The organism is Streptomyces sp. NPDC006733, assembly GCF_040636125.1.
In the GTDB taxonomy this organism is placed as follows: Bacteria; Actinomycetota; Actinomycetes; order Streptomycetales; family Streptomycetaceae; genus Actinacidiphila.
On the sequence record NZ_JBEYJD010000036.1, the window covers coordinates 55,892 to 104,788 of the forward strand.

The following is a 48,897-nucleotide window of genomic DNA, read 5'->3' on the forward strand; positions in this document are numbered from 1 at the left end:
ACCGTCGAGCACCCGCTGTGGAGCTCGTTCGTGTGGCGCAACGAGCTGGCCGACACCTTCGTCGAGGTGCTGGCCGTGCCGTGGCTGGTGGGATCGGTGCCCGGCACCCCGCTGATGAACCTGTGGCTGCGGTCGCTGGGCGCGCGGATCGGCCGCGGCGCCTGGTGCGAGACGTACTGGCTGCCGGAGGCCGACCTCGTACGGGTCGGCGCCGGGGCCACCGTCAACCGGGGCTGCGTGGTGCAGACCCACCTGTTCCACGACCGGATCATGCGCATGGACACCGTGGCGCTGGGGGATGGCTCAACCCTGGGGCCGCATGGCATCGTGCTTCCCGGTGCGACCGTCGGGCCGCGCACCACCATCGGTCCCGCGTCGCTCGTCATGCGCGGCGAGTCGGTGCCCGAGGGCACCCGCTGGCTCGGCAACCCGATCGCCGCCTGGCACACCGAACGGCACGCAGAGGGGACCCGCAGTTAGTGAACAAGGCACCGGGGGGCGGCCGTGCGGCCGCCCCCGGCAGGCCCGGGGCGTCCGTCTCGACCGATTCGTACCTGCCCCAGCACGGCAACGGCGGCTACCACACGGTGCGGTACGACCTCGAACTGGACTTCCGGCCGAGCGCCGACCGGCTCTCCGGGCGGGCCCGGATCTTCGCGGTCGCCGACCACGCGCTCTCGGAGTTCAGCCTCGACCTGGGGACGTTCCGGATCGACCGGGTCCTGGTGGACGGCAAGCGGCCCGCCCGCTACACCCACCGCGCCGGCAAGCTGCGGGTGCGCCCCGCCCGTGAACTGCCCGCGGGGGCGGCCTTCACCGTCGAGGTGCGCTACGTGGGCACCCCGCGGCCGATCCGCAGCCGGTACTGGGGCGACCTGGGCTGGGAGCCGCTGGAGTACGGCGCGCTGGTGGCGGGCCAGCCGATCGGGGCGCCCTCGTGGTTCCCCTGCAACGACCACCCGTCCGACAAGGCCGTCTACCGCATCGCGGTGACGGCGCCGACGGTGTGCACGGTGCTCGCCAACGGGACCCTGGAGTCGTGCACCATCGGCGGCTCGACCACGACGTGGGTCTACGAGCAGCGGGCGCCGATGGCCAGCTATCTCGCGAGCGTCCAGATCGGCCCCTACGAGCTGGTGGAGCACCTCGGCGGCCCGATCGCGCAGCCCGCGGCCGTCCCCGCCGGGCTGCTCGTCCCGTTCGCCCACGACTTCGGCCGGCAGCCGCAGATGATGGAGCTGTTCCAGGACCTCTTCGGCCCCTACCCCTTCGACGACTACGCCGTCGTCGTGGTCGACGAGGAGCTGGAGGTGCCGGTCGAGGCGCAGGCCCTGTCGGTCTTCGGCGCCAACCACGTGGACGGGCGGCGCGGCTTCGAGCGCCTGGTCGCCCACGAGCTGGCGCACCAGTGGTTCGGCAACAGCCTCACCGTCGCCGACTGGCGGCACATCTGGCTCAACGAGGGGTTCGCCTGCTACGCCGAATGGCTGTGGTCGGAGGCCTCGGGCGGCGCCCCCGCCGGCGTCCTGGCCGCCCGCGCGCGCACCCGGCTCGCCGGGCTGCCGCAGGACCTGCGGGTCGGCGACCCGGGCGTGCAGCGGATGTTCGACGACCGGATCTACAAGCGCGGCGCGCTCACCCTGCACGCGCTGCGCACCACGATGGGCGACCCGGCCTTCTTCGCGCTGCTCCGCACCTGGACGTCGCAGTACCGGCACGCAGGCGTCCGCACCGAGCAGTTCACCGCGCTGGCGCAGCAGTACACCCCGCAGCCGCTGGACGCCCTGTTCACGGCCTGGCTGCGGGAGCCCGCGCTGCCGGTCCTGCCGCGGGTCCGGTAGCCCGGGGCGTCCCGCGCCGCACACTCCGTGCCCCGACACGCCCCACAATGCGGTGATATGTCATACAAGCTGGCTAGGCTCGGCGTCGCCATTCTGGATGAATCGGTCCATTAGGAGACGCCCGTGCCAGGCACTCCCCACCCGCCCCGTCGCGGACGTCCGCGGCACCTCGCCGTCCTGCTCGCCGCCGCCCTGTCGGCGGGCCTGGTGCCCACGGCCGCCGGACCGGCGGCCCGGGCCGCCGCGGAGCCCGTCCCCTGCGGGATCACGACGGCGGCGCTGAACCGGCCCGCCGCTGCCTCGTCGACCGAGCGGGCCGACACCCCGGCCGCCGCGGCGTTCGACGGCAACGCGGGCACCCGCTGGTCCAGCGCCGCGTCCGACCCGCAGTGGCTCCAGGTCGACCTGGGCTCCCGCCAGGAGGTCTGCGGAGCGCAGCTGGCCTGGGAGACCGCGTACGCGACGGCGTACCGGATCCAGGTCTCCGACGACGGCGCCGCCTGGAGCACCGTGTACGACACCACCGCGGGCCGGGGCGGCGTGGGGACGGTGACGCTGCACGGCACCGGCCGCTACGTGCGCCTGACCGGCGTGGAGCGCGCCACCGGATGGGGCTACTCGCTCTGGGAGTTCAGCGTGCTGACCCCCGGCGGCACCGGAGCGGCGGCCGGCGGCGACGGCACGTGCCCCTGGGTGCGCTCCACCGCGCCGGTGGCCGACCGCGTCACGCAGCTCATGGCGCGGATGACGCAGGCGCAGAAGATCCAGATGGTGCACGGCACCGGCAACAGGACGCCGTACGTGGGGAACCTGGCCGCGATCCCGTCCCTGTGCATCCCCGCGCTGGGCCTGCACGACGGTCCCGGCGGGGTGGGCGGCGGTCTGACCGGCGTGACCCAGCTGCCCTCGGCCGTGTCGTCCGCGTCAACCTGGGACACCGCGCTGCAGCAGCAGTACGGCGCCGTCGCCGGGCGGGAGTTCGCCGGCAAGGGCGCCGACGTGGCCCTCGGCCCGACGCTCAACATCGTGCGCGACCCGCGCTGGGGCCGCGCGTTCGAGACGTACAGCGAGGACCCGTACCTGTCCGGCGAGATGGCCGTCGCCAACATCCGGGGCATCCAGAGCCAGGGCGTCATGGCGCAGGCCAAGCACGTGGCGGTCTACAACCAGGAGACCCACCGCAACGGGCCGAAGGACAACGCGGTCGTCGACACCCGCACCCTGCAGGAGATCTACCTGCCCGGGTTCCAGACCGCGGTCGGCAAGGGCGCGGCCGCCTCGGTGATGTGCGGCTACAGCACCGTCAACGGCGCCTACGACTGCCAGCACCCGTACCTGCTGAACACCGCCCTGTACGAGCAGGCGGACTTCGGCGGCTTCGTCACGAGCGACTGGGGTGCGACACACTCCACCGTGGAGTCCGCCAACAGCGGCATGACGATGGAGATGCCCGGCGGGTCCCACTACTCCAACCTCCTCGCCCAGGCCGTCGCCGACGGCAAGGTCGCCCAGGCCACGCTGGACACCATGGTGAGCCGGATCCTCACCCAGATGTTCGCCTTCGGCCTGTTCGACAAGGAGCGCACCGGCTCGACCACGGCGGTGGTGACCAGCGCCGCCCACCGGACGACCGCCCGCCGGACCGCCGAGCAGGGCAGCGTCCTGCTGAAGAACACCGGGCTGCTGCCGCTGTCGACGGCGACGACGCACTCGATCGCGCTGCTCGGCCCCGACGCGGGCGCGGGCGTGCGCAGCGTGGGCGGCGGCAGCGCCGTCGTCACCAGCTCCGGCACCGTCTCGCCGCTGGCCGGGATCCAGAACCGGATCGCGGGCACCGGCACCACGGTCCGGTACGACGACGGCACGGACGTCGCGGCGGCGGTCGCCCTGGCCCGCGCCGCCGACGTGGCGGTGGTCTGCGTCGGGTACATGGAGGAGGAGGGCGCCGACCTCCAGGGCATCGACCTGTCGGCCGCGCAGAACGACCTGGTGGCGCAGGTCGCCGCCGCCAACCCCCGGACCGTGGTGGTCCTCAACACCGGCTCCGCGGTCACCATGCCGTGGCTGGGCGGGGTGCAGGCCGTGCTGGAGGAGTGGTACGCGGGGCAGGAGGTCGGCAACGCGGTCGCCGGGCTGCTGTTCGGCGACGTCAACCCGTCGGGGAAGCTGCCGGTCACCTTCCCCGCGAGCCTGGCCGACGTGCCCGCGCACACCGCCGCCCAGTGGCCGGGCACCGACGGCACCGTGCGGTACTCCGAGGGCCTGAAGGTCGGCTACCGGTGGTACGACGCGGGCGGTGCCACCCCGCTGTTCCCGTTCGGGTTCGGGCTGTCGTACACGACGTTCGCCTTCTCCGACCTCCAGGTCGGCACCCCGGACGCGAGCGGCGGCGCCACCGTCTCCGCGACCGTCACCAACTCAGGCGACCGCGCGGGCGCGGAGATCGTCCAGCTCTACGTCGGCGCTCCGGCCGCGACGGGCGAACCGGTGCGGCAGCTCAAGGGGTTCGAGCGGGTCGAGCTGCAGCCGGGGGAGAGCCGGCGGGTGCGGTTCACCCTCACCGCGCACGACCTGGCGCACTGGTCGGACACCGCGGACGGCTGGACGACCGCCCCGGGCGCGTACCGGATCCTGGTCGGCGACTCGTCCCGCAACCTGCCGCTGACCGGGACCCTGACCGTCGGCTCCCCGCTGTCGGCCCGGACACTGACGGCCACGGCCACCGCCGCCGGCAGCCTCACGCTGGCCAATCCGCACGGCATGAGCAGCCCGGCCGGGGTCCCGGTCCGGCTGGCGATCGCGGCCCGGAGCACCGGAGCGGCCGGGCGCGGCCCGGTCTTCACCGCGACCGGGCTGCCCGCGGGACTGGCGATCAGCCGGACCGGGGTGATCTCCGGTACGGCGGCGGTCCCGGGCACCAGCACCGTCTCCGTCACCGCGACCGGTCCCACCGGAGCGACCGCCACGGCCGGCTTCGTCTGGACCGTCAGCGGCGCCTGACCCCGCCCGCGCGGCCGGTCCGCGGCGTGGCGCCGTCCCCGGACGGCGTCACGCGGGGCCGGTCACGTTGACGCCGGTCCAGGCGGCGGCGACCGCCGCGGCCTGGGTGCTGCCCACCCCGTACAGGTCGCGCGCCGCGTTGAGGGTCGCGGTGCGCGCCGAGCGGTAGTTGGCGTTGGACGTCAGGTACACGGTCAGCGCCCGGTACCAGATCGCCGCCGCGCTGTTCCGGCCGATGCCGGTGAGCACCGAGCCGTCCGCGGTGGGGCTGTTGTAGGAGATCCCGTTGATGACCCGGGGGCCGCTGCCCTCGGCGAGCAGGAAGAAGAAGTGGTTGGCGATCCCCGACGCCAGGTGCGGGTCGAGACCCGGGACCGACGTCGACCAGTAGTCGGGGGAGGCGCCGTCCCGGGAGGGGCGGTCCATGTAGCGCAGCGGGGTGCCGTTCCCGTTGAGGTTCGCCTTCTCGCCGATGAGGTAGTCCGGCACGTCGGCCGGGATGCCGGCGGAGAACTCCACCATGGTGGCGAAGATGTCGGAGGTGCCCTCGTTGAGCGCGCCCGCCTCGCCGCTGTAGCCGAGCCCGGCGGTGGCGGAGGTGAGGCCGTGGGTGATCTCGTGGGCGCCGATGTCGATGGTGGTCAGCGGGTGGGCGTTGTCCGACCCGTCGCCGTAGTTGACGCAGCCGCAGGCGTCGCTCCAGAAGACGTTGGCGTAGTTGTTGCCGTAGTGCACGACGCTGCGGACGCCCTTGCCGTCGTTCCTGACGCCCAGGCGGTTGAACGCGTACTTGAAGTAGTCCCACACCGAGACGGCGGCGAACTGGGCGTCGACGCCCGCGGACTGGAGGTTGCTGGGCGAGCCGTTGCCCCAGATGTTGTCGGCGTCGGTGAGCAGGGCGTTGGTCCGGCCGTTGACGGTGGCGGTGTTGCCGCGCGTCGGGTCCTGCAGCAGGTACGTGGCCGTCGTCTTCGTCGTGGTCAGCGGGACCTTGCCGTCGTGCACCCCGTAGCCCGTGCCGAGGGCGGGGGAGTCGGCGGCCGAGGTGCCCGCGCCCGTCACCGACGCCAGCAGCGCCGCGGCCGCGAGGACGGCCCCCGAGGTGATTCTCCGTCGCATCTGACTGCCTTCCTGTCGCCTGCGCGGGCGCGGTGGCGCCTCGCCGTTGGGGGCGCCGGGTGGGCGCCGGGACGAAGCATGGCGGCGCGGAACCGATTCTTGGCAGGGGCCCGTCAAGGATTGGCGCGCTGTCGCCGGTCAGGAGGCCGGATAAGGACGGCCGCACGGCCGGAATCGGATCCCAGGCGCCCTGGACGGGGCCCGAGGTGCCCTCTACGGTTGCGATCGTGGACCGGATGAGCGCCTTGGATGCGGGTTTCTACTTCATCGAGGACGAGAACGTGCCGATGCACGTGGGATCGGTCCTGGTGTTCGAGGGGCCGGTGCCGTCGTACGGCGACGTCATCCGGCTGCTGGTCTCCAAGCTCCCCGACGTGCCCCGCTACCGGCAGCGGGTCAAGAGCCTGCCGCTGCACCTGGGCCGGCCCGTCTGGGTCGACGACGAGCACTTCCAGATCCTCTACCACCTGCGCCACACCGCGGTGCCCTCACCGGGCGGCGACGACCAGCTGCGCAACCTCGCCGGCAGGCTCTTCGCGCAGCGCCTGGACCTGACGAAGCCGCTGTGGGAGATGTGGCTCGTCGAGGGGCTCGAGGGCGGCCGCTGGGCGCTCATCTCCAAGGTGCACCACTGCATGATCGACGGCATCGCCGGCACCGACATGATGCAGCTGGTGCTGGACTGGCGGAAGGACAGCGAGCTGTCCGAGCCGCAGCCCTGGACGCCGCAGCCGAGCCCGTCCACGCTCGACCTCGTCGCCGACGGGGTGCGCGACGCCGTGCTGACCCCGCTGGGACACCTGGCCGCCGTCCCCGCCCTGGCCCGGCGGCTGCGCAGCGGCTCCGAGCTGCTCGGCTTCGGCCGCGCCCTGGCGGGCTCCCTGCCGGACACCGCCCGCCGGCTGACCACCCGGGCGGCCGGCTCCCTCAACGGCCCCCTCGGCCCGCACCGCCGCTGGGTGTGGGCGCGCGCGGACCTGACGGAGACCAAGGAGATACGCAACGTCACCGGCGGGACGGTCAACGACGTCATCCTCGCCGCGATCACCCGCGGCTTCCGCGACCTGCTGGAGAGCCGCGGCGAGCTGGCCGAGGGCATGGTGGTCCGCACGATGGTCCCGGTCTCGGTCCGCTCGCGGGACCAGCGCAACAAGCTCGACAACCGGGTGAGCGCCGTCCTGCTGAACCTGCCGGTGAGCGACCCCGACCCGCGGGCGCGGCTGGCCGCGGTGCGCGAGCAGATGGACGACCTCAAGGGCAGCCGCCAGGCGGCCGGGGCGGAGGCGATCACCGGCATGGCGAACTTCGCGGCGCCGACCCTGCTCGCGCTGGGCTCCCGCACCGCCATGCGCTTCCCGCAGCAGTTCCTGCAGACGGTCACCACCAACGTTCCCGGCCCCCGCGTGCCGCTGTACCTGCTGGGCCGGCGGCTGGCCGAGATCTACCCGTACGTGCCGATCGCCAGCACCATGCGGATCAGCGTCGGGATCTTCTCCTACCTCGGCCAGATCACCTTCGGCATCAACGCCGACTTCGACGGCGTCCCCGACATCCAGGTGCTCGCGGACGGCATCCGCGCCGGCTTCGACGAGCTCCTGGCCCTGTCCTGAGCGCTGACCCGAGCACCGTCCAGGACCGGGCCGCGGCGCCCTGCGCGGGCCCGGCGACCGGACTCACCCACTCCGGCCACTCGCTTACCGCGGTCAACAGGGGTACACATAGGCCATGGCCCGGTTGACGGTCCGATCCTCGGGCGCCCTGCCGGCCGGCCGACGCAGGTGGATCAGGGGGATACGCAGCGTCGCCGGCCAGGTCTTCGTGCTGCAGGTGGCCGTGGTGCTGCTGCTGGTCATGGCGGCCGTGCTGGCACTGGTCCTGGAGTCGGGGCACGACAGCACGCAGGAGGCCCGCAACCGCTCGGTCGCCGTCGCCCAGACCTTCGCGAACTCGCCGGGCATCGTGGCGGCCCTGCGCTCCGAGGACCCGAGCGCGATCCTGCAGCCCCGGGCCGAGGCCTCGCGGATCGGCTCCGGCGTGGACTTCATCGTCGTGCTGAACACCGACGGGATCCGCTACACCCACCCCAAGCCGGACCGGATCGGCAAGAAGTTCGTCGGCAACTACGCGCCGGCGCTGCGCGGCGAGGTGATCACCGAGCGGATCGTCGGGACCATAGGACCGCTCGTCCAGGCCGTGGTCCCGGTCCGCGACACCGACGGCACGGTCGTCGGCATGGTCTCCGCCGGGATCACCATCACCAAGGTCAGCGGGGTCGTCAACGACCAGCTGCCGCTCATCCTGGGCGCCGCGACCCTCGCGCTCGGCCTGGCCACGTTCGGCGCCGCGCTCACCAGCAGACGGCTGCGCCGCCAGACGCACGGCCTGGGACCCAGCGAGATGACCCGGATGTACGAGCACCACGACGCGGTGCTGCACGCGGTGCGCGAGGGCGTGGTCATCGTCGGCGGGGACGGCAGGCTGCTGCTCGCCAACGACGAGGCGCGCCGGCTGCTCGGCCTGCCGGCGGACGCCGAGGGCCGGCCGGTGACCGCCCTCGGGCTGGGCGGCCGGGCGGCGGAGCTGCTGACGTCGGAGCGGGCCGTGAGCGACGAGGTGCTGCCCGCGGGCGACCGGCTGCTGGTGGTGAACACACGGCCCACCGACCGCGACGGCGGCCCGCCCGGCATGGTGGCGACCCTGCGGGACTCCACCGAGCTGCACTCGCTGTCGGACCGGGCCGAGGCGGGCCGCCGGCGGCTGCGGCTGCTCTACGACGCCAGCGTCGCCATCGGCACCAGCCTGGACGTGTCGCGGACCGCGCAGGAACTCACGCGGGTGGCCGTCCCCCGCTTCGCCGACTTCGTCAGCGTCGACCTCGCGGTGCCCGTGCTGCGCGGCGAGGAGCCCTCGGGAAGCGTCGGCGCCCCCATGCAGCGGGTCGCCGTCAGCGGCATCCGGGACGACGCCCCGTTCTACCCCGTCGGCCGCCCGATCACGGTGCTGCCCTCCACGCCGCAGGCCTGGAGCCTCGACACCGGCCGCGGCATGTACGACCCCGACCTCGCGTCGTCCACCGACTGGCAGGTGCAGGACCCCGAGCGCGCCGCCGAGCTCCTCGGCTACGGCATCCACTCCGTCGTCCGGGTCCCGCTGCTGGCCCGCGGCGTCCTGCTGGGGATCGCCAAGTTCTGGCGCTCGGAGCGGCCGGAGCGCTTCGACGAGGACGACCTGTCCTTCGCCGAGGAACTGGTCACCCGCGCGGCGGTGTGCATCGACAACGCGCGCCGCTACACCCGCGAGCACGCCATGGCCGTCACCCTGCAGCACAGCCTGCTGCCGCACGGCCTGCCCGAGCAGAACGCCGTCGAGGCCGCGTACCGCTACCTGCCCGCCCAGGCCGGTGTCGGCGGCGACTGGTTCGACGTCATCCCGCTGCCGGGCGCCCGGGTCGCGCTGGTGGTGGGCGACGTCGTCGGCCACGGCCTGCACGCCGCCGCGACCATGGGGCGGCTGCGCACCGCGGTCCACAACTTCTCCACGCTGGACCTGCCGCCGGACGAGGTGCTGAGCCACCTGGACGAGCTGGTCGGCCGGATCGACCAGGACCAGACCGCCGCGGGCTCCGGCGACGACGTCACGGGCGCGACCTGCCTGTACGCGATCTACGACCCGGTCTCGCGGCTGTGCACCATGGCCCGGGCGGGCCATCCGCCGCCCGCGCTGGTCCACCCGGACGGGACGGTGGAGTTCCCCGAGCTGCCCGCCGGGCCGCCGCTGGGCGTCGGCGGCCTGCCGTTCGCGACGGCCGAGGTGCGGCTGCCCGAGGGCAGCCGGCTGGTGCTCTACACCGACGGGCTCGTCGAGGACCGCGACCGGGACATCGACGACGGGCTCGAACGGCTGCGCGCCGCCCTCAAGGACGTCGACCGGACCCCGGAGGAGACCTGCGAGGCGCTGCTGGACGCCCTCCTGCCGGACCACCCGAAGGACGACATCGCCCTGCTCGTCGCCCGCACCCGCGTGCTGCCCGCCGAGCGGATGGCGGAGTGGGACGTCCCGTCGGATCCCGCGGCCGTGTCCGCGGTGCGGGCCGCGGTGAGCGCGAAGCTGGAGAGCTGGGGGCTGGACGAGACCGCCTTCGTGACGGAGCTGATCCTCAGCGAGCTGGTCACCAACGCCATCCGCTACGGGTCCGCGCCGATCAGGGTCCGGCTGCTGCTCGACCGCGCGCTGATCTGCGAGGTGTCCGACACCAGCGACACCTCGCCGCACCTGCGCTACGCCGCCACGATGGACGAGGGCGGGCGCGGGCTCTTCCTCGTCGCCCAGTTCGCCGAGCGCTGGGGCACCCGCTACACCGCCGAGGGCAAGGTGATCTGGAGCGAGCAGCCGCTGTGACCGGCCGGGGCCGCGCCGGTCCCGGCGGGCCCGTCAGCCGCCGGGCCGCGCCGGGCCGGCCGCGGGCAGCACGTCGTCGGCCCACGCCAGCAGCCGCCCCGCGATGACGCCGGGTATCTCCAGCTGCGGGACGTGGCCGACGCCGGGGAACGTCTCGAAGCGCCAGTGCGGATGCCGCTCGGCCGCCGCCCGGGCCGCCCCCACCGGCACCAGCCGGTCGCGCTCCCCGCTCATCAGGTAGACCGGCATCCGCAGCGACCGCATCGCCGAGAAGTACGCGCTCCGCCGGGCGTTCACCAGCACCAGCGAGCGGGCCGCGGCGAGGAAGGCGGCGTCCAGCCCCGGCTTCCCGGCCCGGTGCCGCACCAGCTCGACCGACGCGCCGACCAGGTCCTCGGGCACCGCCGACGGGTCGGCGCACACCAGCGCGAGCAGCCGCCGCACCTGCTGCGGGGCGGTGCCCGACCCGCGCGCCCGCGCGAGCAGCCGCTCGCCCAGCAGGGGCACCGAGTAGAGCAGGAACGTCGACAGGACCAGCGGATCGGGCCGGGCCCCCAGCGGCAGCGGCAGGGCGGGATCGAGCAGGACGAGTCCGCTCGCCGTCTCCGGCGCGGCGGCCGCCTGCAGGATCGAGACCATCCCGCCCATCGAGTTGCCCACCAGCACCGCGGGCTCCCCGACGACCTCCCGCAGGAAGCGGTCCAGCAGGGCGACGTTGTCCCGGACCGTCGTGCCGCGGCCCGCCGGATCCGTCAGGCCGAAGCCGGCGAGGTCCACGGCGGCCACCCGTAGCCGGCCGGTCAGCAGCGGCGCCAGCAGGCACCAGTTGAGGTGCGACCCGCCGAGCCCGTGCACCAGCACCACCCGCGGCGCGTCCGGCGGCCCCCCGAAGTCGACCCAGTGCACCTGCCCGCCGAGGTCGGCGAAGCGGCTGGTTCCGCCCCAGTGGGCCGCAGTCGTCATGGCAGCCAGTATCCGCCGCGGAGGCTACCGGGCGGTAGGTCCCGGCGCCCGGTACCTCGCGCCGGGGCGGTCCCGGCCGCTCGACGGGGTCTCGAGCGGCCGTCGTCGGTGCCCCCTCCACACTTACCCGGAGGTAACCCCTGATGTGACCTGCGGTACTTGTGAACGTCCGGGGCTCGGTGTGAACATCGGTCGCTACGGAGCCGGCGGGGGCGGCCGTGAACGCCGGGCCCGCCGCGCCCGTAGAACACAGCGCACAGAGTCCCGCCCGGCAGTCGCTCCTGAATGGATCCGATATGAAGCCTTCCTTCCGTGCCCAGCTGATAGAGCGGAACCCGGGCGAGCCCGAGTTCCACCAGGCGACGCAGGAGGTGCTGGAGACCCTCGCGCCGCTGCTCGCGGCGCGTCCGGAGTTCGCCGAGGCGAAGCTGGTCGAGCGGATCTGCGAACCGGAGCGCCAGCTGATGTTCCGGGTGCCGTGGCAGGACGACGCGGGCGAGATCCACGTCAACCGGGGTTTCCGGGTGGAGTTCAACAGCGCGCTGGGGCCGTTCAAGGGCGGCCTGCGCTTCCACCCGTCGGTGAACCTGGGCATCGTGAAGTTCCTCGGCTTCGAGCAGATCTTCAAGAACGCCCTCACCGGACTGAACATCGGCGGCGGCAAGGGCGGCAGCGACTTCGACCCGCGCGGCCGCTCGGACAGTGAAGTGATGCGGTTCTGCCAGTCGTTCATGACCGAGCTCCACCGCCACCTGGGGGAGCACACGGACGTGCCGGCGGGCGACATCGGCGTCGGCGGCCGGGAGATCGGCTACCTCTTCGGCCAGTACAAGCGCATCACCAACCGCTGGGAGGCGGGCGTCCTGACCGGCAAGGGCCTGGAGTGGGGCGGCTCGCAGGCCCGCACCCAGGCCACCGGGTACGGCAACGTGCTGTTCACCGCCGAGATGCTGAAGAAGCGCGGCGAGGACTTCGACGGCCAGCAGGTCACGGTCTCCGGCTCGGGCAACGTCGCCCTCTACTCCATCGAGAAGGCGCAGGCCCTCGGCGCCAACGTCCTGACCTGCTCCGACTCCGGCGGCTATGTCGTCGACGAGAAGGGCATCGACCTCGAACTGCTGCAGCGGATCAAGGAGGTCGAGCGCGGCCGGGTCAGCGACTACGCGGAGCGGCGCGGCGCTTCGGCCCGCTACGTGGCCGGCGGCCGGGTGTGGGACGTGCCCGCCGACGTGGCCCTGCCGTCGGCGACGCAGAACGAGCTCGACGCGGACGCGGCCGCCGTGCTGATCCGCAACGGGGTGAAGGCCGTCTCGGAGGGCGCCAACATGCCCACCACCCCGGAGGCGGTGAAGCTGCTGCGCGCCGCCGGAGTCGCCTTCGGTCCCGGCAAGGCCGCCAACGCGGGCGGCGTGGCGACCAGCGCGCTGGAGATGCGGCAGAACTCCGGCCGCGAGTCGTGGACGTTCGAGCGCACGGCGGAGGAGCTGGCGACCATCATGCGCGGCATCCACGACACCTGCTGGGAGACCGCCGAGCGCTTCGGCGCACCGGGCGACTACGTCGCCGGCGCCAACATCGCGGGCTTCGAGCGGGTCGCCTCCGCGATGCTCTCCCAGGGTCTCGTCTGACGGGACCGCCGTTCCCCCCGGTGCACCGTGAATCGCACAGGTGTACGAATGCGTATAGGTTGGTCCCATGGCCGTACACCTGCAGAACTCACTCTTCGACCAGGAGGACGAGATCGCACCGCGCCCGCTGGCCGGGCTGCGCCGCACCGAGATCGGGCTCGGCGCCTGGATCGACGTGCTCCCGCAGTGGCTCGTCGGGGCGGACGCGCTCTTCGAGGCGCTCGCGCGGGACGTCACCTGGCACGCCGAGAAGCGCGTCATGTACGAGCGGACGGTGGACGTGCCGCGGCTGCTGTCGTTCTTCGGCGACCGCGACCCGCTGCCGCACCCGGCGCTCGACGCCGCCCGCACGGCGCTGAGCGCGCACTACGCCGCCGAGCTCGGTGAGCCGTTCACCACGGCCGGGCTCTGCTACTACCGCGACGGACGCGATGGTGTCGCCTGGCACGGCGACACCATCGGCCGCGGCGGCACCGAGGACACCATGGTCGCGATCGTCTCCGTGGGGGCGCCGCGCAACCTGGTGCTGCGCCCGCGCGGCGGCGGCCCGGCCGCGGTGCGCCTGCCGCTGGGCCACGGCGACCTCGTCGTGATGGGCGGCAGCTGCCAGCGCGCCTGGGAGCACGCGATCCCCAAGACCGCGCGCCCGGTGGGACCGCGGATCAGCGTGCAGTTCCGGCCGCGCGGGGTGCGCTGAACCGGTAGCGGACGGGCCCCGGGGGAGGCTTCCCCGGGAGACGGAGCGGAAAGCGGGTACGCATGGGCCAGCCGCAGTCCCCACCGCCCCAGCCCTGGAGTGCCCCGCCCATGCTCCTTCACGACCTGGCCGTCACCTCCCAGGCCCTCGCCGCCGAACCCGCCCGCAACGCGAAGATCGCCCTGCTGGCCGGATACCTGCGGGGCCTGGGGCCCGACGACCTGCCCGCGGCCGTCGCCCTGCTGTCCGGCGAGTCCCGGCGCATGCGGATCGGGGTCGGCCCCGCGGGCCTGCGCGACCTGCCGCCGCCCGCCGCCGGACCGCAGCTCGGCGTGCGCGAGGCCGAGGACGTCCTGGCCGCGCTCGCCGCCGTGCACGGACCCGGCTCGCAGGGCGAACGGCGCCGGCTGCTGGAGGAGCTGTTCGCCCGCGCCACCGCCCAGGAGCAGACGTTCCTGGCCGCGGTGCTCATCGGCGAGCTGCGGCAGGGAGCGCTGGACGCGGTGGTCGCCGACGCCGTCGCCAAGGCGGCCGGGGTGCCCGCGGCGGACGTCCGCCGGGCGCTGATGTTCCGCGGCTCCGCCCGCGCCGTCGCCGCGGCCGCCCTGACGGGCGGCAAGACGGCGCTGCGCGCGTTCGGGCTGGAGGTCGGACGCCCGGTGCGCCCGATGCTCGCCGCCTCGGCCCCCGACGTCGCCGCCGCGCTGGAGCGGGTGCGCCCCGCCGCGCTGGAGTGGAAGCTCGACGGCATCCGGGTGCAGGTGCACCGGGACGGCGACGCCGTCTCGGTGTTCACCCGGAGCCTGGACGACATCACCCCCCGCGTCCCGGAGGTGGTGGAGGCCGCACGGGCGCTCGACGTGCGGACCGCCGTGCTCGACGGCGAGGCCATCGCGCTGGGCCCGGACGGGCGGCCCCGCCCGTTCCAGGTCACCGCCGCCCGCACCGCCTCGCGGCAGGACCCCGAGCAGTTGCGGGCACAGGTGCCGTTGAGCGTGTTCTTCTTCGACCTGCTGCACCGCGACGGCACCGACCTGCTGGACCTGCCCGCCGAACGCCGCTGGGCGGAGCTGGACGGCGTGCTGCCGCCGGAGCTCAAGGTGCCGCGCACCGTCACGGGCGACGCGGACGACGCCGCGGCCTTCTTCCGCGGGGCGCTGGCCCGCGGCCACGAGGGCGTGGTGGCCAAGGACCCGGCCGCCCCGTACGCGGCGGGCCGGCGCGGCGCCGGATGGATCAAGGTCAAGCCGCGGCACACCCTGGACCTGGTGGTGACGGCCGCGGAGTGGGGCAACGGCCGGCGCGAGGGGTGGCTGAGCAACCTGCACCTCGCGGCGCGCGGCGAGGAGGGCGATCCCGCTCCCTGGGTGATGCTCGGCAAGACCTTCAAGGGGCTGACCGACGAGCTGCTCACCTGGCAGACCGCCGAGCTGCTGGCGCGGGAGGAGAGCCGCGACCGGTACGTCGTGCACGTCCGGCCCGAACTCGTCGTCGAGATCGCCTTCGACGGGCTGCAGCGCAGCCCGCGCTACCCGGCCGGACTCGCCCTGCGCTTCGCGCGCGTGCTGCGCTACCGCGACGACAAGACCGCGGCCGAGGCGGACACCGTCGCCAGTGTGCGGGCGCTGGCCGCCGAGGAGGGCGTGGAGGACGCCGGCTGACGGTCCGGAACCGGCCGCGCCGGCCCTCTCCCAACGGTGCGCCGCCGGGGGTGCGGATGGCGGCCCCGCCCACGGTCGCCTTCCGGGACGAGATCAGCAGCTACGAGCTGCGCGAGTGCGTGGTCGTCCTCGGCGACGGCTGACGGCGGACGCGCCCGCGCCCGCCGACGGCAGCCGTCGGCGGGCGCGGTGCGGTGCGGCTACCAGCCGACCGCGACCAGCAGGTACTGCGGGTCGGCGTGCGAGACGAACGAGGACTGGCCCGCGTAGTCGTCGTACGGGAACCCGTACGCCAGCTTGCCGAGGCCGTGGTCGTGCCAGAACTTCGCGTAGTAGTTCGCCGGCCCCGCCCGGTAGTACAGGCCGGGGTCCGACCACTGCGACTGCGGCAGCGTGGCGACGTGCCGGTTGAGCGCCGAGCACATCCCCGGGCTCTCCGACAGGGTCCCGGCGCAGCCGAAGACGTCGGAGGTGGGGGCGTTGACACCGACCGAGTTGGCGTAGGCGGTGAAGTAGTTGGCGTTCACCCCGCCGGTCCGGAACGTCGGGTCGCTGCCCGGCGCGATGATCCGGTACGGGGCCTGGGACTGCGCGAGCACCTTGAACGGCGCGGGCACCTCGTTGATGAACTTCTGGAAGGTCGCCGACCGGTCCTCGGCGAAGGTGGCCTGGTCCTCACCCACGGCCACGTCGTACCCGTCGCGGGTGTGCAGCCGCATCGCGAGCTTGAGGCCGAACGCGTCGACGCGGGTGGTGTTGCCGTTGAAGACGTTGGCGCCGACGGTGAACTCGATGAAGTCGAAGTACGGGCCGTTCGGCGTGCCGACGTAGAAGTACATCCGCCCGGCGGAGTTGACGGGCATGTCGAAGTACGGCTGCTCGGCGATCGAGTGGACCTGCCCGTTGTAGCTCCAGTAGACCTGGCTGTCCGGGTACGTGCCGTTGGTCCGGTTGAGGATCTTGAGCATGACGACGTTCTGCGCGGGCGGGATGGTGCTGGTGTCGCCCCAGAACGAACCGGGGTCCGTCGGGGGCGTGGTGGGCGGGGTGCCGGGGGAGTCGGAGCGGACTTGGAACTCCCACAGCGAGTAGCCGTAGGCGGTGGCCCGCGCCGTGCCGTTCATCCGCACGTACCGGCCGGTCCCGGTGACGTCGAGGGTCTGGGTGCCGCCGGTGCCGGTGGTGGTGGAGTACACCGTGGTCCAGCCGCCGGTTCCGCTGTCCGAGACCTGGATCTGGAAGCCGCTCGCGTACGCCGCCTCCCACCGCAGCACGACCTGGCAGATCCGCTGCGACGAGCCGAGGTCGACCTGGATCCACTGCGGGTCGCTGAACGCGCTGGACCAGCGGGTGGCGGTGCTGCCGTCGAACGCGGCGCCCGCCGGGCTCGCGGCGTTCTCCGTGGACGACGCGGTCGCCGGACGGTTCAGCGCCGCGTCGGCGGTGTTGCAGCCGCCGGGGGTGAGCACGCCGTAGACCTGGAACTCCCAGAGTGAGTAGCCGTAGGCGGTGGCCCGGGCGGTGCCGTTCATCCGCACGTACCGGCCGGTTCCGGTGACGTCGAGGGTCTGGGTGCCGCCGGTGCCGGTGGTGGTGGAGTAGACCGTGGTCCAGTTGCCGGTCCCGGTGTCGGAGACCTGGATCTGGAAGGCGCGCGCGTACGCCGCCTCCCAGGTCAGCCCGATCTGGCTGAGGGAGGCGGCGGCGCCGAGGTCGACCTGGATCCACTGCGGGTCGCTGAACGCGCTGGACCAGCGGGTGCCGGTGTTGCCGTCGACGGCGGCGCCGGCGGACGTCGCGGCGTTCTCGGCGGACGACGCCGTGGCCGGCCTCCCCTGCGAGAGCAGCGAGCCCGCGGCGCCGGCCGGCCGCTGCGTCACGGCGAGGACCAGCCCCGCCAGCAGCGCGATCAGCAGCGTGATGAGGAAGTAGGGCCGGCTCCCGCCGTGGACCGACCGATGGCGCGTCGGCAGGGAATGATCGCCTGACATGGCATCTCCTGAACGGGTGGGGGACCGTGATGGAGCCGGAAACGTATGAGAGCGCTCTCCCGGTGGGGTGATGTTTACAACCGGGTGTCGGCGACGTCAAGAAGTAGCACCGGAATCGCCCCAACCCGCTTGCTGGGAACGAGGGTTGAACACGCGAGGAGCGCGGGTGAGCCCGGCCTCAGGTCCGGGCGCGGGAGGCCGGCGCCGGGGGAGGCCGGCGGACACGTGACCGGCTCACCGTGCTCCGGCAGGGGATGATGACCGCGTGGAGATCCGCATCGAGGCCTCGGACCTGCCCGGGCGCGCTGTCGCGCCGGGCCCGGACTTTCCCGCCGCCCGGGACGTATACATCGGTGTGCAGCGCAAGGACCGGCCGGGCGAGTGGACGGGGCTGCACCGCGGCGACGCGCCCTCGGCCCGCTGGAGCCTGCGGGCCGCCGCCGTCGCGACCGCCACCGGCACGGAACTCGAAGGACCCTACGTCCAGGACCGGCTGGGCGGGCGCTTCGTCTTCCTGGCCTGGGTCACGGTGGACGCCGCGGGCGTCACCGACATGCTGCGGCGCGCGAAGCTGATGTTCGCCGACATCCCGCCGCCGACCCTGGACGCGGCGGTGCGCGGCGGCCGGCTCACCGCGCGGCTGCGCCTGACGACCCCTGAGGGCCGCCCGCTGTGCGGACGGGTGCGGCCGCCCCTGGTGACCTGGTCGGCGGACGGCTGACAGCCGCCCGAGGGGCGGCCGCTCAGCCCTCCAGCGCCTTGCGGCCGACCAGGCCGACCGCGCGGCCGTCGGCCAGCACGACGGCGGTGTCGTGGCGGTGCTGCGGGGTGTCGAGGCAGCCGAGCGCGTCGGAGCGCGGCTGGCCGAGGCCGACGAGCGGCAGCGCCGGGGCGAGGTGGCCGCGCAGCGGCTCCTGCGGGCGCGCCCCCGCGTCGAGCGCGGCCCGCAGCGCCACGGCGTCGGCGGCACCGATGATCTCCCCGGCGCTGACGCCGAACGGCCGCTCGGCGCGGGCCAGCAGCACGGGGGCGGCGTCGGCGCCCGCGGCGTCCAGCACCTCCAGCGCCTCACCGAGCGAGGCGGTGGAGGCGACGGTGACCAGGCTCGCGCCCCGGTCCGCGGCGTCGCCCAGCACCGTGCGCACGGTCGGTTCCGTGTCGTCGGCGTGCCGCGGCTCCTCCAGGAAGCCGCGCTGACGCAGCCAGTCGTCGCTGAGCGCCGAGGAGAGGTAGGAGCGGCCCGAGTCGGGCAGCAGGACGACGACCAGGTCGTCGGGGCCCAGCCCGCGCGCCACCCGCAGCGCCGCGGCCACCGCGGTCCCGGAGGACGGCCCCACCAGCAGCCCCTCCTCGCGGGCCATCCGCCGGGCGGTCAGCAGCGACTCCCGGTCCGGTACCCGTTCGAACGTGTCGACGACGTGGTGGTGGTACGACTCGGGCCAGACGTCCTCGGAGGTCTCCGGGTGGACGAAGTGGCCGATGCTCTCCACGAAGTAGGCGCTGCCGTCGCCTCCGGCGTACACCGACGCCTCCGGGTCGGCGCCGACGACGGTGACCCGGCCGCCCGAGGCCTGCTTCAGGAAGCCGCCGGTGCCGCTGATGGTGCCGCCGGTGCCGACGCCCGCCACGAAGTGCGTGACCCGCCCGCCGGTCTGCTCCCAGATCTCCGGTCCCGTGGTCCGCACGTGGGCGTCCGGGTTGGCCGGGTTGTCGTACTGGTTCGCCAGCCAGGCGCCGGGGATCTCCTCCGCCAGCCGCCGCACGACGTGGAAGAGGTGGTCGGGATGGTCCTTGGACAGGGCGGTCGGGGCGAGGACGACCTCGGCGCCGTAGGCCCGCAGGATGTCGCTCTTCTCGCGGGCGGCCCGTTCGGAGACCCCGATCACGACCCGGTAGCCGCGCTGCCGTCCGACGATGGCCAGCCCGATGCCGGTGTTGCCCGACGTCGCCTCGATGATCGTGCCGCCCGGCCGCAGCTCGCCCGTCCGCTCGGCCTCCCGCACCATCGACAGCGCGGCGCGGTCCTTGACGCTGCCGCCGATGCTGAGGAACTCCGCCTTGGCGTAGACGGGGGCGGCGATCCCCTCGCCCAGCCGCGCCAGCCGGAACAGCGGCGTCGCGCCGATGGCGTCCGTGACCGATTCGTAGACGGTCATCCCTGGAACCTCGTCCCTCGTCAGGTGGTCTCGATGCGACGGAACCACCAGGCGTGGGGACCAGCGGCAACACCGCGGGGCCGGTGTCCACTGCGGGGACCCGCGAGGGCACGATACCGCGACCGCCCCGGGGACCCGGCTCGGGCCGGGTCCCCGGGGCGGTCGCGGCGGCCGGTCAGCGGCGGTCGGCGGAGTCCAGGTGCGCGAAGACGACGACGTTGTCCGTGTAGTCCTTCTTCGTCTGGTCGTACGCGCCGCCGCAGGTGATGATGCGCAGCTGGGCGTTGGGGGTGTCGGCGTAGACGCGCTCGTCGGGGAAGTGGTCCTTGGAGAAGACCTCGACGGAGTCGACCTTGAACTTCGCGACGGTGCCGTCGGCGCGGGTGATCTCGGCGGTGCTGCCCGGCTTGACCATGTCGAGCAGGAAGAACACCGCGGGGCCGGTCCTGGTGTCGACATGGCCGGCGACGATGGAGTTGCCGCTCTCGCCGGGCGAGGGGCCGTCCTCGTACCAGCCGACGAGGTTGCTGTTGTCCGCGGGCGGGGGGTCCAGCTTGCCGGACTTCCCGATGTGCAGCGGGGTGAAGGGGGCGCTCACGCCGATGCCGGGGATGGTCAGCAGGGTCGGGCGCGAGGCGGGGAGCGGGGCGGCGCCGGCGGGCGGGGCCGCCGCGGGGGCGGTGGCCCGCGCCGCGGCCGCGGGCGCGGGCGGAGCGGCGTCGGTGGCGTCGACGGAGTTGAAGATGAGGAAGGCGCCGAGCAGGGCCGCGCCGGTGGCCCAGACGAGCACGCGGGACGAGGGGTCGCCGCCCGACACCTGCTTCGCCTCCCGGTCGCCGGGCTGCGGGGGCTGGTTGGCCATGCGATGCCTTTCGTGGACTCGGTGGATCTCAGCCGTGCGGCGCGGACGGCGCACCGGCCCCGGAACCGTCGCTGCCACCGTCATCACGGGGACGACGGTGGCAGCGACGGGACAGAGCGGTTCGGCGTCCGCGCGGATCGTCGGACCGCCGGATCAGACCGCGAGGCCGCCGGAGGTGCTGCGGCGGCGCAGCACGAAGGCGCCGGCGCCGAGGCCGCCGAGGAGCAGGACGGAGCCGGCGGCCAGGCCGCCACCCGACAGGGCCATGCCGCCACCGCCGGTGTGCATGCCGCCGTGCGGCTTCTTGGCCTCGTCGTGGCCCGCCCACTCCTCGGGCTTGGCGGCGTCCTTCTTGGCCTCGTGGCCCTTCCAGCCGTCCTCGGACTTGGCGCCCTTCTTGGCTTCCTGGCTCTTCCAGCCGTCCTCGGACTTGGCACCCTGCTCGGTGGAGGAGTAGGTGTCGCTGGAGGAGGAGTTCGGGTCGTACGCGGTGTGGGCACCGGTGGCCGCGTGGGCGGCCGGGGCGGCTATGGCGAGGACTGCGGAGAGGGTTGCTCCAGCGAGCAGCGTGCGGGCAGTGCGCATGGGAGGGATCCTTCCGCCGCGGGATGCGCCGGCCGACAGGGGATCAGCCGTGGGAAGCGCAGTAGCGACGTCATCACCGTCAGTCGTCGGGCGGCGATGTGCCACCGGAGAGGGCGCAACGGGTGACACGGCGGTTCGTCACCCGTGGCCGGGAGCCAGGTCCAGCACCCGTTCCAGCACGTCGCGCAGCGTCCGCTCCGCGTGGGGGTCCGCGGTCGCGGCCCGCCAGGCGACGAACCCGTCGGGGCGGACCAGGACGGCGCCGTCACTCTGCGTCCCGTGCAGGGCCGCCCAGTCGGCCCCGTCCTCCGGGACCAGGTCGTGGTCCTCGTCCGGGCCCACCCGGTAGCAGGCCAGCGGGATGCCGGAGCGCCCGGCGATGCTCAGGCCGGCTCCGTGCCAGGCGTCGCCGTCGGGGCCGCTGAGCAGCACCGGAGTCCGCTCGTACAGGTCCAGGGTGGAGACGCGGACCCCGTCCTGGCGCAGCCACAGGTGCGGGGCCCGGCCGCCCGGCTCGGCCCGCGGCGTGAACTCCTCCGGGACGGCCGGCTGCTCGGGCGCCCCGCCCACGACGGCTCCCTCGCGGTAGCGGTAGCCCAGCACCACCGCGAGCATGCCGGGCCTGCGGCCGGCGCCGGGGCTGACGTCGTACCCGGGGTGGCGGTGCTCGGCGGAGCGGGTGGAGGCGCGGGCGCCGGTGGCCACCGCCACCGGCCGCCGCTCGGCGTCGTACGTCTCCAGCAGCCCGGGGCCCGCCCAGCCGCCCAGCACGGCGGCGAGCTTCCAGGCGAGGTTGTGCGCGTCCTGGATGCCGGTGTTGGAGCCGAACGCCCCGGTGGGGGACATCTCGTGCGCCGAGTCGCCGGCCAGGAAGATCCGGCCGGTGCCGTACCGCTCGGCGACCCGCTCGGCGGCGTGCCACGGCGCCTTCCCGGTGATCTCCACGTCGAGGTCGGGCACCCCGACCGCGGTGCGGATCAGCGCCTCGCACCGCACGTCGGTGAAGTCCTCCAGCGTCTCGCCGTCGTCCGGGCGCCACGGCGCGTGGAAGACCCAGTTCTGGTCGTTGTCGACGGGCAGCAGGGCGCCGGGGCTCTCCGGGTTCGTCAGGTAGCAGACGATGAAGCGGCGGTCGCCGACCGCGTCGGCCAGCCGCTTGGCGCGGAAGGTGATGCTCACGTTGTGGAACAGGTCGCCGGCCCCGGTCATGCCGATGCCGAGCGCCGTGCGCACCGGGCTGCGCGGCCCGTCCGCGGCGATCAGGTAGTCGGCCCGGATCGTCCGGTCCTCACCGGACTCGCGGGACCTGACCACCGCCGTGACGCCGTCGGCGTCCTGCTCGGCGCAGATCAGCTCGGTGCCGAAGCGCAGCGAGCCGCCGAGGTCGCGGGCGCCGCGCAGCAGGACCGGCTCCAGGTCGTTCTGGCTGCACAGGCACCAGCCGGACGGGCTGAACCGGGCCAGCGCCCCGCCGGGGTCGATCTGCTTGAACAGCCACTCCTGCTCCGAGCCGGTCAGGGTGTCGGCCTGCAGGATGCCGTGGTTCTCCGCCAGCACCGAGGCGGCCTCGCGGATCAGCGGCTCCACCCCCGCGGTGCGGAACAGCTCCATGGTGCGGACGTTGTTGCCGCGGCCGCGCGGATGGTGCGAGGTCTGCGCATGGCGTTCCACCAGCGCGTGCGCGATGCCGAGGCGGCCGAGGAACAGCGAGGCGGACAGCCCCACCAGGGAGCCGCCGACGATCAGGACGGGCACGTGTTCGTCGATCTCCGACGTCATGAGGGTCTCCAGGAGTCGTGCCGGGCGGGTCCGCCCGGGTGCGCGGCGGTCGTCCGCCGGCTGCGTTCCTTCTTTCCCTGCCGCGCGCGCCTTGACCGGCAAGTCACTCGCCCGCCTCACGTACCGTGCGCGATCCATCGCGCCGTGTGAGCATCGGCCGTAGCCCGAACTCGCCCCCCGCATATGCGCAGGGCAAGGCGCTACCCCCCCGACGGAGAGGAACGATCACGGTGACGACTCTGGACGACCGGCGCATACCGGACGCCGCCCCGGATACGGCGCGCCTGCGCGTCGTGCTCCTGCTGGACGTCCTCGAAGGCCGGCAGGAGCACTTCCTGCAGGCGTACGAGGAGATACGGCACCAGGTGGCCGGAGTACCGGGCCACGTCAGCGACCAGCTCTGCCAGTCGCTCGGGAACTCGTCGCAGTGGCTCATCACCAGCGAGTGGGAGAGCAGCGAGCCCTTCCTGGCCTGGGTGGAGAGCGCGGCCCACCGCGAGATGGTGGAGCCGCTGCACGGCTGCGTCGCGGACACCACGTCGCTGCGCTTCGTGATCGCGCGCGAGACCCCCGAGCCCCTCGCCGCGCAGACCGCCCCGGCCCGCCCGCAGCGCCCCCCGGCCCGGCCCGGTCCCGCCCCGGCGGGTGCCCCCCGCGCCGCCGCGCTCGACCCGCTGCCCGCGCCGCCGCTGTGCTCGGGCGGCGTCGTGCGCCACGCGATCACCTTCACCGTCAAGCCCGGCAGCGAGCGCGCCGTGGCCGGGATCCTGGCCGGCTACCGCTCGCCGCAGGCCCGCGTCGACGCCACCACGCGGCTGCTGCGCACCTCGCTCTTCCTGCACGGCAACCGCGTCGTGCGGGCCGTCGAGGTCACCGGCGACCTGGGCAACGCGCTGCGGCACGTCGCCGCCCAGCCCGAGGTCAGGGCCGTCGAGGAAGCGCTCAACCCGTACCTGGAGGAGGCCCGGGACCTCACCGACGGGTCGTCGGCGCGCGCCTTCTTCGCCCGCGCCGCGCTCCCCGCCACCGCGCACGTCACCGGCGCGCACGCCGCCGGCGCCGCCGCGGGACCGGACGACGGCGTCACCCGCCGCGCGTACTTCTACCCCGTCAGGGCCGGCCGCGGCGAGGCGGCCGCCGGCCTGCTCGCCGAACTGGACGCGGCCGCCGCCGCGGACCCCGGGCAGCGCCTGGCGGGCAGCACGGTCTTCCACCGCGACGACGTCCTCGTCCGCGTCGTGGACCTGGCGGAGGCCCGGCAGGCGCCCGCCCGCGACGGCGCGGACGCGATGCCCGCGGAGCTGGCGCGGCTGCTCGACCCAGGAGAGCAGCGCGACCCGTCCGCCGCCGGCGAGCTCTCCTACGGCGTCCCGCCGATGGACCTGGTCACCGACCGCCGGTCCCCGGCCGTCTGACCTCCCCTCAGCTTCTCCGGCCCCCCTCACTGCCGGACGACACCCTCTCAAGGAGCGGCCATGACACCCCAGCAGGCACGCATCGTGCACCTCGACGAGACCAGCCCCAACACCCGGCGCGGCGGCGACCTGCGCGCCGTCCTGACCCCCGCCTCCGTGGGCGCCACCAGCGGCTTCATGGGGATGGCGATCATCCAGCCCGGCGAGCGGATCGCCGAGCACTACCACCCGTACTCCGAGGAGTTCGTCTACGTCGTCAGCGGATCGCTCGAAGTGGACCTGGACGGCGTGAGCCACCCGCTCCGCCCCGACCAGGGACTGCTGATCCCCGTCGACGTCCGGCACCGCTTCCGCAACGTGGGCACCGCCGAGGCCCGCATGGTCTTCCACCTCGGTCCGCTCGCGCCCCGCCCGGAACTGGGCCACGTGGACACCGAGGAGAGCACGCACGCCCAGGCCGGCCTGCTGGCTCCCCCCGACCCCGCGGGGGCGCGGACATGACCCGCCGGGTGGCGGTCACCGGACTGGGCGTCGTCGCCCCCGGCGGCGTGGGGGTACCGGCCTTCTGGGACCTGCTCACCGCCGGGCGTACCGCGACCCGGGGCATCACGCTGTTCGACCCCGAGGGCTTCCGCTCCAGGATCGCCGCGGAGGTCGACTTCGACGCCGCCGCCTGCGGTCTGGGCGCCGAGCACGAGCGGCGTGCCGACCGGTACGTCCAGTTCGCGCTGGTCGCCGCCCGCGAAGCGGTCCGGGACTCCGGGCTCGACCCGGACGCCGAGGACCCCTGGCGGTTCGGGGCCTCCCTCGGCTCCGCCGTCGGCGGCACCACCCGGCTGGAGAACGACTACGTCGCCGTCAGCGACTCCGGCAAGCGCTGGGACGTCACGGCCCACGGCGCCGGACCGCACCTGCACCGGGCCTTCTCACCCAGCGCGCTCGCCTCGGAAGTGGCCGAGGACCTCGGCGCGCGGGGCCCGGTCCAGACCGTCTCCACGGGCTGCACCTCCGGCCTCGACGCGGTGGGCCACGCCTTCCACGCCATCCAGGACGGCAAGGCCGACGTGATCGTCGCCGGGGCCGCGGACTCGCCGATCTCCCCGATCACCGTGGCGTGCTTCGACGCGATCAAGGCGACGTCGACGCGCAACGACGACCCCGCCCACGCGTCGCGCCCCTTCGACGCCGAGCGCGACGGGTTCGTGCTGGGCGAGGGCGCCGCCGTGCTGCTCCTGGAGGAGTGGGAGCACGCCCGCGCCCGCGGCGCCCGGATCTACTGCGAACTGCGCGGCTTCGCCACCTTCGGCAACGCCTACCACATGACCGGTCTCACCAAAGAGGGACTGGAGATGTCCCACGCCATCGACCAGGCGCTCGACCAGGCCCGCGTCGACCGGACCGGGATCGACTACGTCAACGCGCACGGCTCGGGCACCCTGCAGAACGACCGGCACGAGACGGCCGCCGTCAAGCGCTCGCTGGGCGCGCACGCGCACACCGTCCCGATGAGCTCGATCAAGTCGATGGTCGGCCACTCCCTCGGCGCGATCGGGGCGATCGAACTCGCCGCCTGCGCCCTGGCGCTGACGCACGGCGTGGTGCCCCCGACCGCGAACTACGACACCCCCGACCCCGACTGCGATCTCGACTACGTGCCGCGGACCGCGCGCGCCGCCCCACTGCGGTCCGTGCTCTCGGTCGGCAGCGGCTTCGGCGGCTTCCAGTCCGCCGTGGTGCTCGGGCACGCCGAGAGGAGCCCGTCATGAAGCGGACCGCCACGGACCCGGCGCGGCGAATACCGCCGGACGGGCCCGCCGCCGGCCGGCGGACCGTGGTCACCGGCCTCGGCGTCGTCGCACCGAACGGCGTGGGGACCGACGCCTTCTGGAAGGCCGTCCAGCAGGGGGTGTCGGTACTCGGGCCCGTCACCCGCGAAGGCTGCGGCGACCTGCCGCTGCGGGTCGCCGGCGAGGTCGCCGGCTTCGACCCGGCCCTGCTGGTCGAGGGCCGCTACCTGGTGCAGACCGACCGCTTCACGCACTTCGCGATGGCCGCGGCCGACCTCGCCCTGGGCGACGCCCAACTGGCGTCCGACCCGCGCTCGCCCTTCGCCATCGGCGTGGTGACCGCGGCCGGCTCCGGCGGCGGCGAGTTCGGCCAGGGCGAACTGCAGCAACTGTGGGGCCACGGACCGCAGTTCGTCGGGCCGTACCAGTCCATCGCCTGGTTCTACGCCGCCAGCACCGGCCAGATCTCCATCCGGGGCGGCTTCCAGGGCCCCTGCGGCGTGCTCGCCAACGACGAGGCCGGCGGCCTCGACGCGTTCGGGCACGCCTGCCGCACGATCCGGCGGGGGACCGACGCCGTCGTCGTCGGCGCCACCGAGGCACCGCTGGCCCCGTACTCGGTCGTCTGCCAGCTCGGCTACCCCGAACTCAGCCTCGCCCGCGACCCGCACCGCGCCTACCTGCCCTTCACCGACGAGGCCTGCGGCTTCTCGCCCGCCGAGGGCGGCGCGATGTTCGTCGTCGAGGAGGAGTCCGCGGCGCGCCGCCGCGGCGCCCCCGTCCGGGCCGCGGTCGCCGGACACGCCTCCACCTTCACCGGCACCGCCGGCTGGGAGCACTCCCGCGAGGGCCTGGCCCGCGCTATCCGGGGCGCGCTGGACGAGGCGGGCTGCTCCGGCGAGGAGGTCGACGTGGTCTTCGCCGACGCCCTCGGCGTGCCCGCCGCCGACCAGGCCGAGGCGCTGGCGATCGCCGACGCGCTCGGCCCGCACGCCGCGAACGTCCCCGTCACCGCCCCCAAGACCGGCTTCGGCCGGGCGTACTCCGCCGCCTCGGCACTCGACGTGGCCGCCGCGGTCCTCGCCCTGGAGCACGGTGTGGTGCCCCCCACCCCCAACATCGCCGAGGTCCGCCACGACCTGGACCTCGTCACCGGCGAGCCCCGCGCCGCCGAGCTGCGCACCGCCCTGGTGCTGAGCCGCGGCCTGATGGGCTGCAACTCCGCCCTGGTGCTGCGCCACGTTCCCGACGACCGGCGCTGACGCGCGCCGGCCGCCGCCCCCCGACCGCTGCTTCCTGAAGCCTCCCCGACCAAGGAGAAACCAGTGATGAACGGACCCGTCACGTTCGACGAGCTCGCGTCCTTGATGAAGGGCCGCGCCGGCCTGTCCGTCGACCCGGGCGAGATGGCGAACCGGCCCGAGGCGACCTTCGAGGAGTTCAACCTCGACTCGCTCGGCCTGCTCGGCATCGTCTCCGAACTCGAGAACCGCTACGGCCGGCAGATCGGCGACGAAGCGGACTCGTGCAAGACCCCGCACTCCTTCCTGCAGAGCGTCAACGCCCAACTCACCCTCGGAGCCTGACATGACCGGACGCACCGACAACCAGATCACCATCGCCGCGCCCCTGGACCTCACCTGGGACCTCACCAACGACCTCGAACGCTGGCCGCAGCTGTTCAGCGAGTACGCCTCCGTCGACGTGCTGGAGCGGCAGGGCGACACCGTCACCTTCCGGCTGACGATGCACCCCGACGAGAACGGGACGGTCTGGAGCTGGGTCTCGGAGCGCGAGGCCGACCGGAAGACCTTCACCGTGAAGGCCCGCCGGGTGGAGACCGGCCCCTTCGAGCACATGAACATCCGGTGGGAGTACCGGGAGGTGCCGGACGGCACGTCCATGCGCTGGCTGCAGGACTTCGCCATGAAGCCCACCGCGCCGGTCGACGACGCCGGCATGACCGACCACATCAACCGCAACTCGCTGATCCAGATGGAACGGATCCGCCGGCAGGTCGAGGAGCACGCCCGGGTCGTCTGACCGACCCCGCTCCGACCCCGAAGGGACCACCCCGATGCACCGCTCACTCATCGTCGCCCGCATGCGGCCCGGCGCCGCACCCGACATCGCCGAGACGTTCGCCGCCTCCGACCGCGGGGAACTGCCGCGCCTGATCGGCGTGACCGGGCGCAGCCTGTTCCAGTTCGGCGACCTGTACCTGCACCTGATCGAGGCGGACCGCCCGCCCGGCCCCGAAGTGGCCCGCTACAAGGGCCACCCGGAGTTCCGCGACGTCAGCGACCGCCTCGCCGCGCACGTGCGGGCCTACGACCCGGCCACCTGGCGCGAGCCGAAGGACGCGATGGCCCGCGAGTTCTACCGCTGGGAGCGCGCGGACGCCGGCTGAGCCGCGCACCACGCGACGGCGCCACGCTCCTGCGGGGAGCGTGGCGCCGTCGTCGTCGGGTGCGGGACGCGCTAGACGGGGACGAACGCCTCGAAGGCGTGCAGGTAGGCGTTGACCGGCCGGATCTCGCCGACCGCGAGCCCGGCCTCCTCCATCAGCAGGACCATGCTCGCCTTGGAGTGCTTGCCGCCCCCGACGTTCAGCAGCAGCAACAGGTCCATGGCCGTGGTGAACCGCATCGACGGGCTGTCGTCGACCAGGTTCTCGACGACCAGCACCCGGGCGCCGGGGCGCGCGGTCCTGACGATGTTGCGGAGCGTGGCGCGGGTGCTGGCGTCGTCCCACTCCAGGATGTTCTTGATGATGTACAGGTCCGCCTCGACGGGGATCTCCTCGCGGCAGTCGCCCGGCACCAGCCGGACCCGCCCGGCCAGCGGGCCGCCGTCGCGCAGCCGCGGGTCCGCGCCCGCGATCACGTTGGGGAGGTCGAGCAGGGTCCCGGTCAGTTCCGGGTTCCGCTCCAGCAGGCGGGCGAGCGCCAGCCCCTGGCCGCCGCCGATGTCCGCGACGCTCGCGACCCCGGAGAGGTCGACGAAGGCGGCGAGGTCCTCGGCGGACTGCCGGCTGGAGGACGACATCGCCCGGTCGAAGACCACGGCCGAGTCGCCCGCGTCGTCGTGCAGGTAGTCGAAGAAGTTCTTCCCGTACAGCTCCGGGAAGACGTCCTTCCCGGAGCGCACCGCGTCGTCGAGCAGCGGCCACGCCTGCCACGTCCACGGCTCGGTGCACCACAGCGAGATGTACCGGAGGCTGTCGGGGGAGTCCTCGCGCAGCAGCCGCGACATCTCGGTGTGCGTGAAGCGGCCGTCCTCGGTCTCCGCGAACAGGCCGTAGCACGACAGCGCCCGCAGCAGCCGGCGCAGCGGCTTGGCCTCGGCGTTGACGTCCAGGGCCAGTTCCTCGACCGTCGCCGGGGCCTCGCCCAGCACGTCGGCGATCCGCAGCCGCGCGGCGGCGCGCACGGCCGCGGCGCAGGCGGCGCCGAACACGATCTCGCGCAGCCGCATGCCGGCGTGCGGGGTGAGGGCGGACGCGGATGCCGCCGTCGAAGATGGGGTCGTCATGGGCTGCCTCTCCAGGCTGGAAGGGTGTGGGGGTGGTGGAGCACGCGGTCAGCAGCGGCCCGCCGGCGCCGAGAGCAGGCAGCGGTTGCCGTCGAAGGCGTTGCCGCGGCCGGCGGTGTCGCGGTCGGCGAGGTCGGCCGGGCCGTTGCGCACGACCGTGTTGTCCCTGACGGTGTTGCCGGAGTTGGGGCCGCCCGCGAAGCTCGGGAAGAGCACGACGCCGCCGGACATCGGCGAGGTCCCGGCGTTGTCGGTGATCGTGTTCAGTTCCACCGTCGTGTCCTCCACGCCGGTCAGGACGATCCCGGAGCCCTGGATGAACGGCAGCCGGGAGTTCGCGGGGCAGAACCGGTTGTTCGCGACGACCTTGTTGAGACGGATGCGGAGTGCTCCGGCCCGCGGCGTCCCCTCGTCCCCCACGACGAACACGCCGGCGCAGTTCCCGGTCATGGTGTTGTTCTCAACGGTCAGGTCGCGCACCCGCCGGGCCACGAAGCCGATCCGGTTCCCGGAGAGGTCGTTGCCGCTGATCATCGCGCCCCCGGTGTCCAGGGCGCCGCCCTCGGCGTCGGTGCGGTTCGCCAGGAACGCCCCCGCCTGCGCGTTGTCGCGCAGCCGGTTGCCGGACAGGCGGGTCCGTGTCGACTTCTCGACACTGATGCCGTAGCGGCCGCTCTCCCGGCCGAGCACGAACCGCACGCTCAGCCGGTCGGTGCCGGTGGCGGCGACCGCGTCCTTCGGGAAGCCGGAGAGCGCGAGCGACTCGACGGTCACATCGGCGACCGCGCGGTCGGCCGTTCCGGTGACGCAGATGCCGTGGCCCGCCTCGGCGCAGGCGCTGCCCGCGGGCACGGCCGCGGGGGTGAGGACCGTCCGCTCGCCCGACCCGCGCAGCGTGACGCCGGAGACGGTGAGGCGGACGCTCTCGCGGTAGGTGCCCGGCAGGACGAGGACGGTGTCCCCGGCCTCCGCCCGGTCGACCGCCGCCTGGATCGACTGCCCCTCGCCGACCAGGAGCACGCTCCCCGCCTGCGCGGGCGGGGCGGCCGCCAGTCCTGCGGCGGCGACACCGACAGCAGTGGCGACCAGTTGACGGAACCGTCGTGCGGCCATGACCCCGACCCGCTCTCCAGGATGGTCCACCCGTAGCGGCGCCGGGCTCGGCGACGGATCCGAGGGACGTTCGACGGCGGCACGCATACGTCGCCCGTGCGGGGCGTGCGGCCGCCGGTTCGAAGCTATGGGTGATCATCCGGACCCGCCACTCGTGCTCGACCGCCCGGGGCGCCTCAGTCCAGGGCGTCGAGCGCGGCCAGGATGTCGGCCGGTTCGGCGCGCAGGGCGTAGTCGGCCCTGACGAAGGCCCAGCGGATGACGCCGGAGCGGTCGATGACGTAGGTGGCGGGCAGCGGCAGGGTGCGGGGGTGGCCGGCGTTGACCCGCCGGAGCTCGAAGCCGAACCGGTCGTAGACCGCGCCCAGTTCGTCGGAGAGGTCGAACGCGATGCCGAACCGGTGGGCGACCTCGGAGCCGACGTCACTGAGCACGTCGAAGGTGAGCTGGGCCTTCTCGGTGAGGGAGAGCGACTCGTCCGGGATCTGCGGGGAGACGGCGACCAGCCGGGCGCCGCGGGCGGTGATGGCGTCGTGGTGCGCCTGCAGGGAGCGCAGCGCGAGGTTGCAGTACGGGCACCACGCGCCGCGGTAGAAGGTGAGGACCACGGGGCCCTCGGTGAGCAGGTCGTCGAGCGCGACCGGCCGGCCGGCGGCCGCGGGGAGGGTGAAGCGCGGGGCCGGCGCGCCCGGTCCCAGGGCGCGCTCCGCCAGGCCGGACGCGGCGAGCTCCGCTCCGCCCCGGTCCATGACCTCCAGCGCGTCGGCGGGCAGGGCCCGGTGCTTGTTCTCGTACAGGTCGCGCAGCTCGTTCTCAAGGCTCACGGTGGCGGGTCCTCTCGGTGCCGGGGCACTGATCTTGGAACAGTCGTTCCAGGATGGTGGCCGCCCGGTTCGCGCGTCAAGGGTTATCTTGGAATCGTCATTCCAAGAACCCGGGAGCGGTGAACGGTGCCCGACATCAAGCACTTCGACCCGGACGCGGCGCTGGAGCGGGTCGAGCGGCTGTTCTGGCAGCAGGGCGCGGACAAGGCGTCGATCCAGGCCGTCGCCACGGCGACGGGCCTCAGCCGGTCCAGCCTCTACACCACGTTCGGCGACAAGCGGGAGCTCTACCTCGCCGCCCTGCGCCGCTACCTGCGGCGGCGCGCGCAGCCGGCGTTCCGGGCGCTGGGGGAGGACGGGCGGGGGCTGCCCGCCGTACGGGACTTCTTCGGCGGCCTGATCGAGGTGCGCTGCTCCGGCGAGTACGCCGGGTGGGGCTGCATGGTCGTCAACGCCCATGTCGGCACCGAGGGCCGCGATCCCGAGGTCCGCGCCCTGCTGGACGAGCACCACCGGCTGCTGCGGGACGCGCTGCGCGCCGAACTCGAAGCGGGCCGCGCCCAGGGGCAGCTCGCGCCGGGCGTCCGCCCGGACACCGCCGCCGAGGCGCTGGCGCTGCTCGCCTACGGCGTGAACCTGCGGTCGCGCGGCGGGGCCGACGCCGCGACGCTGCACGGCGCCGTCGACGCCACGCTCTCGCTGCTCGGCCGGTAGCGGCTGGGCGCGGCACCACTCCGCCCGCCGCCGGCCCGGTGCCACCGATGTAATAACAAGCCCTATGGCCTCGCCGCACCGGCCGCAACGGAAGGAAAACGGCAGCGAGCGGCCCGCGGGCGAATCCCGTTCAACTTCTTGACGCGCTCTCGCCATGCACTGACAATCCAACACGGTCCTGTTGTCTGAGAGCGCTCTCATCTACGAGACATGAGCGCGTTCTCCGCCCGGCAGGTACTTCCCTTTCGCTTCGTGAACAGAAGAAGGGAAACAGATTCCGATGCGCAGAACCCCACTTCCGCGCCTTGACCGGACCCGGCGGCGCTGGAGCCGCAGCGTGACCGTGTTCGTGTCCGCCGCCGTCCTGGTCCTCGCGGGCCTGGCCGGTCTCACCGTCGCGGGGTCCGCGGCGGCCGGCCCGTCCGACTACACCCAGGGCGTCACCGCGATCAGCGCCGGCCAGGCGCGGATCGCCTTCACCCCCACGACCCCCGCGCTGTACGTGGACGTGCACTACCAGGTCAACGGCGCGGGCCAGCAGAACTTCCGGATGACCGACAGCGGGGGCACCTGGACCCGCACCGTCGACCAGCTCTCGACCGGCTCGGTCCTCTCCTACTGGTTCACCTACGAGAAGAACGGCCCGCAGTACGACACTCCCCAGTTCACCTGGACCCAGGGCGGCGGGGGCACGACCGGCGGGACGACCGGCGGCGGGGGCGGGGAGCCGGTGCCCGGCACCATCCCGCTGACGGTCACCAACAACTCCGGCCGCGCCGGAGCCGTCTACCTCTACGACCTGGGCACCCAGCTGTCGAGCGGGCAGCAGGGCTGGGCCGACGCGGGCGGCACCTTCCACGCCTGGCCGGCGGGCGGCAATCCGCCCACCCCGGCGCCGGACGCGTCGATCGCGGGGCCGGCCCCCGGCCAGTCGATGACGATCCGGATCCCGAAGTTCTCCGGGCGGGTCTACTTCTCCTACGGGCAGAAGCTGGTGTTCAAGCTGGCCACCGGCGGACTGGTGCAGCCCGCCGTGCAGAACCCGAGCGACCCGAACCGCAACATCCTGTTCAACTGGTCGGAGTACACGCTCAACGACAGCGGGCTGTGGATCAACAGCACGCAGGTGGACATGTTCTCCGCGCCCTACGCGGTGGCGGTGAAGTCCACCACGGGGGCGAGCCGGACGACAGGCCATCTGAAGCCCGGCGGTTACAACGCCGTCCTCAACGCGCTGCGCGGCCAGTCCGGCGGCTGGGCGGGCCTGATCCAGACGGCACCCGACAACTCGGTCCTGCGCGCGCTGGCGCCGGGGCACGGCATCGAGTCCGGTGCGCTGCCCGGCGGTGTCCTCGACGACTACATCAACCGGGTGTGGCAGAAGTACTCCACGTCGACGCTGACGGTGACGCCGTTCGCCGACCAGCCGAACACGAAGTACTTCGGCCGGGTGTCGGACAGCGTCATGAACTTCACCAACACCTCCGGGGCGGTCGTCACCAGCTTCCAGAAGCCGGACGCCGACAGCGTCTTCGGCTGCTACAAGCGCCTGGACGCCCCCAACGACCTGGTGCGCGGCCCGATCTCCCGCACCCTGTGCGCGGGGTTCAACCGCTCGACGCTGCTGGTCAACCCCGACCAGCCCGACACCGGTGCCGGGAGCTTCTACCAGGACGCGGTGACCAACCACTACGCGCGCTTCATCCACGCGCAGATGGCGGACGGGAACGCGTACGCGTTCGCCTTCGACGACGTGGGGCACCACGAGTCACTGGTGCACGACGGCAGCCCGCAGGGCGCGTCGCTGCTGCTCGACCCCTTCAGCTGACGGGCCGGGCGGACCCGTCATCCGGTGCGGCGCCGCTTGTGCGCGCGCCCGCGCCTCCCGCACCTCGCGCAGTTCCGCAGAAAGGTCACGGCCGCCCATGAGAAGAGACATCCCACTCGTTTCCGCGCCGGGCGCCGGGCGCCGCCTCCGGCATGTTCCGCTCACCGTCTTCAGCGCGCTGCTCCTGCTGGTCGCCGGCGGTCTGGGGCTGTCGGTGTCCGGAGGTTCCGCCGCTGCCGCGCCGGCGCCGCCGGCCGGGTGGACCACGGTGTTCAGCGACGATTTCAGCGGTGCGTCGGGCACCGGCCTGAACCGGGCCGACTGGCTCTACGACGTCGGCACGAGCTACAACTACCCGGGTGCCGCGGGGAACTGGGGCACCGGGGAACTGGAGACGGCGACCGACTCGACGGCCAACGTCTACCAGGACGGGGCGGGGCACCTGGTCATCAAGCCGATCAAGGATTCCGCAGGGCACTGGACCTCCGGCCGGATCGAGACGCAGCGCACCGACTTCGCCGCTCCGGCCGGCGGGCAGCTGCAGATCAGTGCGTCCCTCCAGCAGCCCGATCCGGCGCACGGGCTGGGGTACTGGCCGGCGTTCTGGGCGATGGGTGCGGCGGCCCGTCCGGTGGGGGCGACGAACTGGCCGAGTATCGGCGAGCTGGACATCATGGAGGATGTCAACGCGCTGAGTCAGCACTCGACGACGTTCCACTGCGGTGCCTGGGCGGGGGAGTGCCATGACCCGGACGGCATCAGCAGTGGTCTGCAGGCGTGTGCCGGGTGCCAGACCGGGTTCCACACGTACTCGGTGATCGTGGACCGCAGGAACACCGCGGCGGAGCAGTTGCGGTTCTACCTCGACGGCACTTTGACGTATCAGGTGAACCAGAACCAGGTGTCGACTCCCACCTGGCAGGCGGCCGTGGACCACGGGTTCTTCGCCATCTTCGATGTGGCGATCGGTGGTTCGTACCCGGACAAGGTCTGCGGCTGCACCTCGCCGTCGGCCGACATCACGTCGGGTGCGGGGATGAGTGTCGACTGGTTCGGTGTCTACCGGAGCGGCGGTGGGGGCACCACGACCGGCGGTACGACCACGGGCGGCACGACGACCGGTGGCACCACGACCGGTGGCACGACCACGGGCGGTACGACCACCGGGGGTACCACGGGCGGCGGGACGTCGTCTCCCGACTACTCGGCGAGTGCCGCCCGGATCAGTGCCACGCAGGCGCGGATCTCGTTCACGCCGACCACGGCGGCGCGGTACGTGGACGTGCACTACCTGGTGGGCGGTGCGGGCCAGCAGAACTTCCGGATGGCCGACAGCGCGGGGACGTGGACGCAGACGGTCGGTCAGCTCTCCGCGGGTGCGGTCGTCAGCTACTGGTTCACCTACGAGAAGAACGGTCCGCAGTACGACACTCCGCACTTCACGTACACGCACAGCTGAGTTCCGGCGCCGGGTGCGGGCGTCGCGTCCGGGCCCTGGTTCCCTGGCCGGTGGGAGCGGTGATCCTCGTGGTCGCCGCTGTCACCGGCCTGCCCGCGTCCGGGGTGCCGGCACACGCGGGTACGGCACGGTAGCAGTCCGCGCGAGTGCCGCTCCGATGTTTATCCAATGGTGATGATCCCTCAACCGAAGTGGCACATCCGGCACTAGCGTCCGGTGGCACCCGGGAAGGCGGTGCCCGCCGCATGTCGGCGCGGATCCTCCGCGTCGGCCCCCTCCCGGCAAGCGGCAAGGAGGCACTGTGCGGACATTCGTCCGGCGATCCGCCCTCAGCGCGTCCGTCGGTTTCCGGTACACCACCGGAACCGTCCTGGTCATCGGCGCTCTCGCGGTGACGCTCGTGGCGCTGCTGATCCCCCTGCAGAAGTTCGGCGGCCAGGCCTCGGCGGCGGCCGCCCCTCCGATCACGGATGACGGGCTGGGGATCGTGAACACGCAGTACGGGCCGCTGACGCCGACGGACCGGGATTTCGTCCGGAAGGTGCGGCTGGCCGGGCTGTGGGAGGGCCCCGCCGGGCACCAGGCGCAGCAGCGCGGTACACAGGAATCGATCAGGATCGCGGGGCAGCATCTCATCGACGGGCATGCCGAGTTGGACGCGCGGGTGCTGCAGGTGGGTCAGGCGCTCCACATCGATCTGCCGAATCAGCCGAACGCGGATCAGCGGGGCTGGTTGGCGCAGATGGACGCGGCCCAGGGTGCCCAGTACGACCAGCTGTTCGTGAATCTGCTGCGGCGTGCGCACGGGAAGGTGTTCGCGCTGGTGGCGCAGGTGCGCGGGCAGACCCGTAATTCGATGGTGCGGTCCTTGGCGACGCGCGCCAACACCGTGGTCCTGGACCACATCTCGGTTCTCGAGGAATCCGGGCTCGTCGATTTCGGCGCGCTCGCCGACGGGGCCTCGCCCTCCGGGAAGCCGGTGGTCACCGTCACGGCTTCCGTTTCGACTCCGGAACAACGAAGTGAAGTGAAGTGATCTCATGAGTCAGAAGGACCATAAACGTTCCCGCCTGCCGAACAAGGCTGTCGCGGTGGTCACCGCGCTGGTGTTGGGCGCGGGCGGGGTGGCGTTCGTCGCGGCGAACGCGTCGGCCGGCGGTTCGCGGCGGGACGCGGCGCAGAGCGGTCAGCAGGCCGAGCAGGCGGGGGCGAGGACGATCGCGTGTCCCGATGTGGGGGACCGGTTGCGGGATGTTCCCGAGCAGGCGAAGCCGGAGGTGGACCGGAATCTGGCGCAGTTGGACGCGCAGGTGGCGGAGTCGTACCGGAAGCTGGCGGCGGGGCAGTGGGACGCGAATGCGTCGCTGGGCGAGTTGCAGCAGCAGCGCAGTGGCACGATCGCGAAGATCGATGACGCGATCGGGCGGGTGGCGCAGCCGCCGGCGGGGTTGGCGGAGCTCAGTGCCTGTGCGATGAAGGCCACGGATGTGAAGCCGGGTGACACCGGGGGTGGTCAGGAGGACGCCGTCGCCGCGCAGGACGCGCAGGGCGGTGAGCAGGCGGGCCAGGACCCGACGGCGCAGGCGCAGGGACAGGACCAGGCCCAGGCTCAGGGCCGGCAGCGGCAGAAGCAGGGCAAGGGCCCGTCGCGGGCGGACTTCGTGGACATCACCAAGGTCCGGCCGAACGTGGTGAAGCCGCGGCAGCGGGCGGGTGCGTCGACGGGTTCGTTCACTTCGAAGTGCGGCCGCAACGAGGACAAGCACCTGAATCCGGACAATGTGATCGTCGCGCCGGGTGTGAGCAATGGCGCGCACCACATGCACGACTATGTGGGCAACAAGACCACGGACGCGTTCTCGACCAATGACTCGCTGGCCGCGGCGGGCACGACGTGCGGCAACGGGGACCAGTCGGCGTACTACTGGCCGGTGCTGCGGGTGCAGAACGGTGGCCAGGGCCCGGATGTGAACGCGCCGGGCGGTGGTCAGGACGCCAACGTGGGCACGATTCTGCAGCCGAAGAGCGTCACGATCCGGATGGACGGCAGTGCGGTGTCGAAGGTGACCGCGATGCCGCGGTTCCTGCGGATCATCACGGGTGACGCGAAGGCGTTCACGAACGGGACGGCGAACGCCAACGCGTCGTGGAGCTGCACGGGGTTCGAGAACCGGCAGTTGAAGGACAAGTACCCGATCTGCCCGCGGGGCAGTGACGTGGTGCGGACGTTCACTTTCCAGAGCTGCTGGGACGGGAAGAACATCGACAGTGCCAACCACCGCACGCATGTGGCGTTCGCGGACCGCAACGGGGCCTGCGGCCAGGGCTTCACGGCGATTCCGCAGCTGGTGGAGCGGATCACCTACAGCGTCCCGCAGGGGGCGCGGATCGCGGTGGACAGTTTCCCCGAGCAGTTGCACAAGCCGGTGACGGATCACGGTGACTTCGTGGACGCGATGTCGGACCGGTTGATGCGGCAGGCGGTGAACTGCGTGAACAGCGGTCGCCGGTGCTGAGGTAGCCCGGAGCGGCGGCGCCGGCGGGTACGGCGCCGCGTGTTCCGTGCGGACCTCGGGGTCGGGCGCTGTCCAGGCCTCCGTCCGGTCCCGAGTTGGGCGTGGCCCCGGAGATGCCTCCGGGGCCACCGCCGTGTGCGGGGGCGGCAATCGGGGGGAGCGTGCTGTGCGGCGGCTGTGGAACGCGTACGGTACGGCGCACGTCCCACGGAACACGACTACGGAGCCGGGGCCGCATCCGGGAGAACTCCGTGGTCGCTCGAAGGTGCGAGGTGGCGGTGCTGGGCTCTCGCGAAGCCGTGCAGGACGGGGACGGCACGCTGTGGCAGGACGCCGGGCCGGGTGACGAGGAGCTGATCCGGCAGCTGAAGGACGGGTACGGGTGCGGGACGGCGAGCCCGGCCGCGGGGGACCTGCTGTACCGGCGGCACCGGGAGGCGGCGCTGGCGTACGCGCAGCGGTGCTGCCGTGATCCGCACGATGCCGAGGACCTGGTGTCGGAGGCGTTCGTCCGGACGTTCCAGGCGGTGCGGTCGGGGGCGGGTCCGCGGGGGGCGTGGCGGCCGTATCTGCTGACGGTGGTGCGGCACACGGCGATCGAGTGGGGTGCGGGGGATCGCCGGGCGTTGCTGACGGCGGATTTCGCGTCGTGGTGGCAGCAGGCGGCGGGCGGTGATCCGCAGCAGCGGTTGCTGGCGCGTGAGGACCGGCAGTTGCTGGTGCGCAGTTTCAACACGCTGCCCGAGCGGTGGCGGGCGGTGTTGTGGCACACGCTGGTGGAGAACGATTCGCCGGCGGAGGTGGCGGCGCTGCTGGGGTTGACGCCCAGTGGGGTGACGTCGTTGGCGTTCCGGGCCCGGGAGGGGTTGCGGGAGGCGTATCTGCACGCGCATGTCGAGCGGGCGGGTGATGACCGGTGCCGGCATTTCAGCGGCATGATCGGTGCGGCGATACGGCGCGGTGGTGCGGTGCGGGGCCGGGAGCTGGCGCGGCATCTGGCGGGGTGCGGGTCGTGTGCGCGGGCCTACCGGGAGCTGGTCGCTGTCAATGCGACGCTGCGGGTGGCGGTGCCGGCGGGGTGGTGAGGGCCGCCGACGGATCACGGGGGGTGTGTGATCCGCCGGCGGGTTCGGTCGGCCGGGTCAGAGGCCGTTGACGCGGGCCTCGCGGGCGACGACGAGGGGGCGGAAGCCCACGGCGACGGTGCGCGCCCGGCGGGTGACGCGGGAGCTGCGGCGGCCGATCTCCGCCATCAGGCGGCGGCTGCGCAGGGCCATTTCGAGTTCGAAGCGGGTGCGGGGGTCGCGCAGGCCCTGGCCGAAGAGTTTCTCGAGTTGGCGCATGCGGTAGCGCACGGTCTGGGGGTGCACGCTGAGGGCTTTGGCCGCTTCGGGGGCTCCGCCGCCTTCGAGCCAGGCCAGCAGGGTCACTTCGAGGCGTTCGCTCTGGCGGGGTGTCAGTCCGGCCAGGGGGCGCAGCCACCGGGCGGCCAGGGCTTTGGCCAGGGGTTCGTCCTGCAGGAGCAGCAGGGTGGAGAGGTGGTCGTCGACGAAGACGGGGCGGGCGTCGGGTCCCGCGGGGGCGGGGGTGAGGTGGAGCAGGCGGCGCGCCCAGCGCAGGGAGGAGGCGGCGTCGCGGACGGGGACGGCGTGGCCGACGGCGGTGGTGCGGCCGCGCAGGGCGGCTTCCAGGGTGCCGCGGGTGTCCGGGTCGGGGCTGGGTATCAGCAGGCAGGGCCCGTCGCTGCCCATGCCGATCAGGCAGTCGTCCAAGGTGGCCGCCAGTTGCTGGGTCTCGCCGGGGGAGGTGACGGCGATGGCGCGGACGGTCTCGGGCAGCGGCCAGCCGGCGCGGCGGGCGAGTTCGGGCAGCGCCGCGGGGGGTACGTCGGTGGCTCCGGTCAGGGCGTTGAACAGGTCCTGGCGTGAGCGGTCGAGGGGTGCCGCGGGGGCGGTGAGCTCCTGGGGGATGTCGTCGTCCTTGGGTGGCGTGCGGTAGCCGAGCGCGGTCAGCAGGGCTTCTTCCAGGCCCTGGCGTACCGTTTCGCGGCCCATGTCCTGCACCAGGCCGGCGAAGCCGGGGATCTCGTGGCGCAGCGCTTCGACCATCTCATCTGCCAGTGACGGGAGTTCCTTGCGCAGTACGCGGATCCATTCGCCACGGGGGAGGGACCAGATGCGGTTAAGAAGTTCGCACATCTCTACCTCGTTCATGCCGGGGTAAGACCTGCCTGGGGGGAGGACAGGTCTTGCGGAGGTTGCCTCCATCGCCGTCGTCCTTGTCCGGCGGAGGAGTTGAGGGTCCTCCTGCGCCCTCCTAGAGGTTGCTTCCCGCCAGTGGTCCCGTTGTTTTGCCGGGTCTTTACCACCGGGGTGCGGCCGGGACGGTTTAGACCCGGTCCGGCCGGAACCGGAAGCACTTGGGTGAGCATCTTCCGCAGTTGCACACCGTGACGACGACGGGGAAGCAGGAACTTGTCACGATGCGATAAATCTTGTGGAGATGCTGGGAAGTTGAGCGATGCTGCTGCACCCCGGGCACTGCTCATCGGCTGTGGAGGTGACCCCTCCGAGAATCCGCACCGGAGCCGGTCCGCCTGTCGCTCAGTCGCGGCACGTTCCGGCCCCTCAGGTCCCCGTGCGGGCCGTGCTGCCCCGGTCCTCACCGGCTGCCGCCAGGCAGCGCCGCTCTCCACCCCCTGGGCTCCGGGTGCGACGCAGTGCTCGGTCCCCCCGCTCGGGAGGCTTTCCCCATGCCCTTGTCCCCCTTGAACACCCCCCGCCCGCTCGGGTCGCACCCGGTGGGCCGGTCCCATCGAAGGAGGCTGCGTGCCGCTGCGGCCGGTGGACGGCGAGCCGTCCGCCGGCCGCCTTTGCTGTCCGGCGCCGGCGGGCGCCGGCCGGCCACCCTCGTGATCCTCGCCCTGGTGCTCGCGCTGACGGCCACCGTCGCCGGCCAGGCCGGCGCCTTCACCCGCACCTGGGCGTTCTTGGACTTCGGCGCGGGGGTGCTGGCGCTGGTGTGCCTGACCGCCACCGTGCTGTGGGGGCTGGCCGCCACCGACCGGCTGCTGCTGCACTCCAGCCACCGGCTGCTCGCCCAGGGGGTGCACCGGGGGCTGGCCAGCAGCGGGCTGGGCTTCCTCGCGCTGCACATCTGGGTGAAGGTCGAGCAGCGGGAGACCACCGCGGGCGCGGCGGCGGTGCCGTTCACCGACGGCCCGCAGCCGCTGCTGATCGGCCTGGGCACGCTGGCCGGCTACCTGTTCCTGACGGTGGCGGTGACCGGGGCGGTGCGCAGCGCGTTCGCCTCCGGCGGGCGGTCGCGCTGGTGGCGGGCGCTGCACATGGGCGCGTACCCGGCGTGGGGCGCGGCGCTGCTGCACGGGTTGAAGGCCGGGCGGCCCGCGAGCACGTGGGTGACGGTCTCCTACGCGCTGTGCCTGGTGGGGGTGGCCGGGGTGCTGGTGATCCGGTTGCGGTCGCGGCAGCGGCCGGCCGCGGGTGCGCCCGTCGCCCCGGCCGCCTACCGGGTGCCCACGGCCACCGCGCCGGACCGGCCGCCGCGTGCGGTGGCCTTCGCCGCGCGGCGCGACGAGATCCGCGACAACCGGCCGGACCGGCCCGCCGGGCGGGTCGACAGCGCCGCCGGGTGGCAGCGGTGAACGGCCCCCGGCCGGCGATCGGCTGCGTCGGGCCGCCCCGGCTGCTGGCGGGACTGGACGAGGTGGCGCGGCTGGACCGCGTCACCCATCTGACGGTGCACGGCTCGCTGCCGCGGCTGCGGCCGGAGGAGCTGCTGGCGCTGGCGGAGAACATCGACCTGCGCGGCCGCGGCGGCGCGGGCTTCCCGTTCGCCCGCAAACTCGCGGCCGTCACCCGCGCGGCCGAGCGCCGCGACGGGCGCACCGCGGTGATCGTCAACGGCAGTGAGGGCGAGCCCAGTTGCCTCAAGGACACCGCGCTGCTGCTGCACACCCCGCACCTGGTGCTGGACGGTGCGCTGCTGGCAGCGGCGGCGCTGAACGCCGAGGAGGTCGTGCTGGGCGTCACGCGCGAGGACGTCGAGCGGTCGGTGCAGGACGCGATCGCCGAGCGCGGCCCGGTCGGGCTGCGGCTGCGGGTGACGCGGCTGCCCGAACGGTTCGTCACCGGCGAGAGCTCCGCGATGACCAGCGGCCTGGGCGGCGGGCCGACGCTGCCGTCGGGGCGGTCGGTGCGCACCAGCGACCGGGGCCTGGGCGGGCTGCCGACGCTGCTGTCCAACACCGAGACGTACGCCCAACTCGCGGTGGCCGCCCGGATGGGGGCGCTGGACTTCCGGGCGGTGGGCCTGCCCACCGAGCCGGGCACGGTGCTGCTGACGGTGGCCGGGTCGTCGGTGATGGAGACCCCGACCGGGGTGCCGCTGAGCTACGTCCTGGAGCTGTGCGGCCTGGGCCCCGGCCAGGGCGTCCTGGTCGGCGGGTACCACGGGCGGTGGCTGGACCCGTACTCCGCGAAGGCGGCGGAGGTCTCGCGCGAGTCCCTGGCCTCGTTCGGGGCGGTGCTGGGCGCCGGGGCCGTGCTGCCGCTGCCGGAGGACACCTGCCCGGTCGGGGAGGTGGCGCGGGTCGCGCGCTGGATGGCCGGCGAGACCGCGGGCCAGTGCGGGCCGTGCGTGCTGGGCCTGCCGGCCCTCGCCGACCTGCTGGAGCAGGCCGCCCACGGCGGCGGCCAGGCGGCGCTGGACGCGGTGCACGCGCGGCTGCGCTCGGTGCGCAAGCGCGGCGCCTGCAGCCACCCCGACGGCACGGCGGCCTTCGTGGAGTCCGCGCTCGCGGCGTTTCCCGACGACTTCGAGGACCACGCGCTGGGCAGCGGCTGCGGGCGGCCGGTGCTCGGCACCCTGCCGCTGACGGTGGACGGCAGCGCCCCGGTCCGGCCGGTTGCCCCGCCGAGCACCGAGCGGCTCGTCGTGGACTGGACCCGCTGCCAGGGGCACGGGCTGTGTGTGGACATCCTGCCGGAGGTCGTGCGCCTGGACGCCGACGGCTACCCCGAGCAGGCGTCGACGGAACTGCCCGCGCGGCTGCGCCCCAAGGCGCTGCGCGCGATCCGCCGCTGCCCCGCGCTGGCCCTGCGCATCCAGGGGTAGGCCGGCCGCGCGCGGCGGGCCGTGCCCGGCAGTTGCCCGCGAATGTCACCGGACCGTCTCGTTCTTTTGCCTCTTGTGACAAGTTTCAAATCGGCTGAACGCCTTTCGCGGTGCCGCCCGTATCCCTGGGCGACGGCACGAAGCCGCCGGACCGAATGCGAAGGAGCAGTCATGGTAAACAGGCGTCGAGCGGCATTCGCCGGAGCGGCCACCGTGGTCTTTCTGCTGACGGCAGGATGTGGCAGCAGCGGAAAGACCGGTAACAACGCTCAAGGGGCCAATGTCCAGCCCGCCGGTGACACCAAGGACATCGGGACGGGATACGGCTCGGATTACGGGGCGAGCAGTACCGGCGGCTACGGCGCCGACCAGGCCGGAGCGAAGAAGGGCGAGCCGGCCAAGGAGCTGGCGGTGCGCAGCGACGGGAAGCTCGGTCCGATCGTCACCGACAGCAAGGGCTTCACCCTCTACCGGTTCGACAAGGACACCGCCCAGCCGCCGAAGTCCAACTGCGACGGCGCGTGCGCGATCACCTGGCCGGCGGTGCCGGCCGACGACGCCACCGCCTCCGCGGGCATCAAGCCCGAGCTGCTGGGCGAGGTCATCCGCACCGACGGCACCCGCCAGCTGACGCTCGCGGGCTGGCCGGTGTACCGCTACGCGATGGACACCCAGGCCGGGGACACCAAGGGCCACGGGGTGGGCGGGACGTGGAACGCGCTGGCGCCCGACGGCAAGAAGGCCGGGCAGCAGGCCGCCACCGCGCCGCCGGCGCCGAGCGCCACACCGACGCAGAACCAGGTCAGCGACGTCGCGCTGTCGGTCACCGACAACGACGAACTCGGCAAGATCATCGTGGACGGGAAGCTGCGCACGCTCTACCGGTTCAGCAAGGACAGCGCCTGGCCGATGAAGTTCGCGTGCCTGGACGCGTGCCTGAACACCTGGAAGCCCGCCAAGCCCGTCGACAAGACCAAGGTGCGCGGCGTGGCGTCCAAGCTCGTCAGCACCGTCACCCGGCCCGACGGGACCAAGCAGCTGGCCATCGACTGCTGGCCGGTGTACTGGTTCACCGGCGACGAGAAGCCCGGCGACATCAACGGCCAGGGCAAGATGGGCCTGTGGTTCGCCGTCACCCAGGGTGGCAAGAAGGCCGGCGCGGGCTCCTGACCCCGTCCCCCCGGCGGGGGCCCGCGCGGGAGAGGTCCGGGTCCGGCCCCGGACCTTTCCGCGCGGGCCGGCCGGGCGCCGAATACGGCAGCAATTCCCGGAATCGCGCAGCAGCGCATTCCGGCCGAGACGATGAGGTGAAGGTGCCCCAAAGGCGACCGGGACGCGGCGTATCGGCCTTGTGCGTGCTCGTGCTGAGCGGCTGTGCCGCGCACGCGCAAACCCCCCGCCCGGCGGCGGCGGTTTCCACCACCGCCCCGGCTCCGGCCGGCCCCGCGTCCATTCAGCAAATCGGTGCCGTGCTCGGCTGCACCCCCGTGATCGGTGTGGTGGCGGCGGAATTGCGCCAGGGGTCGTGCAGGACCGACCAGGGCGAGTTCCGCATGCTCACGTTCGCCGCGGACGCCGGCCAGCGCGCCTGGCTGACCGAGGCGCAGGCGTACGGCGGGATCTACCTGGTGGGCAGCCGCTGGGTCGTCACGGCGCAGACCCGCGAGGCGCTGACGGAGCTGCGCGCGACGCTCGGCGGCACGATCCAGGCGGGCGCCGCGCACGGCGGGCACGGCGGCTGAGCCGCCGGCTAGGGCGCGTCGCGCTCCGGCGGGGCGGTGGCGGCGGGGTCGTGGGCGGAGACCGCGATGGTCTGCCGGCGGAAGAACGCCGGGCGCGCCGTGCGGTACAGGAGCATCAGGACCGCGCCGAGCAGCAGGGCGCCGATGCCGGTGACGAACACGCCGCCGAGCTGCCAGTGCGGCGGGAACGGCATCGTCCACGAGGTGCTGCCGTAGTCCGCGGCGGAGTACACCACGCAGGCGTTGACGAAGAAGTACAGCAGCAGCACCCCGCCGAGGCCCGGCATCACGCCCTTGGTCCACAGGTCGCGGGGGCTGCGGGTGAGGACCTTGCGGTAGTACCGGACGCAGGCGAAGCCGGTGAGCCCGAAGTAGAACGCGATCATCAGGCCGACCGAGCCGATGGAGTCGGCCAGCACGTTGCCGCTGACCCGGGTCAGCCCCACGTAGAAGGCGATGGACGCCAGGCCCATGCCCACCGTCGACCAGGTGGGGGTCAGGAAGCGCGGGTGCATCCGGGCGAAGCGGCCCGGGATCGCCCGGAACGCCGCCATCGACAGCGTGGTGCGGGCGGTGGGCAGGATGGTGGTCTGGGTGGAGGCGGCCGCCGAGGTCAGGACCATGAGGATGAGGAGTTTGGTGGCGCACGCGCCCCAGGCTCCGGAGCCGAAGACCTCACGGCCCAGCCCCGACAGCACGTCCCCGGAGTTGTCGGGGTTGGCGAGCCCGATTCCGGTGTCCTGCACCCCCGCGAAGGCCTGCGCGGAGACGCTGACCACGACGTAGACGAGCAGCAGGATCACCGTGGACAGCACCGCGGCCCGCCCCGGGGTGCGGCTGCGGTCCTTGGTCTCCTCGTTGACCGACACCGCCGTGTCCCAGCCCCAGTAGATGAACACCCCCGCCAGCACGCCCTTGGTCAGGGCGTCCAGGGAGGGGATCTCGGCGGGGTTGAACCAGGACCACGACACCTCGTTGGCCACGGCGGGCGCGGTGCCCGTGTAGACCTTGACCAGGGCGGTGGCGGCCAGCACGAACAGCACCAGGATCTCGATGCTCAGCAGCACCTTCTGCAGGTTGGCCGACAGCTCGATGCCGATGTAGCAGATCAGGGTCATCAGCGCGATCCACAGCACGCCGACCACGGTGACCCAGGTGGTGTCCTCGGCCAGGCCGTCGGCGCCGATGAGCTGGAAGCCGTACGCGCCGGCGATCTGCGCCAGGTTCGCCATGACGATGATGTCGGCGGCGATGATGCCCCAGCCGCCCATCCACCCGGTGTGCGGCCCGAACGCCCGCGACGCCCAGGTGAAGGTGGTGCCGCAGTCGGGGTCGGCGGCGTTGAGCTGCTTGTAGCCGTGGGCGATCAGGAACATCGGGATGAACGACAGGATGATCACGATGGGGGACTGGAACCCGACGACGGCGACGATGACGCCCAGCGTGGCGGCGAGGCTGTAGGCGGGTGCGGTGGAGGCCAGGCCGATCACGACGCTGGAGAACAGTCCCAGCGCGCCGCCCTTGAGCCCCTTCTCCGTCGCGCCGGGCCCCGAGGGGGCCCGGGCCGCGGGTGGGACAACGGGCCTGCTCATATCGGCCGCCTCCGGTCACCGAAGCCACCCCACCGATTCCAGTGAACCGCGCTCGCGCCGGTCCGCAACCCGGGGGCGGCGGACCGGCGTGCGGCGCGCGGCGCGCGGCTACGGGGCCGTACCGGGGCGGGGGCCGGGCGCGGGGGGCAGCGGCAGCAGGTCGGGGCGCTTGGCGGTGCGGCCGTCGCCCGAGGACCGGCCGCGCAGCCGGCGCCCCAGCCACGGGCCGAGGAACCCGGTCGCCCAGCGCACCTCGGCCACCGCGGCCTGCCGGCGGCTGGGGGCGGCCCGCGGCGGCAGCGGGTGGGTCCACGCGTCGCTGCTGCCGGGCAATTCCAGGGCGTGGGCCAGGGCCGCGGCGATCCGCTCGTGGCCCAGCGGGCCGGCGTGCAGCCGGTCCGCGGTCCACAGGCGCGGGTCGGTGGTGACCGGGTGGTGGGCGGTCTCGGCGACCGTCACGCCGTGGCGGGCGGCCGCGGCGCGCAGGTGCGCGTTGAGGTCGTCGACGCGCGGGGCCAGCCGCCGGGCCAGCGGCGCGATCTTCCCGATGTCGGGGAAGGTCAGCGTGACCACCTGGGCCCCGGCGGCGGTCAGCGCGGCGAACAACTCCTCCACTTCCCCCGCGACCCGCGCGGCGTCGAAGCGGGGCCGCAGCACGTCGTTGACACCGGCCACGACGGTGGCCAGGTCCGGGCGCAGCGCCAGGGCCGGCCCCAGCTGCTCGGCGCGCACCTGCCCGGCCAGGCGCCCGCGCACGGCCAGGTTCGCGTACCGCAGCCGCGGGTGGGCGGCGGTGAGGTGTTCGGCGAAGCGGTCGGCGAAGCCGCGCAGGCCGGTGGTGTCGTCCCCGTCGCCGAGGCCCTCGCTCTGGCTGTCGCCCAGCGCGACGTAGCGCAGAAACTCACCGCGGGGCATCGGCGGCCTGCCGTTCGGTCAGGACGGCGGCGGTCCGCCGGCACCAGGCGAGGTGGTCCCGTTCGAAGGCCAGGCCGCGCAGGCAGGTCAGGTAGGGGCCGATGCGCTCGCCGTGGCGCAGGAACTCCTCCTCGGCCACGTCGCCGCGCAGCCGGACCAGCAGCGCGCCCAGCACCTCGATCTTGGCCTCGGCCGCGGCGGCGCGCTCGTGCAGCTGCGCGATCACCGGGGCGGCGCCGACGCGGTCGGCGGCCTGGACCTTGACCAGCAGGTCGTCGCGGATGACGGAGGGCTTGGAGGGGGCCGCGGCGAAGGCGGTCAGCTCGGCGCGGCCGGCGTCGGTGACGTGGAACATGCGCTTGTTGGGGCGGGACTCCTGCACCACCTGCCGCCCGGCGACCAGTCCCTCCTTCTCCAGCTTCGCCAGCTCGGTGTAGAGCTGCTGCGGCAGCGCGTGCCAGAAGTTGGCCACGCCCATGTCGAAGGCCTTCGCCAGCTGGTACCCGCTGTACTCGCCGTCCAGCAGCGCCGCCAGCACGGCATGTCGCAAAGCCATCGGGCCCCCCTTCCCTTTCCGCGTCCGGCACCGCATCATACCCAAGAACGTGATTAGTCACATCCTTTAGTATCAGGAGGGGTCATGGAGACCGCCGCACGCTTCCGCGCCGCCGTGGAGAAGCAGGATCTGGCCGCGCTGGACGACCTGTTCACCGACGACATCCGCTTCTACAGCCCGGTGAAGTTCACCCCCTTCGAGGGCAAGCCGATGGTGCTGGGGCTCTTCGGGGTGCTGCTGCGCACCTTCGAGGACTTCCGCTACGTCGGACACCTCGACGGCACGGCCGAGACCGGCACCGACGGGCAGGAGGCCCCGTCGGAGATCCTGATCTTCCGGGCCACCGTGGACGGCAAGCAGATCCACGGCATCGACCTGCTGCAGTTCGACGAGGCCGGGCGGGTCAAGGAGTTCACGGTGATGGTCCGCCCGCAGTCCGCCGTCCAGGCCCTGGGCCAGGCCGTCCTCGCCGGCCTGGTCGCCGACGGCCTGGCCTGACCGGGGCCCGGACCGCGCCGTGCGGACCGGGCCCCGGGGTGCGGACCGGACCGCGGTCCGGGCGCGCCCTCAGTCGCGCCAGTTGGCGACGTTGACGTTCTCCAGGATGCCCAGCGCGTCGGGGACCAGGACCGCGGCGGAGAAGTACGTACTGACCAGGTAGCTGATGATGGCCTTCTCGCTCAGGCCCATGAAGCGGACGTTGAGGCCGGGTTCGTACTCGTCGGGGATGCCCGTCTGGCGCAGCCCGATGACGCCCTGGTCGTCCACCCCGGTCCGCACCGCGATGATCGAACTGGTCCGCGCCGGGCTGATCGGGATCTTGCCGCAACTGAGGATGGGCACCCCGCGCCAGGCGAGCACCCGGCTGCCGTCGACCTCGACCGTCCCCGGGTACAGGCCCTTGCGGGTCCATTCGCGGCCGATGGCGGCGATGGTGCGGGGGTGGGCGAGCAGGAAGCGGGTGCCGCGGCGGCGGCTGATGAGCTCGTCCAGGTCGTCGGGGAGCGGGGGGCCGGCGTGCGGTTGCAGGCGCTGGTCGTAGTCGGCGGCGTGCAGCAGTCCGAAGTCCGGGTTGTTGATCAGCTC

The 48,897-nt window shown here is 73.4% G+C and carries 41 protein-coding genes and 1 pseudogene (1 of these 42 running past the window's edge); 27 read left to right on the plus strand and 15 right to left on the minus strand.

What is annotated here, in order from left to right:
- From ABZ721_RS28660 to ABZ721_RS28670, 3 genes are all read left to right on the plus strand, one after another.
- Positions 1-480 carry the 3' portion of a Pls/PosA family non-ribosomal peptide synthetase gene (locus tag ABZ721_RS28660; RefSeq protein ID WP_358791626.1) on the plus strand. It extends 3,525 nt beyond the left edge of the window, so 480 of the gene's 4,005 nt are visible here — the last part of the coding sequence; the start codon falls outside the window, past its left edge; its stop codon occupies positions 478-480.
- On the plus strand, positions 480-1,841 hold the full coding sequence (locus tag ABZ721_RS28665; RefSeq protein ID WP_358791627.1) for a M1 family metallopeptidase: 1,362 nt from the start codon (positions 480-482) through the stop codon (positions 1,839-1,841). Before ABZ721_RS28660 ends, ABZ721_RS28665 begins: the two co-directional genes overlap by 1 nt.
- A gap of 123 nt (positions 1,842-1,964) precedes the next feature.
- Positions 1,965-4,841: a glycoside hydrolase family 3 C-terminal domain-containing protein gene (locus ABZ721_RS28670; RefSeq protein WP_358791628.1), complete on the plus strand. Its 2,877-nt coding sequence runs from the start codon at positions 1,965-1,967 to the stop codon at positions 4,839-4,841.
- A 48-nt stretch (positions 4,842-4,889) separates the two neighbouring features.
- Here ABZ721_RS28670 and ABZ721_RS28675 read toward each other — a convergent pair whose 3' ends face one another.
- Positions 4,890-5,960, minus strand: coding sequence for a M4 family metallopeptidase (locus tag ABZ721_RS28675; protein ID WP_358791629.1), 1,071 nt, complete (start codon positions 5,958-5,960; stop codon positions 4,890-4,892).
- Positions 5,961-6,196: 236 nt separating this feature from the next.
- Here ABZ721_RS28675 and ABZ721_RS28680 point away from each other — a divergent pair, with 236 nt between their 5' ends.
- Both ABZ721_RS28680 and ABZ721_RS28685 read left to right on the plus strand, forming a co-directional pair.
- Positions 6,197-7,570 (plus strand): wax ester/triacylglycerol synthase family O-acyltransferase, encoded by a 1,374-nt coding sequence (locus ABZ721_RS28680; protein ID WP_358791630.1) that lies wholly within the window; start codon positions 6,197-6,199, stop codon positions 7,568-7,570.
- Positions 7,571-7,685: 115 nt separating this feature from the next.
- Positions 7,686-10,358 (plus strand): SpoIIE family protein phosphatase, encoded by a 2,673-nt coding sequence (locus tag ABZ721_RS28685; RefSeq protein WP_358791631.1) that lies wholly within the window; start codon positions 7,686-7,688, stop codon positions 10,356-10,358.
- Positions 10,359-10,391: 33 nt separating this feature from the next.
- Here ABZ721_RS28685 and ABZ721_RS28690 read toward each other — a convergent pair whose 3' ends face one another.
- Positions 10,392-11,321 carry an alpha/beta fold hydrolase gene (locus ABZ721_RS28690; protein WP_358791632.1) on the minus strand — a complete coding sequence of 310 codons (930 nt, stop codon included), beginning with the start codon at positions 11,319-11,321 and terminating at the stop codon, positions 10,392-10,394.
- A gap of 296 nt (positions 11,322-11,617) precedes the next feature.
- Between ABZ721_RS28690 and gdhA the strand changes: the two genes are divergently transcribed.
- The 3 genes from gdhA to ABZ721_RS28705 all read left to right on the plus strand — a co-directional run bounded on the left by gdhA (position 11,618) and on the right by ABZ721_RS28705 (position 15,307).
- Entirely contained in the window at positions 11,618-12,949 is a 1,332-nt protein-coding gene (gene gdhA / locus ABZ721_RS28695) for an NADP-specific glutamate dehydrogenase (protein ID WP_358791633.1), read from the plus strand.
- Positions 12,950-13,016: 67 nt separating this feature from the next.
- Positions 13,017-13,646 (plus strand): alpha-ketoglutarate-dependent dioxygenase AlkB, encoded by a 630-nt coding sequence (locus ABZ721_RS28700; protein WP_358791634.1) that lies wholly within the window; start codon positions 13,017-13,019, stop codon positions 13,644-13,646.
- A 110-nt stretch (positions 13,647-13,756) separates the two neighbouring features.
- A complete protein-coding gene (locus ABZ721_RS28705) occupies positions 13,757-15,307 on the plus strand; it encodes an ATP-dependent DNA ligase (protein ID WP_358791635.1) in 1,551 nt (516 codons plus the stop codon).
- A 200-nt stretch (positions 15,308-15,507) separates the two neighbouring features.
- Here ABZ721_RS28705 and ABZ721_RS28710 read toward each other — a convergent pair whose 3' ends face one another.
- Entirely contained in the window at positions 15,508-17,298 is a 1,791-nt protein-coding gene (locus tag ABZ721_RS28710; protein ID WP_358791636.1) for a discoidin domain-containing protein, read from the minus strand.
- A 265-nt stretch (positions 17,299-17,563) separates the two neighbouring features.
- On the opposite strand from ABZ721_RS28710, the gene ABZ721_RS28715 reads away from it, so the two are divergent.
- Positions 17,564-18,019, plus strand: coding sequence for a DUF5990 family protein (locus ABZ721_RS28715; protein ID WP_358791637.1), 456 nt, complete (start codon positions 17,564-17,566; stop codon positions 18,017-18,019).
- Positions 18,020-18,041: 22 nt separating this feature from the next.
- Here ABZ721_RS28715 and ABZ721_RS28720 read toward each other — a convergent pair whose 3' ends face one another.
- The 4 genes from ABZ721_RS28720 to ABZ721_RS28735 form a co-directional block, all read right to left on the minus strand.
- Positions 18,042-19,454, minus strand: coding sequence for a pyridoxal-phosphate dependent enzyme (locus tag ABZ721_RS28720; RefSeq protein ID WP_358791638.1), 1,413 nt, complete (start codon positions 19,452-19,454; stop codon positions 18,042-18,044).
- A gap of 175 nt (positions 19,455-19,629) precedes the next feature.
- Complete coding sequence (locus ABZ721_RS28725) at positions 19,630-20,316, minus strand: class F sortase (RefSeq protein WP_358791639.1); 687 nt, start codon at positions 20,314-20,316, stop codon at positions 19,630-19,632.
- A 153-nt stretch (positions 20,317-20,469) separates the two neighbouring features.
- On the minus strand, positions 20,470-20,901 hold the full coding sequence (locus ABZ721_RS28730; protein ID WP_358791640.1) for a hypothetical protein: 432 nt from the start codon (positions 20,899-20,901) through the stop codon (positions 20,470-20,472).
- A 138-nt stretch (positions 20,902-21,039) separates the two neighbouring features.
- Entirely contained in the window at positions 21,040-22,680 is a 1,641-nt protein-coding gene (locus ABZ721_RS28735) for an FAD-dependent monooxygenase (RefSeq protein WP_358791641.1), read from the minus strand.
- Positions 22,681-22,910: 230 nt separating this feature from the next.
- On the opposite strand from ABZ721_RS28735, the gene ABZ721_RS28740 reads away from it, so the two are divergent.
- From ABZ721_RS28740 to ABZ721_RS28770, 7 genes are all read left to right on the plus strand, one after another.
- Positions 22,911-24,095 (plus strand): SchA/CurD-like domain-containing protein, encoded by a 1,185-nt coding sequence (locus ABZ721_RS28740; RefSeq protein WP_358791642.1) that lies wholly within the window; start codon positions 22,911-22,913, stop codon positions 24,093-24,095.
- 60 nt (positions 24,096-24,155) lie between these two features.
- Positions 24,156-24,596 carry a cupin domain-containing protein gene (locus tag ABZ721_RS28745; protein WP_358791643.1) on the plus strand — a complete coding sequence of 147 codons (441 nt, stop codon included), beginning with the start codon at positions 24,156-24,158 and terminating at the stop codon, positions 24,594-24,596.
- Positions 24,593-25,861, plus strand: coding sequence for a beta-ketoacyl-[acyl-carrier-protein] synthase family protein (locus ABZ721_RS28750; protein ID WP_358791644.1), 1,269 nt, complete (start codon positions 24,593-24,595; stop codon positions 25,859-25,861). The genes ABZ721_RS28745 and ABZ721_RS28750 overlap by 4 nt, the downstream gene beginning before the upstream one ends.
- Positions 25,858-27,144 carry a beta-ketoacyl synthase N-terminal-like domain-containing protein gene (locus tag ABZ721_RS28755; RefSeq protein WP_358791645.1) on the plus strand — a complete coding sequence of 429 codons (1,287 nt, stop codon included), beginning with the start codon at positions 25,858-25,860 and terminating at the stop codon, positions 27,142-27,144. The genes ABZ721_RS28750 and ABZ721_RS28755 overlap by 4 nt, the downstream gene beginning before the upstream one ends.
- Before the next feature lie 66 nt (positions 27,145-27,210).
- On the plus strand, positions 27,211-27,468 hold the full coding sequence (locus ABZ721_RS28760; protein WP_358791646.1) for an acyl carrier protein: 258 nt from the start codon (positions 27,211-27,213) through the stop codon (positions 27,466-27,468).
- A gap of 1 nt (position 27,469) precedes the next feature.
- Complete coding sequence (locus ABZ721_RS28765; RefSeq protein WP_358791647.1) at positions 27,470-27,925, plus strand: SRPBCC family protein; 456 nt, start codon at positions 27,470-27,472, stop codon at positions 27,923-27,925.
- 34 nt (positions 27,926-27,959) lie between these two features.
- Positions 27,960-28,292: a TcmI family type II polyketide cyclase gene (locus ABZ721_RS28770; protein ID WP_358791648.1), complete on the plus strand. Its 333-nt coding sequence runs from the start codon at positions 27,960-27,962 to the stop codon at positions 28,290-28,292.
- Positions 28,293-28,363: 71 nt separating this feature from the next.
- On the opposite strand, the gene ABZ721_RS28775 is transcribed toward ABZ721_RS28770, so the two are convergent.
- From ABZ721_RS28775 to ABZ721_RS28785, 3 genes are all read right to left on the minus strand, one after another.
- On the minus strand, positions 28,364-29,416 hold the full coding sequence (locus ABZ721_RS28775; protein ID WP_358791649.1) for a methyltransferase: 1,053 nt from the start codon (positions 29,414-29,416) through the stop codon (positions 28,364-28,366).
- Positions 29,417-29,464: 48 nt separating this feature from the next.
- Complete coding sequence (locus tag ABZ721_RS28780; RefSeq protein ID WP_358791650.1) at positions 29,465-30,529, minus strand: right-handed parallel beta-helix repeat-containing protein; 1,065 nt, start codon at positions 30,527-30,529, stop codon at positions 29,465-29,467.
- A gap of 176 nt (positions 30,530-30,705) precedes the next feature.
- Positions 30,706-31,353, minus strand: a complete 648-nt coding sequence (locus ABZ721_RS28785) for a peroxiredoxin-like family protein (protein ID WP_358791651.1) — start codon at positions 31,351-31,353, stop codon at positions 30,706-30,708.
- Between the two features lie 126 nt (positions 31,354-31,479).
- On the opposite strand from ABZ721_RS28785, the gene ABZ721_RS28790 reads away from it, so the two are divergent.
- From ABZ721_RS28790 to ABZ721_RS28815, 6 genes are all read left to right on the plus strand, one after another.
- A complete protein-coding gene (locus ABZ721_RS28790; RefSeq protein WP_358791652.1) occupies positions 31,480-32,067 on the plus strand; it encodes a TetR/AcrR family transcriptional regulator in 588 nt (195 codons plus the stop codon).
- 337 nt (positions 32,068-32,404) lie between these two features.
- Positions 32,405-33,895, plus strand: coding sequence for a glycoside hydrolase family 64 protein (locus ABZ721_RS28795; RefSeq protein WP_358791653.1), 1,491 nt, complete (start codon positions 32,405-32,407; stop codon positions 33,893-33,895).
- A gap of 97 nt (positions 33,896-33,992) precedes the next feature.
- A complete protein-coding gene (locus ABZ721_RS28800; protein WP_358791654.1) occupies positions 33,993-35,354 on the plus strand; it encodes a glycoside hydrolase family 16 protein in 1,362 nt (453 codons plus the stop codon).
- A 301-nt stretch (positions 35,355-35,655) separates the two neighbouring features.
- Complete coding sequence (locus tag ABZ721_RS28805; RefSeq protein ID WP_358791655.1) at positions 35,656-36,390, plus strand: DUF4142 domain-containing protein; 735 nt, start codon at positions 35,656-35,658, stop codon at positions 36,388-36,390.
- A gap of 4 nt (positions 36,391-36,394) precedes the next feature.
- A complete protein-coding gene (locus ABZ721_RS28810) occupies positions 36,395-37,870 on the plus strand; it encodes a DUF1996 domain-containing protein (protein WP_358791656.1) in 1,476 nt (491 codons plus the stop codon).
- Positions 37,871-38,142: 272 nt separating this feature from the next.
- Entirely contained in the window at positions 38,143-38,955 is an 813-nt protein-coding gene (locus ABZ721_RS28815; protein ID WP_358791657.1) for a sigma-70 family RNA polymerase sigma factor, read from the plus strand.
- Between the two features lie 57 nt (positions 38,956-39,012).
- Here ABZ721_RS28815 and ABZ721_RS28820 read toward each other — a convergent pair whose 3' ends face one another.
- Complete coding sequence (locus ABZ721_RS28820) at positions 39,013-40,083, minus strand: helix-turn-helix domain-containing protein (RefSeq protein ID WP_358791658.1); 1,071 nt, start codon at positions 40,081-40,083, stop codon at positions 39,013-39,015.
- Positions 40,084-40,796: 713 nt separating this feature from the next.
- Between ABZ721_RS28820 and ABZ721_RS28825 the strand changes: the two genes are divergently transcribed.
- The 4 genes from ABZ721_RS28825 (at position 40,797) to ABZ721_RS28840 (ending at position 44,748) form a co-directional block, all read left to right on the plus strand.
- Positions 40,797-41,534, plus strand: a complete 738-nt coding sequence (locus ABZ721_RS28825; protein WP_358791659.1) for a hypothetical protein — start codon at positions 40,797-40,799, stop codon at positions 41,532-41,534.
- Positions 41,531-43,006 carry an NADH-ubiquinone oxidoreductase-F iron-sulfur binding region domain-containing protein gene (locus tag ABZ721_RS28830; RefSeq protein WP_358791660.1) on the plus strand — a complete coding sequence of 492 codons (1,476 nt, stop codon included), beginning with the start codon at positions 41,531-41,533 and terminating at the stop codon, positions 43,004-43,006. Before ABZ721_RS28825 ends, ABZ721_RS28830 begins: the two co-directional genes overlap by 4 nt.
- A gap of 171 nt (positions 43,007-43,177) precedes the next feature.
- Entirely contained in the window at positions 43,178-44,176 is a 999-nt protein-coding gene (locus tag ABZ721_RS28835) for an SCO0930 family lipoprotein (RefSeq protein WP_358791661.1), read from the plus strand.
- 299 nt (positions 44,177-44,475) lie between these two features.
- On the plus strand, positions 44,476-44,748 hold the full coding sequence (locus ABZ721_RS28840) for a hypothetical protein (RefSeq protein ID WP_358791662.1): 273 nt from the start codon (positions 44,476-44,478) through the stop codon (positions 44,746-44,748).
- An 8-nt stretch (positions 44,749-44,756) separates the two neighbouring features.
- Here the strand turns inward: ABZ721_RS28840 and ABZ721_RS28845 are convergent, their stop codons facing one another.
- From ABZ721_RS28845 to ABZ721_RS28855, 3 genes are all read right to left on the minus strand, one after another.
- Positions 44,757-46,340 carry an APC family permease gene (locus ABZ721_RS28845; protein ID WP_358791663.1) on the minus strand — a complete coding sequence of 528 codons (1,584 nt, stop codon included), beginning with the start codon at positions 46,338-46,340 and terminating at the stop codon, positions 44,757-44,759.
- Positions 46,341-46,448: 108 nt separating this feature from the next.
- Entirely contained in the window at positions 46,449-47,255 is an 807-nt protein-coding gene (locus tag ABZ721_RS28850; protein ID WP_358791664.1) for an SGNH/GDSL hydrolase family protein, read from the minus strand.
- Positions 47,242-47,811 carry a PadR family transcriptional regulator gene (locus ABZ721_RS28855; protein ID WP_358791665.1) on the minus strand — a complete coding sequence of 190 codons (570 nt, stop codon included), beginning with the start codon at positions 47,809-47,811 and terminating at the stop codon, positions 47,242-47,244. The genes ABZ721_RS28850 and ABZ721_RS28855 overlap by 14 nt, the downstream gene beginning before the upstream one ends.
- 84 nt (positions 47,812-47,895) lie before the next feature.
- Here ABZ721_RS28855 and ABZ721_RS28860 point away from each other — a divergent pair, with 84 nt between their 5' ends.
- Positions 47,896-48,309 carry a nuclear transport factor 2 family protein gene (locus ABZ721_RS28860; protein WP_358791666.1) on the plus strand — a complete coding sequence of 138 codons (414 nt, stop codon included), beginning with the start codon at positions 47,896-47,898 and terminating at the stop codon, positions 48,307-48,309.
- Between the two features lie 69 nt (positions 48,310-48,378).
- On the opposite strand, the pseudogene ABZ721_RS28865 reads toward ABZ721_RS28860, so the two are convergent.
- Positions 48,379-48,897: pseudogene (locus tag ABZ721_RS28865) on the minus strand (Crp/Fnr family transcriptional regulator); the annotation flags it as partial.

What these genes read in the sequence shown, in the direction of transcription:
- ABZ721_RS28835 (WP_358791661.1), top strand. Translation starts at nt 43,178, where the DNA reads ATGGTAAACAGGCGTCGAGCGGCATTCGCCGGAGCGGCCACCGTGGTC.
- ABZ721_RS28675 (WP_358791629.1), bottom strand. Translation starts at nt 5,960, where the DNA reads ATGCGACGGAGAATCACCTCGGGGGCCGTCCTCGCGGCCGCGGCGCTG.
- ABZ721_RS28860 (WP_358791666.1), top strand. Translation starts at nt 47,896, where the DNA reads ATGGAGACCGCCGCACGCTTCCGCGCCGCCGTGGAGAAGCAGGATCTG.
- ABZ721_RS28690 (WP_358791632.1), bottom strand. Translation starts at nt 11,321, where the DNA reads ATGACGACTGCGGCCCACTGGGGCGGAACCAGCCGCTTCGCCGACCTC.
- ABZ721_RS28810 (WP_358791656.1), top strand. Translation starts at nt 36,395, where the DNA reads ATGAGTCAGAAGGACCATAAACGTTCCCGCCTGCCGAACAAGGCTGTC.
- ABZ721_RS28850 (WP_358791664.1), bottom strand. Translation starts at nt 47,255, where the DNA reads ATGCCCCGCGGTGAGTTTCTGCGCTACGTCGCGCTGGGCGACAGCCAG.
- ABZ721_RS28845 (WP_358791663.1), bottom strand. Translation starts at nt 46,340, where the DNA reads ATGAGCAGGCCCGTTGTCCCACCCGCGGCCCGGGCCCCCTCGGGGCCC.
- ABZ721_RS28780 (WP_358791650.1), bottom strand. Translation starts at nt 30,529, where the DNA reads ATGGCCGCACGACGGTTCCGTCAACTGGTCGCCACTGCTGTCGGTGTC.
- ABZ721_RS28730 (WP_358791640.1), bottom strand. Translation starts at nt 20,901, where the DNA reads ATGCGCACTGCCCGCACGCTGCTCGCTGGAGCAACCCTCTCCGCAGTC.
- ABZ721_RS28700 (WP_358791634.1), top strand. Translation starts at nt 13,017, where the DNA reads ATGGCCGTACACCTGCAGAACTCACTCTTCGACCAGGAGGACGAGATC.
- ABZ721_RS28735 (WP_358791641.1), bottom strand. Translation starts at nt 22,680, where the DNA reads ATGACGTCGGAGATCGACGAACACGTGCCCGTCCTGATCGTCGGCGGC.
- ABZ721_RS28685 (WP_358791631.1), top strand. Translation starts at nt 7,686, where the DNA reads ATGGCCCGGTTGACGGTCCGATCCTCGGGCGCCCTGCCGGCCGGCCGA.
- ABZ721_RS28855 (WP_358791665.1), bottom strand. Translation starts at nt 47,811, where the DNA reads ATGGCTTTGCGACATGCCGTGCTGGCGGCGCTGCTGGACGGCGAGTAC.
- ABZ721_RS28725 (WP_358791639.1), bottom strand. Translation starts at nt 20,316, where the DNA reads ATGGCCAACCAGCCCCCGCAGCCCGGCGACCGGGAGGCGAAGCAGGTG.
- ABZ721_RS28750 (WP_358791644.1), top strand. Translation starts at nt 24,593, where the DNA reads ATGACCCGCCGGGTGGCGGTCACCGGACTGGGCGTCGTCGCCCCCGGC.
- ABZ721_RS28765 (WP_358791647.1), top strand. Translation starts at nt 27,470, where the DNA reads ATGACCGGACGCACCGACAACCAGATCACCATCGCCGCGCCCCTGGAC.
- gdhA (WP_358791633.1), top strand. Translation starts at nt 11,618, where the DNA reads ATGAAGCCTTCCTTCCGTGCCCAGCTGATAGAGCGGAACCCGGGCGAG.
- ABZ721_RS28820 (WP_358791658.1), bottom strand. Translation starts at nt 40,083, where the DNA reads ATGAACGAGGTAGAGATGTGCGAACTTCTTAACCGCATCTGGTCCCTC.
- ABZ721_RS28680 (WP_358791630.1), top strand. Translation starts at nt 6,197, where the DNA reads ATGAGCGCCTTGGATGCGGGTTTCTACTTCATCGAGGACGAGAACGTG.
- ABZ721_RS28745 (WP_358791643.1), top strand. Translation starts at nt 24,156, where the DNA reads ATGACACCCCAGCAGGCACGCATCGTGCACCTCGACGAGACCAGCCCC.
- ABZ721_RS28755 (WP_358791645.1), top strand. Translation starts at nt 25,858, where the DNA reads ATGAAGCGGACCGCCACGGACCCGGCGCGGCGAATACCGCCGGACGGG.
- ABZ721_RS28800 (WP_358791654.1), top strand. Translation starts at nt 33,993, where the DNA reads ATGAGAAGAGACATCCCACTCGTTTCCGCGCCGGGCGCCGGGCGCCGC.
- ABZ721_RS28705 (WP_358791635.1), top strand. Translation starts at nt 13,757, where the DNA reads ATGCTCCTTCACGACCTGGCCGTCACCTCCCAGGCCCTCGCCGCCGAA.
- ABZ721_RS28720 (WP_358791638.1), bottom strand. Translation starts at nt 19,454, where the DNA reads ATGACCGTCTACGAATCGGTCACGGACGCCATCGGCGCGACGCCGCTG.
- ABZ721_RS28770 (WP_358791648.1), top strand. Translation starts at nt 27,960, where the DNA reads ATGCACCGCTCACTCATCGTCGCCCGCATGCGGCCCGGCGCCGCACCC.
- ABZ721_RS28710 (WP_358791636.1), bottom strand. Translation starts at nt 17,298, where the DNA reads ATGTCAGGCGATCATTCCCTGCCGACGCGCCATCGGTCGGTCCACGGC.
- ABZ721_RS28760 (WP_358791646.1), top strand. Translation starts at nt 27,211, where the DNA reads ATGAACGGACCCGTCACGTTCGACGAGCTCGCGTCCTTGATGAAGGGC.
- ABZ721_RS28775 (WP_358791649.1), bottom strand. Translation starts at nt 29,416, where the DNA reads ATGACGACCCCATCTTCGACGGCGGCATCCGCGTCCGCCCTCACCCCG.